The organism is Paraburkholderia sp. Ac-20340 (assembly GCF_017104965.1).
Lineage (GTDB): Bacteria > Pseudomonadota > Gammaproteobacteria > Burkholderiales > Burkholderiaceae > Paraburkholderia.
This window is the reverse complement of the sequence record NZ_JAAGPR010000024.1, coordinates 1-57334: the sequence shown is the minus strand read 5'-3', so window position 1 is coordinate 57334 and position 57334 is coordinate 1. Positions and strand designations below refer to the sequence as shown.

53 protein-coding genes and 3 pseudogenes (1 of these 56 cut by a window edge) are annotated in these 57334 nt (G+C 59.9%); 27 read left to right on the top strand and 29 right to left on the bottom strand.

The features are described from left to right. From istA to G3N59_RS25445, 6 genes are all read left to right on the top strand, one after another. A protein-coding gene (gene istA / locus G3N59_RS25470) for an IS21 family transposase (RefSeq protein WP_205985585.1) crosses the window boundary here: on the top strand, positions 1-622 show its end. 872 nt of this gene lie to the left of the window's left edge; only the last 622 of its 1494 coding nucleotides appear in the window; its start codon lies beyond the left edge, outside the window; the stop codon is at positions 620-622. Further along, on the top strand, positions 619-1440 hold the full coding sequence (gene istB / locus G3N59_RS25465) for an IS21-like element helper ATPase IstB (RefSeq protein WP_205985584.1): 822 nt from the start codon (positions 619-621) through the stop codon (positions 1438-1440). The genes istA and istB overlap by 4 nt, the downstream gene beginning before the upstream one ends. A 182-nt stretch (positions 1441-1622) precedes the next feature. Continuing rightward, on the top strand, positions 1623-2846 hold the full coding sequence (locus G3N59_RS25460) for an MFS transporter (protein ID WP_205985583.1): 1224 nt from the start codon (positions 1623-1625) through the stop codon (positions 2844-2846). A 75-nt stretch (positions 2847-2921) separates the two neighbouring features. Next, positions 2922-3971 carry a succinylglutamate desuccinylase/aspartoacylase family protein gene (locus tag G3N59_RS25455; RefSeq protein ID WP_205985582.1) on the top strand — a complete coding sequence of 350 codons (1050 nt, stop codon included), beginning with the start codon at positions 2922-2924 and terminating at the stop codon, positions 3969-3971. A 19-nt stretch (positions 3972-3990) separates the two neighbouring features. Further along, positions 3991-4905 (top strand): amidohydrolase family protein, encoded by a 915-nt coding sequence (locus G3N59_RS25450; protein WP_205985581.1) that lies wholly within the window; start codon positions 3991-3993, stop codon positions 4903-4905. Between the two features lie 167 nt (positions 4906-5072). Further along, positions 5073-6230 (top strand): porin, encoded by a 1158-nt coding sequence (locus G3N59_RS25445; protein ID WP_205985580.1) that lies wholly within the window; start codon positions 5073-5075, stop codon positions 6228-6230. 90 nt (positions 6231-6320) lie between these two features. Here the strand turns inward: G3N59_RS25445 and G3N59_RS25440 are convergent, their stop codons facing one another. The 3 genes from G3N59_RS25440 to G3N59_RS25430 form a co-directional block, all read right to left on the bottom strand. Then, on the bottom strand, positions 6321-7217 hold the full coding sequence (locus G3N59_RS25440) for a LysR family transcriptional regulator (protein ID WP_205985579.1): 897 nt from the start codon (positions 7215-7217) through the stop codon (positions 6321-6323). 55 nt (positions 7218-7272) lie between these two features. Continuing rightward, complete coding sequence (locus tag G3N59_RS25435) at positions 7273-7695, bottom strand: hypothetical protein (RefSeq protein ID WP_205985578.1); 423 nt, start codon at positions 7693-7695, stop codon at positions 7273-7275. Positions 7696-7871: 176 nt separating this feature from the next. Next, positions 7872-8018, bottom strand: coding sequence for a hypothetical protein (locus tag G3N59_RS25430; RefSeq protein ID WP_205985577.1), 147 nt, complete (start codon positions 8016-8018; stop codon positions 7872-7874). Positions 8019-8518: 500 nt separating this feature from the next. Between G3N59_RS25430 and G3N59_RS25425 the strand changes: the two genes are divergently transcribed. The 4 genes from G3N59_RS25425 (at position 8519) to G3N59_RS25410 (ending at position 11948) form a co-directional block, all read left to right on the top strand. After that, a complete protein-coding gene (locus G3N59_RS25425) occupies positions 8519-9904 on the top strand; it encodes a Mu transposase C-terminal domain-containing protein (RefSeq protein WP_346777930.1) in 1386 nt (461 codons plus the stop codon). A gap of 8 nt (positions 9905-9912) precedes the next feature. After that, positions 9913-10782, top strand: coding sequence for a TniB family NTP-binding protein (locus G3N59_RS25420; protein ID WP_205985575.1), 870 nt, complete (start codon positions 9913-9915; stop codon positions 10780-10782). Continuing rightward, positions 10760-11287, top strand: coding sequence for a TniQ family protein (locus tag G3N59_RS25415; RefSeq protein WP_205985574.1), 528 nt, complete (start codon positions 10760-10762; stop codon positions 11285-11287). Before G3N59_RS25420 ends, G3N59_RS25415 begins: the two co-directional genes overlap by 23 nt. 145 nt (positions 11288-11432) lie before the next feature. Beyond that, entirely contained in the window at positions 11433-11948 is a 516-nt protein-coding gene (locus tag G3N59_RS25410; protein WP_205985573.1) for a hypothetical protein, read from the top strand. Positions 11949-12255: 307 nt separating this feature from the next. On the opposite strand, the gene G3N59_RS25405 is transcribed toward G3N59_RS25410, so the two are convergent. The 5 genes from G3N59_RS25405 to G3N59_RS25385 form a co-directional block, all read right to left on the bottom strand. Further along, the gene (locus G3N59_RS25405; RefSeq protein WP_205985572.1) at positions 12256-12531 is read right to left on the bottom strand and encodes an XRE family transcriptional regulator; all 276 of its coding nucleotides are present in this window, start codon (positions 12529-12531) and stop codon (positions 12256-12258) included. 527 nt (positions 12532-13058) lie between these two features. After that, on the bottom strand, positions 13059-13283 hold the full coding sequence (locus tag G3N59_RS25400) for a DUF3717 domain-containing protein (RefSeq protein WP_205985571.1): 225 nt from the start codon (positions 13281-13283) through the stop codon (positions 13059-13061). A gap of 65 nt (positions 13284-13348) precedes the next feature. Further along, a complete protein-coding gene (locus G3N59_RS25395; protein ID WP_205985570.1) occupies positions 13349-13657 on the bottom strand; it encodes a hypothetical protein in 309 nt (102 codons plus the stop codon). A gap of 51 nt (positions 13658-13708) precedes the next feature. Further along, positions 13709-14536, bottom strand: a complete 828-nt coding sequence (locus G3N59_RS25390; protein ID WP_205985569.1) for a DUF932 domain-containing protein — start codon at positions 14534-14536, stop codon at positions 13709-13711. 51 nt (positions 14537-14587) lie between these two features. Beyond that, positions 14588-15004, bottom strand: a complete 417-nt coding sequence (locus G3N59_RS25385) for an antirestriction protein (RefSeq protein ID WP_205985568.1) — start codon at positions 15002-15004, stop codon at positions 14588-14590. Between the two features lie 224 nt (positions 15005-15228). Between G3N59_RS25385 and G3N59_RS25380 the strand changes: the two genes are divergently transcribed. Next, positions 15229-17298, top strand: a complete 2070-nt coding sequence (locus tag G3N59_RS25380; protein WP_205985567.1) for a ParB/RepB/Spo0J family partition protein — start codon at positions 15229-15231, stop codon at positions 17296-17298. A gap of 256 nt (positions 17299-17554) precedes the next feature. Here G3N59_RS25380 and G3N59_RS25375 read toward each other — a convergent pair whose 3' ends face one another. Further along, positions 17555-18049: a hypothetical protein gene (locus G3N59_RS25375; RefSeq protein WP_205985566.1), complete on the bottom strand. Its 495-nt coding sequence runs from the start codon at positions 18047-18049 to the stop codon at positions 17555-17557. 325 nt (positions 18050-18374) lie between these two features. On the opposite strand from G3N59_RS25375, the gene G3N59_RS25370 reads away from it, so the two are divergent. From G3N59_RS25370 to G3N59_RS25350, 5 genes are read left to right on the top strand one after another with little or no spacing between them, the layout of a single operon-like run. Next, complete coding sequence (locus G3N59_RS25370; RefSeq protein WP_205985565.1) at positions 18375-18629, top strand: hypothetical protein; 255 nt, start codon at positions 18375-18377, stop codon at positions 18627-18629. Positions 18630-18632: 3 nt separating this feature from the next. Beyond that, positions 18633-18998, top strand: a complete 366-nt coding sequence (gene mobC, locus G3N59_RS25365; protein ID WP_205985564.1) for a plasmid mobilization relaxosome protein MobC — start codon at positions 18633-18635, stop codon at positions 18996-18998. A 36-nt stretch (positions 18999-19034) separates the two neighbouring features. Next, positions 19035-19232: a hypothetical protein gene (locus tag G3N59_RS25360; protein ID WP_205985563.1), complete on the top strand. Its 198-nt coding sequence runs from the start codon at positions 19035-19037 to the stop codon at positions 19230-19232. Between the two features lie 3 nt (positions 19233-19235). Further along, a complete protein-coding gene (locus G3N59_RS25355) occupies positions 19236-22418 on the top strand; it encodes an LPD7 domain-containing protein (RefSeq protein WP_205985562.1) in 3183 nt (1060 codons plus the stop codon). Between the two features lies 1 nt (position 22419). After that, positions 22420-22923 carry a PH domain-containing protein gene (locus G3N59_RS25350; RefSeq protein WP_346777929.1) on the top strand — a complete coding sequence of 168 codons (504 nt, stop codon included), beginning with the start codon at positions 22420-22422 and terminating at the stop codon, positions 22921-22923. Between the two features lie 1262 nt (positions 22924-24185). Here G3N59_RS25350 and G3N59_RS25345 read toward each other — a convergent pair. Continuing rightward, positions 24186-25022, bottom strand: a complete 837-nt coding sequence (locus tag G3N59_RS25345; protein ID WP_205985560.1) for a hypothetical protein — start codon at positions 25020-25022, stop codon at positions 24186-24188. Positions 25023-25209: 187 nt separating this feature from the next. Here G3N59_RS25345 and G3N59_RS25340 point away from each other — a divergent pair, with 187 nt between their 5' ends. Continuing rightward, positions 25210-25695 (top strand): MarR family winged helix-turn-helix transcriptional regulator, encoded by a 486-nt coding sequence (locus tag G3N59_RS25340; RefSeq protein WP_205985559.1) that lies wholly within the window; start codon positions 25210-25212, stop codon positions 25693-25695. Positions 25696-25716: 21 nt separating this feature from the next. Here the strand turns inward: G3N59_RS25340 and G3N59_RS25335 are convergent, their stop codons facing one another. Next, positions 25717-26505, bottom strand: a complete 789-nt coding sequence (locus G3N59_RS25335; RefSeq protein ID WP_205985558.1) for an SDR family NAD(P)-dependent oxidoreductase — start codon at positions 26503-26505, stop codon at positions 25717-25719. Between the two features lie 152 nt (positions 26506-26657). Between G3N59_RS25335 and G3N59_RS25330 the strand changes: the two genes are divergently transcribed. Further along, entirely contained in the window at positions 26658-27980 is a 1323-nt protein-coding gene (locus G3N59_RS25330; protein WP_241024081.1) for an MFS transporter, read from the top strand. Further along, the gene (locus G3N59_RS25325; protein WP_205985556.1) at positions 27977-28759 is read left to right on the top strand and encodes an SDR family NAD(P)-dependent oxidoreductase; all 783 of its coding nucleotides are present in this window, start codon (positions 27977-27979) and stop codon (positions 28757-28759) included. Before G3N59_RS25330 ends, G3N59_RS25325 begins: the two co-directional genes overlap by 4 nt. A 125-nt stretch (positions 28760-28884) precedes the next feature. Here G3N59_RS25325 and G3N59_RS25320 read toward each other — a convergent pair whose 3' ends face one another. From G3N59_RS25320 to G3N59_RS25295, 6 genes are all read right to left on the bottom strand, one after another. After that, positions 28885-29982: a porin gene (locus G3N59_RS25320; protein ID WP_205985555.1), complete on the bottom strand. Its 1098-nt coding sequence runs from the start codon at positions 29980-29982 to the stop codon at positions 28885-28887. 197 nt (positions 29983-30179) lie between these two features. After that, positions 30180-30935 carry an SDR family oxidoreductase gene (locus G3N59_RS25315; protein WP_205985554.1) on the bottom strand — a complete coding sequence of 252 codons (756 nt, stop codon included), beginning with the start codon at positions 30933-30935 and terminating at the stop codon, positions 30180-30182. Between the two features lie 14 nt (positions 30936-30949). After that, complete coding sequence (locus G3N59_RS25310) at positions 30950-31408, bottom strand: 2,4'-dihydroxyacetophenone dioxygenase family protein (RefSeq protein ID WP_205985553.1); 459 nt, start codon at positions 31406-31408, stop codon at positions 30950-30952. Between the two features lie 82 nt (positions 31409-31490). Then, a complete protein-coding gene (locus G3N59_RS25305; protein ID WP_205985552.1) occupies positions 31491-32261 on the bottom strand; it encodes a glucose 1-dehydrogenase in 771 nt (256 codons plus the stop codon). A gap of 87 nt (positions 32262-32348) precedes the next feature. Then, a complete protein-coding gene (locus G3N59_RS25300) occupies positions 32349-32933 on the bottom strand; it encodes a hypothetical protein (protein WP_205985551.1) in 585 nt (194 codons plus the stop codon). Between the two features lie 150 nt (positions 32934-33083). After that, entirely contained in the window at positions 33084-34028 is a 945-nt protein-coding gene (locus G3N59_RS25295; protein ID WP_205985550.1) for an AraC family transcriptional regulator, read from the bottom strand. 930 nt (positions 34029-34958) lie between these two features. On the opposite strand from G3N59_RS25295, the gene G3N59_RS25290 reads away from it, so the two are divergent. The 5 genes and pseudogenes from G3N59_RS25290 to G3N59_RS25270 all read left to right on the top strand — a co-directional run bounded on the left by G3N59_RS25290 (position 34959) and on the right by G3N59_RS25270 (position 39555). Next, positions 34959-35546 carry an HD domain-containing protein gene (locus tag G3N59_RS25290; protein WP_205985549.1) on the top strand — a complete coding sequence of 196 codons (588 nt, stop codon included), beginning with the start codon at positions 34959-34961 and terminating at the stop codon, positions 35544-35546. A 317-nt stretch (positions 35547-35863) separates the two neighbouring features. Next, entirely contained in the window at positions 35864-37300 is a 1437-nt protein-coding gene (locus tag G3N59_RS25285; RefSeq protein WP_205985548.1) for an ISNCY family transposase, read from the top strand. 318 nt (positions 37301-37618) lie between these two features. Then, positions 37619-37883 (top strand): annotated as a pseudogene (locus G3N59_RS25280) (DUF4158 domain-containing protein); the annotation flags it as partial. 405 nt (positions 37884-38288) lie between these two features. Continuing rightward, entirely contained in the window at positions 38289-38825 is a 537-nt protein-coding gene (locus G3N59_RS25275; protein ID WP_205985547.1) for an MFS transporter, read from the top strand. 289 nt (positions 38826-39114) lie between these two features. Beyond that, positions 39115-39555, top strand: coding sequence for a MaoC family dehydratase (locus G3N59_RS25270; protein ID WP_205985546.1), 441 nt, complete (start codon positions 39115-39117; stop codon positions 39553-39555). Between the two features lie 291 nt (positions 39556-39846). Here G3N59_RS25270 and G3N59_RS25265 read toward each other — a convergent pair whose 3' ends face one another. Then, positions 39847-40515 carry a response regulator transcription factor gene (locus G3N59_RS25265; RefSeq protein ID WP_205985545.1) on the bottom strand — a complete coding sequence of 223 codons (669 nt, stop codon included), beginning with the start codon at positions 40513-40515 and terminating at the stop codon, positions 39847-39849. A gap of 111 nt (positions 40516-40626) precedes the next feature. After that, positions 40627-41499, bottom strand: a pseudogene (locus G3N59_RS25260) (IS3 family transposase); the annotation flags it as partial. 76 nt (positions 41500-41575) lie between these two features. Here G3N59_RS25260 and G3N59_RS25255 point away from each other — a divergent pair. Further along, complete coding sequence (locus G3N59_RS25255) at positions 41576-42625, top strand: IS110 family transposase (protein ID WP_241024079.1); 1050 nt, start codon at positions 41576-41578, stop codon at positions 42623-42625. A gap of 210 nt (positions 42626-42835) precedes the next feature. Here the strand turns inward: G3N59_RS25255 and G3N59_RS25250 are convergent. The 10 genes and pseudogenes from G3N59_RS25250 to G3N59_RS25205 all read right to left on the bottom strand — a co-directional run. Beyond that, positions 42836-43189, bottom strand: a pseudogene (locus G3N59_RS25250) (transposase); the annotation flags it as partial. A gap of 132 nt (positions 43190-43321) precedes the next feature. Beyond that, positions 43322-44233 carry a LysR family transcriptional regulator gene (locus G3N59_RS25245; protein WP_205985544.1) on the bottom strand — a complete coding sequence of 304 codons (912 nt, stop codon included), beginning with the start codon at positions 44231-44233 and terminating at the stop codon, positions 43322-43324. Positions 44234-44444: 211 nt separating this feature from the next. Next, positions 44445-45296 (bottom strand): 3-hydroxybutyryl-CoA dehydrogenase, encoded by an 852-nt coding sequence (locus G3N59_RS25240; protein WP_205985543.1) that lies wholly within the window; start codon positions 45294-45296, stop codon positions 44445-44447. 124 nt (positions 45297-45420) lie between these two features. Next, positions 45421-47232 carry an acyl-CoA dehydrogenase gene (locus G3N59_RS25235; RefSeq protein WP_205985642.1) on the bottom strand — a complete coding sequence of 604 codons (1812 nt, stop codon included), beginning with the start codon at positions 47230-47232 and terminating at the stop codon, positions 45421-45423. An 89-nt stretch (positions 47233-47321) separates the two neighbouring features. After that, complete coding sequence (locus G3N59_RS25230) at positions 47322-49127, bottom strand: methyl-accepting chemotaxis protein (RefSeq protein ID WP_205985542.1); 1806 nt, start codon at positions 49125-49127, stop codon at positions 47322-47324. Positions 49128-49359: 232 nt separating this feature from the next. Then, entirely contained in the window at positions 49360-49620 is a 261-nt protein-coding gene (locus tag G3N59_RS25225) for a hypothetical protein (RefSeq protein WP_205985541.1), read from the bottom strand. Between the two features lie 30 nt (positions 49621-49650). Continuing rightward, entirely contained in the window at positions 49651-50607 is a 957-nt protein-coding gene (locus G3N59_RS25220; RefSeq protein WP_205985540.1) for an FAD-binding protein, read from the bottom strand. A gap of 12 nt (positions 50608-50619) precedes the next feature. Beyond that, a complete protein-coding gene (locus G3N59_RS25215; protein WP_205985539.1) occupies positions 50620-51369 on the bottom strand; it encodes an electron transfer flavoprotein subunit beta/FixA family protein in 750 nt (249 codons plus the stop codon). A gap of 284 nt (positions 51370-51653) precedes the next feature. Beyond that, positions 51654-55109 carry an indolepyruvate ferredoxin oxidoreductase family protein gene (locus G3N59_RS25210; RefSeq protein ID WP_241024077.1) on the bottom strand — a complete coding sequence of 1152 codons (3456 nt, stop codon included), beginning with the start codon at positions 55107-55109 and terminating at the stop codon, positions 51654-51656. Positions 55110-56036: 927 nt separating this feature from the next. Beyond that, positions 56037-56375 carry a hypothetical protein gene (locus tag G3N59_RS25205; RefSeq protein WP_205985537.1) on the bottom strand — a complete coding sequence of 113 codons (339 nt, stop codon included), beginning with the start codon at positions 56373-56375 and terminating at the stop codon, positions 56037-56039. Positions 56376-56500: 125 nt separating this feature from the next. Between G3N59_RS25205 and G3N59_RS25200 the strand changes: the two genes are divergently transcribed. Further along, the gene (locus tag G3N59_RS25200; RefSeq protein WP_205985536.1) at positions 56501-56977 is read left to right on the top strand and encodes a transposase; all 477 of its coding nucleotides are present in this window, start codon (positions 56501-56503) and stop codon (positions 56975-56977) included. Continuing rightward, positions 56953-57231 (top strand): IS66 family insertion sequence element accessory protein TnpB, encoded by a 279-nt coding sequence (gene tnpB, locus G3N59_RS25195; protein ID WP_205985535.1) that lies wholly within the window; start codon positions 56953-56955, stop codon positions 57229-57231. Before G3N59_RS25200 ends, tnpB begins: the two co-directional genes overlap by 25 nt. The last annotated feature ends 103 nt before the right edge of the window (positions 57232-57334 follow it).

Below are 57334 nucleotides of genomic sequence, written 5' to 3'. Positions count from 1 at the left end.
CGCAGCTGCGTTCCGCCTTGAGCGCGAACAGCTCATGGATCTGCCGCCAAGGCGCACGACAGACTTCGTCGAAGAAGAGGCACGCGTCACACGCTGCAGCACCTTCACTGTACGCGGCATTCTTTACAGCGCGCCGTCGCGACTGATCGGTCATCGCCTGAAGGTGCGCGTGTATGGTGACAGGCTCGACTGCTATCTGTCGGGCGCGCTGGTGCATAGCACCTCGCGCGGCTCGCGTGCCGGCGACAACCGCCGCGCGCTGGATTACCGACACTTTATTGAGAGCCTCAAACGCAAGCCGCAGGCCTTCAAGGGGCTTGCGTTTCGAGACGAGCTGTTTCCACGTGAGGCGTATCGCCGGACGTGGGAACAGCTGGAGGCGAGACTGACGCAACGCGAGGCGTGCAAAGTCATCGTTGGATTGCTTGAACTCGCTGCGCTCGATGGCGTCGAGGCCGTGCTGGCCGCGCGCCTCAACGCGTTGCTGGTTGATGGCAAGCTGCCTGATCTGAAGGCTCTGCGCGAGGAGTTCTCGCCGCGTCACGCCGATTGCCCAGTCGTCAATGTTGAGATGCCACCCGCAAGCAGCTATGACGACCTGCTCGGCAAGGAGGTCGCATGAGCACGCCCGCTTACGATGCCGGCCGTCTTGCCTTGATGCTCAATGAACTGCGCTTGCCGACCATCGCCCGCCTGTGGCCCGAGTTTGCGGAGCGCTCCGACAAGGAAGGCTGGCAGGCCACGCGGCTGATCGGCGCATTGCTCGAACACGAACTGGCCGAGCGGGCCAAACGGCGCATTGAACGACACCGTGCCGAGTCGCATCTGGACCCGACCAAGACGCTTGCGACCTTCGACTTCAGCATGGTGCCGATGGTTTCAAAGGCACACGTCATGGCGCTCGCGACCGGCGATTCGTGGCTTGAGAAAGGCGCCACGGCGCTCCTGTTCGGCCCGCCCGGAGCCGGCAAAAGTCATCTAGGTTCGGCCATCGGACACGCGTTGATTGACGCCGGCTACCGGGTGCTGTTCACGCGTACCAGCGAACTCGTGCAGAAGCTGCAGGCTGCGCGTCAGAGCCTGCAGTTGCCCTCAGTTCTTGCCAAGCTCGACCGCTTCGACCTGATCATCCTGGACGATCTGTCATATGCCCGGAAGGATCAGGCCGAAACCAGCGTGCTGTTCGAGCTCATTGCCGAAAGATACGAGCGCCGTAGCCTACTGATCACCGCCAACCAGCCGTTCTCGGGCTGGAACAACGTGTTTCCAGATCCCGGCATGACCGTCGCCGCAATCGACCGGCTCGTCCATCATTCGACGATCTTCGAGATGAATGTCGAAAGCTACCGTCGTCGCACCGCCAGCGACAAACAGAACAGCAGGCGCCGACAATCATCCGGCGACAATCACCAACAAGGAGCGACAACCATGACCGGATAACCACCGACAATCATCCCGGTCGACCGGCCAAGATGGTTGTCGGTAAACCGGCCGTGCTGCTTGACGCTGTCCAGCGACCTATGCCGCAACGCTATAGAGCGTAGCTAAATTCTGTATTTGTGCAGCCTTTTTTGCCTCCATACGATCTGTTCATCCGCGACAGGCATTTGATGGAGACAAATATGATTGAAGTGACATCCACGGGAGAGGCGGATCTGCCGACCCAACAACGAAAAGATGCTGCGATCACGGCATCGATCTTCGGATTGGGAGCGTTGCTAAACGCAAGTTTGCTATGCGCGCCCGCAATCGCGAGTCAGCTTTCAGCAGAGCTCCACTTCTCCCCTCAATATGTTGGGTATTTCTTCTCAATCGAATTCCTCGGATATGCCCTTGCAGGAATCTTGTCGACTTATGCAGTCGCGAAATTCAAGTGGCGAAAAATAGCAGTTATAGGGTTGGCAATATTTATCGCGGGCAATTTTGCGAGTCCCTATTTTGGTTCGAAAGTCGATCAGCTCTTCATCATCCGCGCAGTCACTGCAACGGCAGGTTGCCTGATAAACGTAATTTGCCTTGCCGCAGCAGGAAGAACGCGAGATCCAAGCCGAACGTACGCGGTCTTCGTCATCGGGCAGCTCCTTTTCGGTGTGTTCGGTCTCGCAGTCTTACCCATTGTCTTTCAACATGGGGGGATCGCGAACTATTACCGTATCGTTGCCGGACTATCGATATTTGCGTTGATGTTCGCCGTGCCATTTCTTCCGGACAGCGCGGGGCAGCGGGGATCTGAAGAACACAAGACGAAGGGGACACATTCGCAGCTGCTTGCATCCTGCTTAGCGTTCTTATGGGGTTTGCTTTTCTATGCGAGCCTAAGCGGTGTATGGACGTTTGTTGGTGCGATTGGTCAAACGTTGGGACTCGATGCAGCGCAGGCTGCCCGGTTCCTCTCCATTGCGACAGTAGCGGGAATCGTGGGCTCAGGAAGCGCTGCTGTGATTGGTGGTCAGCGATCAAAGCGGCTTCTTATTAACTCGGGATTTGCCTGCATGCTGCTATCTGTTCTTGCCTTCATGCTACATGGAAGTCAAGCTGTATTTTTCGTGGCTACCTTGGGCTTTAAGTTCGCTTGGACTTTCGTACTTCCTTTCGTATTTTCTGCCATATCCGATTCTGATCGTGCTGGACGTTTATTCGCACTCGTCTGTGTAAGTATCGGAGTGGGTCTTGCCATAGGGCCGGGGGTCGCCGGCTACCTGGTCACTGTCTCGGGGAATTTCAATATCATGCTGGCGGCTTCAGCGACGTGTTGCTTTGCTGCATGGGCGTCGATATCTTTGCTCTCAAAGAGCGACTCGCTCACAGAACTGGGACCGGGCGCTTCTGTAACGAACACGCGCTGACTTGCCTCATAGAAAGCTGGTTCGCTGCCTCTATGCCGGGCAGCTACCTGACTGAGACTTTGGAGAGTTGAAAAAATGTCTGGAACTCAAGGTAATCGTCGATCCATCATATCTGCAACGGTAGATTTTGATGCCCCAGGAAAACAATTGGGAGTTTTGCGGGTTCCTCACTCCGTGCATCGTTCTGCTTACGGCCACATTGCTATTCCGATTGCTGTCATCAAGAATGGGAAAGGTCCCACTGTCTTGCTCACCGGAGGGGTTCACGGAGACGAATACGAGGGTCCGATCGCACTGTCAAAGCTGGTCAGAAAGTTGAACACAACAGACGTAGCTGGCACGATTATCGTGATTCCAGCACTGAACTATCCGGCCTTCATGGCCGCATCGAGGGTTTCGCCGATCGATTCGATCAACCTGAATCGCGCTTTCCCGGGGAATAGAGACGGTACAGTGACAGAAATGATTGCTCATTATGTTACGACGGAATTGCTGCCGCGGGCCGCGTACCTGTTTGATTTCCACGCTGGAGGCAGTTCGCTGCACTATTTGCCGAGTCTGCTTGTTCCGTTCTACGGTCAGGGTGATGATTCGGCGGAGATTGACCGGCTAGTCGAAGCATTCGCTCCCCCCCGCGTTATCCGCTATGACGCAGAGAAGGCATTGAGCGGAGAAGATCGTGTAATTAGTAACTATGCGCGCCAGTTGGGTGTCAAGTTTTTGACTGGCGAATTTGGTGGAGGATCGTCCGTGAACATTGAGGGGCTGCGCGCGGTGGAAGGTGGTGTCCTTCGATATCTCGACGCCAGTGGTGTGTTGCAGCTCAATGAGCAGCTTCACCGGGAGTCATGTCGAACGGCGAGATCTGATAGACCACAATCGTACACGATGGATGATCCCGGCCTGTTCGCCTTTGCCAACGGCCCGGGCTTTTTTGAGCCGGCATTCCAACTGGGAGAGACACTTGAAGACGGTGCAGTTGCAGGGCACATCTACAGTAATGTGCGACCGTGGGACGAGCCTGAAACTATCCGCTTCCGAACTGGGGGGCTGGCGATCTGCATCAGGACCTTCGCGCAAGTTAAGGCCGGTGATTGTCTCGGTCATCTTGCGCGTCCGGTGTAACTGTTAAGGCCGAAACCGAATGGACAAAACACAATCAGCGATTTACGACGGCCCAGTGATTGATGCGCATCACCACCTGTGGGATCTATCGCTGGGTAGGCACCCATGGCTTACGAGTGGGATTAGCGCTGTACCTAGGATGACTAGTATCGCTCAAAACTACGGTACTGACGAGTACGTGCGAGACCTTCGTTGTCCGCAACTCGTCGGAAGTGTCTACGTGGAGAGTCTATGGAGTGGCGACCCCCTCGAAGAGATCAAATGGGTTAATCAGCTAGACCGAACTGGTCACGAAGCCGCAAGGATTGTTGCTGCGGCTCCGCTTGGCACCGAGGCGGCGAGTGGGCTGATTCGCGAATACGCTGATCATCCTGCTATCAGAGGGGTCAGAAGCATATTAAGTTGGCACCCGGACCCTGAAAAGGCGTTTATCTCGAATCGCCATCTGTCGCGGGAGCATGATTGGCGGCGAGACGTGAGACTCTTGTTGGAAAGCGATTTGCATCTTGAGGTGATGATGTATCCGTACCAAGCGGCCGACGTTCATGATCTCGCGAAGACATTTCCTGATCTTCTCATTGTGATAAATCACTGTGGAAGCCCGATCGATCGCGACAAAGATGGGATGCTTCGATGGAAAGCGGCTATGAAAGTCTTGGCTTCGACTGGCAACGTATTTTTGAAAATCTCAAACGCGTCGATTTACGACAGAGACTGGGATGTGGTGTCGCTTTCTGACTTGACGAAAGAATGCATTCGGTGTTTTGGAGCGCAGAGAGTCATGTTCGGCTCCGATTTACCTGTATCAAAGCTGAATATGGAAACAGAGCTTCTCTTCGAGACCGCCGGCGCGACCGTAGGCGGTCTGTCCCCGGACGACCAACGTTCATTTTTCTACGAAACAGCCAAGAAAATCTATCGCTTCAATGGATGAAAGGCTGGGTTGAGCGCAACTGCGCCTCGGTGGCCGTTAACCCTTAAAGCGCACGCTAGCTGTGCGAAATGACCGAACTCCCACAGAAGGGTTGCAAGTCAAAATATCGCACTGCACGGAAGAATGTTTATAAATTAAATAGTAGTACATACAAATGGAGGAGTGCGATGAAGTCAAAAGGGAGCCTGCTTTGTGTTGCGTTATTCTTGGCTTTAAGCGAGGCGAACGCTCAGAGTAGCGTCACGATGTTTGGGGTGCTGGACGAGGGCATTAATTACACCAGCAACGCCCTAGGGCACAGTACGTTCCAGATGCACAGCGGTGATGCAGGCGCAACGCGGTGGGGATTAAAAGGGCAGGAGGATCTCGGCGGCGGTTACGCAACAATTTTCACTTTGGAGAACGGCTTTAATATCAACACCGGCAATTTTCAGGGTGGAGAGGATGGTCGGATTTTCGGACGACAATCATGGGTGGGCCTCCGATCGAATGACTACGGAACTCTCACGCTAGGACGCCAGCTTGATCCGTCCATCGATCTGTTCAGCGACACTACTGGCGTTGGGCGATTTGCCGGAAGTGTTGCATCGCACCCATTCGACAACGACAACACGAATTGGGATTTCCGGGTAAATAACGCGGTTAAGTATGTCAGCCCGACTGTGCGTGGATTCACGGTCGAAGGGATGTACGCTCTCAGCAACACGACCATCGGGCAGGCAAGCAATCGACTGTACAGCGCCGGCTTCGATTATCTTCAACAAGGCCTGAAGATAGCCGTCGTCTATCTTAAAGCGAACAATCAAGGATCTGCGGCCGGTGCAGTAACGACAGATAGCGTTTTTGCAGGGGAATCGGAGCAGCACATCGATGCTGGCGTCTCCTATACCTTCTCTCGGGCCACAGTGGGATTCGCATACTCTCGCGTCAACGTGTACCAGCCAACCTATAACGCGTATTTTTCGAGCGCTGGCACTCAGCCGCCGGGGGGAACATGGAATTCGTGGAAGTTCGACAACTTTGACGTGAACGCTCAATACACCTTAGGTCCAGACATCACGCTTGGCGCTTCGTATGTTTTCACGAATGGGCACCTGGCCGCCACCAATGGGGAATACTCTCCTAAATGGCATCAGGTGGCATTGATGGGGAGCTACTCCCTCTCGAAAAGCACCGCCGTCTATCTCCAGGGTGCCTATCAACATGTAGTGAGTGCACACACGGGGACTGACTTCGATTTTGCCCAAGTCGCCTACGCGGGGGCTGCGATGTCTTCCGGCGAAAATCAGGCTGTCGTTCGACTCGCCTTACTCCACACCTTTTGACTCTCCGACCGTCAATTGAATGCGTCATCGTGCCAATAATGGTGGCCGTTGACGGCAAGGAGTCGATGCGTTTCGGGCGTTGTGGCAAGATCAGGGCTCGGCGGCCAGCAGCGCTTTGATTAGACCAACAACTCGGCGAAGGATGGGATCGTTGTTTGTGGTCTTCCAAACAAACTCGATGTCGAGCCTGAAATCATGCTGGGTGACGGGAACGAAGGTTACCCCCTCTGGATGATACAGTTGATAAGAAAGAGGGACGATGCTGAATCCAACGCCGGATTCAACGAGGCCGACAAGCGTGGGTATGTCGTAAGCAGTGTGAGTGATGCGCGGAGTAATGTTTGCGGATTGGAAAAGGCGGCAAATGAGATCATAGGTCGCAGGCGAGCTTTCCCGCGGGAACATCACGAAATCTTCATCTCTTAAGTCTTGCAGTGTCGATGTTGGTGAAAATCGACCGCGAGAAGCTTTTGGGATCGCGATCGCGAGTGGGTCGACATACACGCTGAGGCCCGAAAGTTCTGGATCTCTGGGAGAGCGCCACGCCATCAAGCCGGCATCCAGTTCACCGGAGCGAATGCCCTCTTCTTGATGTCGTGAGAGTTTCGGCTCGATTGCGATGCGAACGTTGGGAGCATCAGCGCGCATTTTCTGAAGCAGTTCGCTTATGACCGGCAACCATCCATAGTTTGGAATTACGCCGATCTTCAGTGAGCCCGAGGCTCCGTCTTGCGCTCCTCGCACATCGCTTTTCAATTGGTCAATGCACTGTAGAATTTCCGTTGCCCGCTTGAACATTGCGTCGCCTGCACGCGTGAGCGCAACGCCGCGAGGGAGGCGATGTAGGAGCTCAGCATGAAGCTCTTCCTCAAGCATGATTATCTGACGTGACAATGCAGGTTGTGCCACGTGGAGTGCGCGAGCGGCTGCGGCGATGCTGCCATGTTCGCAGATGGCGAGGAAGTAACGAAGCTGACGTAGTTCCATGGTGAACGCTTGACAACGGGTTGTAGGTACGAGCAGATTGGGGATTGACTGCGAGTCAATGAGTAACTTTATCGTGGAGTGTCGCGCGAGTGCAATCGCCTGTGTTCGTGCAACGGCTACGGCCGCAGGTCGACGCCATCCAGCCAGAGAACGTCGAAGACGAACAACACGGTATCTGCTGGTGCGGCGTGTCGAATGCGTTCTGGAGGGCGCTGAAATCCGGTCGCCCCACGACGTTGGGCACGACGATCTCGCCATCGAGCCTCGCTCCGTGAACGGGAAGCGCGGCCAGCGCCGGCGTCAGGCCGGGCGAGCGCGCGGTCCAGTTGTGCCCGTTTTTCTTGAACAGCTGGACGCGCCCGCTTTTGATTCGCAGCATCATCCGGTAGCCGTCGAGCTTGATTTCGTACAGCCAGTTTCCGGCGGCCGGTAGTTGTTTCGCGGAGGTCGCGAATTGTGGTGCGATCTGCAGCGGCATGTCGCCGCTTGCGCCCAACGCGCGGTTCGCGACCACTCGTGCGGCTGGCATCAGCAGGCTGGTAGCTGCGAGTCGCGGCGCCGTCGAATCGAATCCCGGCGCGCGGCGATGAAGGAAAGGAAAAGCACGGTGACCGTCAGGTGAGGGGGAGGAAGGACGGTCACGTCCGGGGCTGACTAGTGGCGATGGCCACCGTGGAGCAGCCAGCCAATGCATCGGCCTGCCAGCTGTCCGAGCACGGGAAGCGGCGAGAAAAATCGGCGCGGGGATTCTGCAAATGCCTTGGCGAAGCCGAGGAGAAAATTGCTCGTTGCGGTCGTCATGTCGGCGTGCTCCTGAGACGTGGTCGTGATCCTACTGTTGAAGCCCGTCAAAACCGCTAATAGCGTCCATAGATTACGCTAATGTAAGATTGAAGTTTGACCGCACGAAATAAGGCGGAGCAGCGGTTTCGCCCCCCCTTTTAGGCGTTGCTTTTCAGCAACGCACGCACCCTCGGATGTCCGTTTATTTTGCTAACGCGTTCGGCCTGTCCTTTAATTCCGCTAACGCGTCTGACGAGGCTCGATAAGGAGCGGCGATGACGGCTTTGGAGGAAACGGATAGGCGTGCTGCAAAAGTAGCAGACATACTCCGACCGTTAGGGCGAGGACCACTTTCGAAAAAGCTCGCGGTGGTAGCTGCGAACTTGCTGGGCGTCCATTGGACTACGGTATATCGCTTGCGGCGGAAGTTTCTTGCAAATCCGATTGCGAGCGCAGTTGCCCCGAAACGCCGAGGTCCCTCTAAGGGGGACCGTCGGTTGGGAGGGGCTATCGATACTGTGATCGACGAAGTGGTGCACGTCTGGCTGCCCACTCAACGACAATTGGCGCACCCTGCAACCGATCTCATGCTGGAGATTCGACGCAGATGTGAAGTCGCCGGACTGCAACCACCAAGCCGGACCACCATCGGCCGGAGATGGGCTCAGCATCGTGAGGCAGACGCTCTGAAGCGCGCGACCCTTCCCGACGCACTGACGGCGCCAGGTTCGCTTGTCGCAAAGTACCCTCTGGAAATCGTTCAGGTCGACCATACACAAGCGGATGTGGTTCTGGTCAGCGAATACGACAGAACGGTGATCGGGCGCCCGTGGCTAACTATCGCTCTGGATGTCGCGACTAGGTGCGTGTTGAGTTTTTACGTCGGAATGGACCGTCCGGGAGCGGCTACCGTTGGTCTGCTCCTGACCAGGGCGGCACTATCCAAAGCCCCTTGGCTCGCAAAGATTGAGGCGGACGCAGACTGGCCGATGCGAGGAATTCCGCGAGTTCTCCATCTCGACAATGCGGCTGAATTCAAGAGCAGGGCGCTTCGCAGTGGGTGTCGGGAATTTGGCATCCACCTCATGTATCGTCCAGTCGGGCGTCCTCATTTCGGTGGTCACATCGAGCGGCTGAACCGCACCCTGATGGAGCGCGTCCGAGGCCTGCCGGGGGCAACCGGATCATCCCCAAAAGGCCGCAAGGCGAGGCAGTCCGAAAAGACCGCCTCGTTGACGCTTCGAGAATTCGAGCAATGGCTCGCGATCGAGATCGCCAGACGCTACCACCACGTTCCGCACCGTGGGCTGCTTGGAGCGACGCCAGCCGACACGTGGCGAATGCTCGCGCGCAACCCCGATCCGCGACAGCTGCCCGCGGCCACCGACGCTGAACTCAGGTTTCTAATTCGCTTTTTGCCTGTTGCGCAGAGAAAAATCCAGGCTGATGGACTGACGCTTTTCCATGTTCGTTACTGGCATCCAATTTTCGTTGCCTGGCGCCAGACCCGGCGTGCCGTCACCGTTCGGTACCATCCTGAGGATCTCTCGCGTGTCTTCGTGACGGCAGGACGGGGCGAGTACCTCGAAGTCCGTTACGCAGACATGCGCCGGCCAGCCATTTCTCTTTTCGAACATCGGGCAGCGTTGCAAGCCATTCGGTCGGAAGGGCAGCGCACTGTCTCGGAAGCGATGATTTTTAGGACGATAGAAGAGCAACGGCGCGTGATCGCCAAAGCCAGGCAGACAACGGCCCGCGCTCTGCGACGGTCACGCAAAAAGAACGTCCCCCTGGAAGAGTTGCTTGACAGGATTGTCCCGTTTAGGGGTGAGACGGCGGAGCAGCAGGCTGAAACGGTCGATTACGCCATGCCAGTTCAGGCCTTCGATGTCGAGCAATGGTGAGGTGACACATGAAGGACGGGACGCTTGCCCATTTGCTACCGGCCGCCAGAAAGCAGGCGGAGTTAGGAAACGACGAACGAATTCTCGGACTTCTACGCGACCGTTGGATCGATTATCCCCGCGCGACGCAAGCCCTGCAGCAACTTGAGCGCCTTTATGAGACTCCGCGCCGCGACCGGATGCCGTGCCTGCTCTTGCACGGTGATTCAAATATTGGCAAGACGAAAATCACGGCCAAATTTCGGCGTGCGCATCCCAACGAGTTTGACGAGCGAAGCGGAGTCGAACGCTGTCCGGTTGTGGCAATGCAGATGCCACCGACCCCGGACCAGCATCGATTCTATTCGGGCTTACTGTTCGAGCTAGGCGCCCCTCATAATGCAGCGGCCGGACTTGCATCCCTTGAACGATTAGCTCGCGAGATACTGAAGCGGGTGTCGCCACGAATGCTGGTTGTCGATGAGGTCCACCACCTACTGGCGGGCACGTATCGCGAGCAGCGCGCATCGCTGAACCTCCTCAAGTTCCTGGCCAACGACCTTCAGATCAGCATGGTTCTGGTCGGCACTCGCGACGCCGTACTCGCGCTTCAAACAGATACCCAGATGATAAGTCGTTATACGCCGTTCGAAATACCACGATGGCGGGAGAGCGATGGTCTGAGGCGGCTTCTCGCGGCGTTCGAACGCGTGCTGCCACTGCGCAAGCCATCGGATCTCGCGCGACGCGAGATCGTTCAATTTGTTCTGAGCGCGAGCGGCGGACTGACCGGCGAGATATCCGCGTTGCTGAACAACGCAGCCGAACTATCAATTCGCAACGGCGACGAATTTATCGGCCTCACGCACCTTGAACATGTCTGCCGAATCGCGCAGTAATGTCGTCCCGTGGCCGATTGCTCCGAGGCCCTTCTACGAGGAAGCCTTCGGAAGCTGGTTAGGCCGTGTCGCGGCGCGATACCAGGTGAGCGTTGCAATGCTGTGGGAGGTTGGCACAAGCGAGGAACTGCCCGCGCTCGGAACTGCCGGATGGATTCTTTTCCCTCCAATTTCGCAGTCAGCGCTCCATCGATTCGCAACGCTCGCACGTCTTGATGACGAGAGATTGAGGTACATCCAGACGCCATCTGCTTGGCTCATTGATCGGCGCTGCATGCCGTACTGCTTCAGATGCCTTGTGCTGAATGACGCGGACGTATCGGCGCCTCGCTGGAAACGTGAGTGGCTGGAACCAACAGCGAAATTCTGTAGCGTGCACCGCACGCTCCTAGAAACAGTCCCCGCTTCTGTATTTCGCCGGTCAGGTCACTTCGCTGCTGCGCTGGACGCGATCAGCCGTCATCGCGAGATGCGTATGTTCAATAACAGCGGTCGGCTGCGTTAGCGGAATTAATGGACACGATTAGCGCTCCAACGGACACCATTAGCGGAATCTCCGAACTTCAACACCTCGTGACAGATCCGGCACAGCCTAGCGCGTGCCGGCCCTCCATGATACTGTATATCTATACAGTATCATGGGAGCAGTCATGGAACCCCTATTTGAATGGAAGTGGGCTTACTGGGACGAGTCACGTGCCCGCTTTGTCGAGACGCCAGTCTGGATGACCGACGACGAAGCCCGGTGTGACTGGTTTGCCTACGACGACATGCGCTCGCGAAAACTCGAGCACACCAGACGCGACCGTCACCGCGGGGAGAATCCGATTGTTGAGCCGCCGGAGAGCGAAGTGGACTGGGCCAAGGAACGGCGCGTGCGTGGCGAACGCTCGCGCTATGGTCTACCGCCGTTCGTCACCCCGACCTACCAGGAGCTCCGCCGCACGTGGCGAGAACACCCGATTCCCGAGGTGAAGTGCTTGGCCCTCGAAGTGCAGACTGGCCGGCATGAGTTGTCCGAACTCGAGGCGATGGTCGCGGATGCGCTCTGGCATGTCGACAAGGAAAGCGCGACTATCGACTATGCGCGCAAGGAACTCCGGCGAATCCGGCGCCGGTTGATGCAGGTAGTGCAGCGCATTGGCCCGGTGACCGAGAAGCGCTAACCGCACTCGGCTTCGGGATGGTAATTAAGCTCGCCGCTTGAGACGAGGCCTGTCGGGTTCAACGCCACGCGAGCTTCATTTGTGACAGCACATCGTCCTCGCATATCACCTTTTGTGAGGCAAGACTGCCGGTAGGGCGCCGCTGGCCAGAGCCAACGGGATGGATCTAACAGGCAGCCCATGTGGACCCGCGCGTCGTTCAGTACCACGCGCGACTCTTCCACGCCAACCCGATGATCGCCGATCTGCTCTTTTCACGTGCTGCCGATTGCCCGGCAGGATGGTCAGGTTCTCATTGCTATCGAAGTTAGCCTTGTCTAGTTTCATTCCAGATGGTGCCTAAACCCGCCGCGTGGCACAAAAGTGCCCACGCAGCGTAGGGAATGTCCGACTCCTGGCTAATCCAGCGACGTATCTGACGGCCACCGCCCTTTTCGCTCAAGCCTACGAAATCGGCGGCTTCGCGTCCTGTCAGGCCCGCGCGACGGATGACCTCACGAATCTCTGGGCCGGTGGGCTGTTCCCAGCCTCGCACCCAGGGAACCAGACACTGTGGGCGAATATTTGTATGAAAATCGCTCATTGGTACCTCTTGTTGACCTTTCTCGCGGCGATGGCCTGCAGGCGCCGTTTGATATCCAGCCCCCACGGCTTGCGCCGCGGGGAATACACGCGCCCTGCGGGCGCTTGACGACCCCGGCCGATGGACTGCCTGGGCCGTACCGGATCGTCACGCCGCGATCCGCGGCGCGCCGGCGCTCTCCCCGCGCCTGCGGCGCGGGTCCCCGTGCGCCTCGATCCGGGCGCGCGGCGCGCGCGATGCACCCGTGATTATTCCACCCCCCACGGCTTACGCCGTTGGGGATACACGCGCCCTGCGGGCGCTTGACGACCCCGGCAGTGGTTTGCCAGGGCCCAACCGGATCGTCACGCCGCGATCCGCGGCGCGCCGGCGCTCTCCCCGCGCCTTGCGGCGCGGGTCCCCGTGCGCCTCGATCCGGGCGCGCGGCGCGCGCGACGCACGTGTGATTATCCCGCCTCCCGGGCTTGCAGCGAGGCGGGTGGGCAGCGTGTGCGCCCCTAGACGCGCAGGGACGGGGCGCGAGGATATCACGGTCGCGGGGGCCGGTAATCCAGTCCGAGACGTACCGCATCCAACTGCTCGGGCGTGAGCCCCGACACATCAACAGTTGTGGCGCGCTCATAGATCATCAGCCCGTACACGTCAGCGAGCGTGCACGCTCTTGCACACAGCGCACCGTCCAGAGGCGGTTCCCGGGCGCACCAGAAGTTAATGGCCTGTTCGAGTTCGGCAATGGTCAAAGTGTTGGTCATAAGTCTCTCACAGGCCCGCGTGAGCTTCGCGCGGGCGTCGAAAAAAATGATAAGGATGACGAACGTTAATGCAGATTACCCCGAGGTTCCATGAGCATCGCAACGGGCGCACAGGGCGGCACGCGCTCGAAGTCAGCCAGGGCGGCGTGGACGATGGTGAGCAACTCCTCGCGGTGCATCTCTGTCGGGTTGCCGTCGCGATCGAGCATAGTGGCAATGCGCCTGAGCGCGTCGGCGGATTGTGCAGCCGCATCGGCCGACAGGGCCATGCGGTAGAGTTCGCCGCGAACAGTGCCCCGGTCTCCGTACTGCCAGACAGCCAGGAGGGGCAGCAGGGCGGCCAGCCACGAAGGACGGGTATTGAGCGGGTCCATGTGATTCCCCTGTCGAGTACACGCCCCGACCGTGAGGCCGGGGCGTTCCGGTTAGCCGCGCAGGCGGCGCAGTTCGTCGGCCAGCACCCACAGGGCGCGATTCAGGCGGATGTTCTGATCTATACCCGTGACGGCCCGGGTCGTCGTGGCCCGACCACTCGCATTGCGACCATGCAGCCCGCCGCGAATCATGTTTTCCTGGACACGGTTGAAGGTGGTCCAGAGATCGGGCGCGCGATCTTCCATCCGGCGCGGCGCGAGAAGTTGACGTTCCGTGACCGGCGCAGGCTTGTCCTCGTCATAGCGCAACGTGAGTGCTGCGCGGGCAAAGGCCATCTGTTCCCCCTCATCGAGTACCGTCGCCGCCATGCCTTCACGCTGCTGCGCCGTTTCATCGAAGCTTTTCAGCACCCTGAACGCGCCTTCGATCACCTCGCCGATCACATCGCCCTTGTGCGGGATGCGGATGTCGTTCAGCACATTGCCGCACACAATGCCGTTCTGGCATGCCCAGCGGAACATTCCGGCGATCATCTGGTAACTGCTGGCCCCGTTGTGGCTGTTCAACAGGATTACCTCATTGGCCTCCGGTCCGTTGATCTGGTCGGCATGGCGCAGGCGGAGCAGGTGCTTGGTGTAGTCACGCATGCCCTCATTTCGAACGCGGGTCTGGCAGACCATGAAGGGCTGAAAACCTTCCTTGCGCAGGGCATCGAGCACATCAATGGTCGGAATGTAGCTGTAGCGCGCCGAGCGGCTTTCGTGCGCGGATTGCGCCAGGATAGAAGGCGCGACCTCTGCAATCTCGTCATTCGACAGCGGGTGATCCGCGCGCAGGACAGCGGCATTACTGCTAAAGCGGCTTGCAAGCGTATTCATGTTTTTCTCCAAAGAAGCAGCAGACCCGGCCCGAAGACCGGGGTCGATCTGTTAATCGATGGCGCGCAGGATGTTGGCGGCTTCCACGTGCTGCGTGGCAAACTCACGCAACTGGTGGAAACGGTCGATGATGGTGTCGTCCTGCGTCTTTTCCGCGAGGTGACACAGGGCGAAGAGGGTCACGGTGATGCCGAAGGCATCCGCGCCCATCATGTCGTTGTAGCCGTTCAGATGCCAGCGCACATGCACACGGCCCATGTTGACCGGAGCCATGTAGAAGCCACCGTTGGACAGCGCGAAGTAATTCCACGAGCCATGGTCGTAATTGCTGCACAGGCGTGCGGCCCAGTCATAAACGAGCGATTCGCCCGCGACGTAATGACCGCCGAGATAGCGCGGCAAGACCATCAGTCTCAGTTCATGGGGGACGACAGCGGAAGTAATGCGGTTCTGGATTTCGTTGGTCATCGGATATCTCCGGTTATCGACCGAAACGTTTCGGCCTCAATGTCAGTATAGGGCAATTTGCCCTATACAAAAGAGCAGTTATTATTTTAATTTTGAATTGACATTTCGCCGTGATAGATATTTTTTTTGCGGACGAGTTTGCGTTATTTATTTATGATAGGGCAAATTGCCCTATAATGAAATTGAGGCCAGAGTTGTTCTGGTCGCTAACCGGAGAAAACCCGATGAAAGACAGCATCCCTGCAGTAAACCTCGCGGCCAGCCAGCCCGACCTCAATGGCGGGCGTATCGAATACGTCGCCTATTCCCGCCTTGCGCTCTCGCCGCTGAACGTGCGCAAGAAAGCACCCGGCGGCATTGAGGCACTGGCCGAAACCATCCACGAAAAAGGGCTGATCCAGAACCTCGTAGTGCATGAACTCGAGGGGCGTACGAAGCTGCCCCGTCTGGGCGTGTGCGCGGGCCAGCGCCGTCTCGCAGCGCTCGACCTGCTGTTTGAGCAGGACCGGATTGCGAAGGACTACCTGGTGCCGGTACTGGTCGTGAGCGAAGGTGAAGCCCTCGCCACGTCGCTGATCGAAAACCGCGAGCGCGAGGACATGCACATCGCGGACGAATGCGTGGCCTTCCGGCTGCTGATGGAGGAGGGCAAGAGCGTGGCGCATATCGCCGCCCTGTTCAAGATTCCGGAGGTCGCCGTGCGGCGAGCGCTGAAAATCGCGAACCTTGCCCCCGCGCTGCTGGACCTGCTGCGCGATGACGGGCTGGACTTCGAGCAGGCCAAGGCGCTCGTGCTGGCCGACGATCACGCGACACAGGAGCGCATCTGGAACGAAGCCGTCAACGGCTGGCAGCGCCGCCCCGCCGAACTGCGCGCGGCCATCACGCGCGAGGAAATCGACGCGCGGGAGAATGCCCTGGCGCGGTTCGTGGGCCTCGATGCCTACGAGGCGGCGGGCGGTCGCGTGCGCCGCGATCTGTTCAGCGTCGATGAGCACGCCGGATATATTGAGGATGCCGAATTGTTGCACCGCCTGGCATCGGACCGGCTTATCGAGCTATCGCAGGCGGTCGCCGCAGAAGGCTGGTCATTCGTCGAGACCCGCACGCGATACGAACCGATGGAAATCATGCGTCACGGTCGCGTCGGTTCGACTACGCGCAAGCCCACGAAAAAAGAAAAGACGGAGCTTGCGGAACTCACCGCAACGCGCGACGCCGCGCAGGGCGAGCTCGACGCGTACTACGACGACGACGGCGAACCGGACGAGGTGCGGCAGGAGCGGCTGGAGGCGGCGGCCACCGCCGCGACGTATGCAGTTGACCAGTACGTGGAGCGGTTCGAGACGTTCGACGCCGAGGACATGAAGCGGGCGGGCGCCTATGTCTATCTGGATGGCGAGGGGCGGGTGTGCATCGAGCGCGGCCTGGTGCGCCGGGAAGCGACGGCGGTTGCAGAGGCGGGTGGCTCGCATCCGGGCGGTGCGATGACGGGCGTGGCACGCGCACCGAAGGAGCGACCCCTGCACGGCGAGAAGTTGTGCAGGCGGTTGACCGCGCATCGCACCGCCGCTGTGCAGGTCGAGCTTGCGCAGCAGCCCGGCGTGGCGCTAGCCGTGCTGATGCAGCGCATGATTCCTGTCGTGTTCGATGACCTTTACGGGGAGGTTTACATCAACCACGCGGTCAAGATCGACGTGCATACTTCGCGCGACGCGCTGGTGTCCAGTGCCGATGACATGGCCGAGGCCTTAGCCTGGAAGGAAATGGAAGCGGAGCGCTCGAAATGGGCGAACCTGTTGCCCAGGCGCGCAGACGAACTGCTGCCCTGGCTGCTGCAACAGGACACGGACGTCATGTCGAATCTCTTCGCCTTCTGCGTCGCGGCCACCGTGGACGGGATCAGTGGGGTGGACCGTCCGCACCCGGTCAACGAGGTTGCGAATACGCTCGCCGTGGATCTCGCCCGCTACTGGAAACCCACCCGAGCGGGCTATTTCGACCACGTCCCGAAAGACCGGATTGTGGCCGTGGTCGGGGAGAGCGTGTCGCCGCAGGCGGCGGGAGAACTGCGCGGCATGAAGAAGGGCGACGCGGCCACGGTGGCAGAACGGCGCATGACGGATTCGGGCTGGTTGCCGGAAGTGTTGCGTAACCGTGCGGTTCCGGAGCGCGTCACGTACGGATGGCGCGAGGACGATGACGACGTGGATGGCGACGACGCCGGATCGAATGAGGACGAGGCGAGCGACGCACCTGCCGAGGCAGAGGGGGAGGACGCCGTGGCAATTTGAACGCGCACCATCGAACTTCAGACATTCACATGGAGCCGTCCGGGCGCAAGCCTGGGCGGTTTTTTCATTGTGTGTCCACACAAATAGGGGCGGATAAAACGGCTCGCCTGAACCCGCTCTGCTGCTGACGAATTTAGGACCTGCCCGGACTGCCTGGCTATCGCGCGCGCCGCGCGCCCGTATCGAGGGCCTTGGGGACCCGCGCAGTAGCGCGGGGAGAGGCCCGACCCGGCGCAGCGCGGCGGGGCGATGCGGTTCAGCGCTGGACCTGGGGCGGATTGTGCTTTCGCTTCATTGCCTCCAGTTCGTCCCCTGTGAGGACGGGATCGGCGTATTGCTGAGCGTAGAGTTTGCTGACCTGGATGGCGGGCAGGGTCGGATTTTCGCGGCGCAATTGGTTGGCTGTTTTTATCGTCCGGCCGCTCTCCAGGGTTTCGGTTTCGACGGCCTGTGAGGTGGGGGCAGGGGAAGGATCGGGGTCGCGGGAAGGCTTGGCGGCGGCCGCGCTCCGACGCGGCGTGTTGCGGCGTTTGCGGATGCGGTAAAGCGCCTTGTCGAACGTGTGCAGGCTCATCGTGAAGCCGCTTTCGTGAAGGCGGGCGAGCACGTCCTTGCGGGATATGCCGCGCGCGAAGGCAGCTTCGATATGCTCAATGAGTTCGGCGAGGCGGGCGCATTCGGAGCGCTTGGCGTGGGTGTCGTGTTCGGGGGCCAGGAGCGCGACGGCGCGCTGGGTGTCGATGTTGGGCATGGAGGGCGGAGGCCTTGGGCGTGGGGTAATCATGCCATGAAGGCGGGATAGCATGTCATGCATATGGGATAAAGATGGGGTGAGGTGTCCTAATTGAGGGGTATTTGTGTGATACTGAGGACGTAGCGACGGTCGCAACGATGCGAAGGAGGCACGACGGATATGTTTACGCAACGCTACGCGTTGCCTAAAATATCCCGTGCCAAAGGGTGCGAGCCCCTTTGAAACCCCGACTCGGGCCACTGCCCGAGTCCATCGCGCTGGCGACCTTTGTCGTCAACTCTAAGCACTGCCTGGTATGCAATATGAATACGGAGGCGAGCCGATGATTCCGGACAGCGAATGGGTAATCCAGCTTGTGGTGCGGCCGCGAGCCGACGAGCGCAACAGCGAGCCGCGTTACCTGCCCTGGGCGGGCTACACGCGGCCGATGACTGGCGACCAGGCCATGCGCGCCCTGCGCGCATGCGAGGTGCGATGGCCGGAATACGAGTTCCGCGCCCAGCCGATCGACCGTGACGAAGCGCGTTTCACACTGCCCGGGCAGGCGGCGAACTGGTCGCACCCGGCGGGGCTGTAGGGCATGCCACGCAAGAAAAGCCACGACGGCGCAGGCCTTGGCAAGCCCATCGCGTTCAGGCTGTCTGAGGCCGATCGCGAAGCGTATCTCGCGAAGGTGGTGGCCTCGGGCCTCACGCAATCCGAGTTTTTCCGGCAGGCGGTGCTCACGAACCGTACGCAGGTGATCGCGCGGCCGGTGTCGAGCGCCGACCGCAAGCGCCTGCTCTACATCTTCAGCAAGACCTCCAATAACCTGAACCAGATCGCGCACCGGGCGAATGCCGAGCACGTGCGCGGCAAGCTGTCGGAGGCGACGTACGAACAGTTGCTCACGCAACTGCAGATGATCGCGCGTTACCTGAACAGCACACTGGGAAAAGTGGACTGAGCGCTGATGAGAACCGACAGGAGGCAGGCAGCGGTAATGGCCGTCGTACAGCTCAAGACGAAGATGCATGTAAGTCCCGGGCTTGATGACGAGCGCCGGAGGACACCGGCGAACTGCGCCGCGGCGAGTCGGGCGGTGGAAGGCGTCGCCGCGTCGCTGCCGACCATCATTCACAGGACCCTCATACACCGGATCGAGCGAGCGGAGCAGTGGCTCACGCAGCAGGAGGGCTGAGCGATGCTTATCCGGGTCCGAGGTCATCACGGCGGCATCAAGGAGTATCTGGAAAAAGGCCAGAAACAGGACCGCGAGTTCGAGCGCGACGAGATGGACGAACGTGTGATTCTCGCTGGCGATCTTGACCTGACCCACGCCGTCATCGAATCGATGGATACGGATGCCGAGCGCTATCTCACCGTCACCTTGTCGTTCAAGGAAGACGAGGTGTCACGTACCGTTCTCCAGGAGATCGTGCGCGAGTTCGAGGCGTTCGCGTTTTCCGCCTACCGGCGCGACGAATACGCCTTCTATGCGGAAGCACATGTGCCGCGCATCAAGAGCTACGCGGACCGCCGCAGCGGTGAGCTCGTCGAGCGCAAGGTGCATGTACACGTGGTGATTCCGGAGACGAACCTGTTGACCGGGCAAAGGCTGGAGCCGTTTGGCAAGGTCGACCGGAACAGCCGCTTTATCGACGCATTCCAGGAGCATATCAACGCGAAGTACGGACTAGCGAGTCCGAAGGACCACCGCCGGACACAGTTCACGGACGCGTCGGAGATGATCAGCCGGTACAAGGGCGACATTTTCCAGCCGATGAACCGGGAACTGAAGGCCCAGATTCTCGAAGCGATGATTGCGGCGAACGTCACGCATTACGAGGACTTCCAGACGCTGCTCGCCGGGTTCGGCGAGACCCGAACACGCAATGCCGGGCGCGACGAGGCCTACGAAAACGTCAAGCCGCCCGGCGCCGACAAGGGTGTGAACCTGAAGGAATTTGTGTTCTCGCGCGAATTCATCGAGCTTGATGCGACGGCCAAGCGCGAGGCGCTGCAGCATAACGTGCACGCCGACTATATCGAACCGGGTGTTCCGCGTGCCACGCCCCGGCCGTATCTCGACGCGCTCGCGGCCTGGCATGACAGCCGTGCACGGGAGCTCAAGTATCTCAACAGCGGCAGCAGCTTCTACAAGACGTATCAGGCCGCGTCGCCAGACGAACAGCGGCGCATTCTCGAGCACCGCGAGAAGCGGTTCTATGACGCAGCAGGAGGATTTCATGAGCACCCACGACGAGACGATCGAAGGCGTGGATCCGGAGACTGGCGAGATTCATGGCATGAGCGACAACCCTGGTGGCCCGGACGGCAAGAGCAGCGCGAGCGGGAGCGGCAAGGGCACGAAGCCGCGCAGCACGAAACCCCAGGGCGGTGGCGACACGGAGCGGATCACGACTTTGACGCTCGCTTCGATCGAGCCCGCGCGACGGCCGGCTCCTCACACCGTGTGCGAAGTGTGCCCGGCGGCGGTCTGGATGGCGACGCCGCGCGACGTCAAATGCTTCTGCCGGCTGATGCATTACTGGAGCTGGGAAACCAGCAAGCCGACCGAATTGACGCATTGCGATGGACTGGCGATCGCGGCCGAACGGGAAGAGAGCAGCCCGGCCTGAATGCGCGATGGCGCGAAGGTGCGGAACGCGATTTCGATGCTGGGCACGATTACCCGCTGCCGTACTGGGATGGTCCGTGGCCAGATGCGCACGCCGGTGACACGCCCGTGCTCGATGCGATTGCGGCGCGCATGTACGCGGCGTGGGACACGGGCGATGACGCTGCCCGGGCCCGCCTCGCTGCGACGGCCGCCGATAAGTTCATGGGCGCCGGCCGACCGTTTGATGACCCGCCGCGGCTGCGCGAGGCGTTCGGCCTGAATCCCGCCTTCGGGGGCGGACGGCTGCCGCCTGGCTTTGGTGCGCACGATGAGGTCCGTAGTCTCACGGACGTCCAGTCGCTCGATGCCATCGGTTCGCTGCCGTTCGACGAAACCATGCCTGCGGGCGGGGATGTCGCTGCGGAGCCGTTCAATGTCCCGGCCCGTGCTTCCACCGGCCGCCCAGCCGATACCCTTCGAGACCAGCTTGCGCGGGACCTGGTGCATCAGCGCACCATGCGCCGCGCGCGCGAACGCGAGGAATTTGCGCAGATCCGCATCGAGCTCGATGCAACCCGTCTGCTCGCCGCGCTGGCGCACTCGCACGGACTGATCGTTGAAAAGTACACCATCGGCAAGGGCGAAGATGGTGGCGACCGCATCCGGGCCGGTTCCCGCAACCTCAACGTCTCGGACTTTCTGACGAAGGAGATGGCGCTCTCATGGGAAGACGCAGCGCAGTTGCTGCGCGAGACGTACCGCGCGCAGACGGGTCTCAGCCCCGAGCATGCACCGCGCCGCACTCCCGAGCGCGACCTGTGGGGCGAATTCCTGCAGTGGCGGTCGGCATACCGCGAAGGCCTGCGCCGGGCATGGGATGAGCAGACGCAACAGGAGAAGGCGCGTCGTGTAGCGATCAAAAGCTCCTTTTACGAGGCGCGCAGTGCGTCCGCCGATCGCCCTGACATGTCTTCGGGCGAACGCCGCGAGCGACTGTCGGCAGCGCGTGTGATGCGCCTCGAGGCAGAGGCGGCGCTGCGCGAGCGCATCCGCCGAGAGCGGGCGGCGCTCAAGGGCGCAGCGCGGCGGCCGATCGGAGAGCAGTACCAAGGCTTCCTGCAGGAGCGTGCGCAGGCCGGGGACGAACGGGCGCTGCGCGAGTTGCGGCGAATGCAGCATTTCCGCCTGCAGTCACAGCGCGCCGAAGAGGAGCATTCGCTCGCGCTCGCTGGGTCGCGGGATGGCGTACGCGGCGCCACCCAGCCGCACAACGAAATCCTTTGGAGCGGACCGTCGATCACGTACGAGGTGCGAGCGAACGGTGACGTGGACTACCGGAAAGACGGTGCGGCGCTGCTCGTTGACGAGGGCCGCTCGCTGCGATTGTGGGACAGCGAGCGCGACGCAATCGAGATCGCGCTACGCTTTGCCCAGCAGAAGTTCGGGTCCACGCTGTCCCTGTCGGGGCCCGAAGAGTTCCAGGCGGCCGCAGCGCGCGTGGCGGCCGACCTGCGCATGCATGTCGTGTTCGAGCAGCCGGAAACCGAGCGCATGCGCCAGGTCCGTCTTGCGGAGCTTGATACCGAGGCGCAGGAGCGGCGCGCGGCACAGCGTGAGCGTGACGCATGGGAACGCGTGCAGATGCGGGATGCCGTGCGCCATCCGTCGCCGGACGGCGTTGATCGTGCCGCCACACCAGACCCGGATACGATGCCGCCCGCCGGGACGGACGCACCCGACAGCGAGCCGGAACCTGAAACCTGATGTGATTTTCAGCGGCACGCCGTCGCAGATCGTAAACCTGGCGACCTTCATCAAGAGCCTCGCTGCGGTGGTTATCGTGATCGTGGGATACCAGTACGCGATCGCACGCGTGGCGGTGCCGTGGTATGTGCCCGCGGCTCTGTTGCTTTTGATCGCTGGTGGCGCTGCTATCGAGTACCTGAAGACCGCGTTTACGCACATCACCATCGACACGGCGCACATCACCATCGACACGGCGCGCATCACCTGCAGGCAGGGCATCCTCAACAAGCGGGTGGAGAGCCTGGAGCTGTTCCGCGTGCAAGACGTAACGTCGCTGCACCCGTGGTGGCAGCGGCCGTTCGGCATCGGAACAGTAATTGCGCTCACCAGCGACTCTAACAATCCACACTGGCGACTTCCCGGTATGCGCAATGCCGAGCAGTTGCGGCAGGATCTGAATATCGCGGCGATTGCGCTGCGCGACGCGAAGGGCATCCGCGAAGTCAACATGGGTCGGGTCTAGGGCGCGCGATCAGACCGTGGCGCAAGTGCGCGAGCAGAGCGCCGCCCGCAGGCAATTTGAGTTCGCGATGGCCTGCAGGGAGGCAAGGTGCAACTAACCGTCAAGCATTTTCACGACTCGCGCCGCACCGGGCACCTTCGTCGACCCTGATTCCGGTGTCGTTCAGCACGTAGTGATAGTTGCGATGTGGCTTCGAAAGATGTTGGCCAAGTCGGCACGCCAGCCAACCAAAGCATTTTGACAACATGAATTTGCCCTCCATGTCGGAAGTATAAAGTTGGACCTAAATTTAGGATTCCAGACGAAAATTCGCTAATTGGTAGTTATGTCGCATACTTAATACGATCTTGTAGATAAAAGTCACGCACGTTGGTTTAAGCAAATTTGTTCCCGTTTTGTAGGTAATTTTGTTCTCTAGCGGCCTTGTGAGCCTTCCGATGTGTCGTGCTCGTCGGTCACCTGCTCGGTGAGTCGGGGCACTTCATGCTGCCGGGCAAAGCCGATATATCACGAGCACGGCTGCTCCGATCCGGTCATGATCGCCCCGGTGTTGCCGCACACTTCGTCAGGTAAGGCTTGCAGTTCGAAGCGCTTGGCGGAAGTGAGCAGCTCACGTCGAGGAATTCTTGTTGGTCTCGACGTCGCTCTTTTGTTTCCTGGTCCAGTCGCGTCTTGGTGAAGCGCCCGCTCGGTGTCGAAAAGGATACAAAATTGCTTGACCTGTCGGCCGAAGGAACAATTTCGCCTGAACTTCTTGCAAGCAATTTTGTTCCCGATGGCTGTTGTAACCACTAATTTCCGACCGTCTCGCGGTAACGAAATTGCTTGCACCGACGCCCGCCTTTTGCACCGTTCGTCTCGCAGGAATTGACCTGCAACTTCGCTCGATGAGCAGACCAATGCAAACCATCAAAGTCGTTTGTCGCTGTGCACGAGCGATGGCCGATAGCAAAGAGTGCAGTCGTTCCAAGATCGTGCGCCCACTCAACGGCAGGTTGTGGCCGGCTCCGCCTTACGCATTGCGCTGAACCAGCGGCATCGAAGTAGGGTGGCCGACCGAGTACGACCCTCAACCATCACTCGACCCGGTGATGCTTTGATGGCAGCTAGCTGGGGCGGATTCAACCGGTCGATGCAATAGTTATCTGGAACCGTTCAGCCGGCGTTTCGTAATCCAGTGTCTTCCTCGGGCGCTCGGCCGAAGCGGGCCTTGATCGATAGGATTTTGTCGGTGCAGATCCGCGGACATCAGACCGTTTCCGTCAATCCGGCTCTATATGGGCTGGCGCGCGATTGGCAAAGCGCAACGGGTCGCCGTGCCCCGACGTAAATCCGTAGAGCTCGGGAGATACGGGCCCATCCTCCCACGTGGAAGGGCCGTCCGCCCATACCATCACACTCGCGCCGAATCGGGACACATAGCTAACCTGCGTTTCGGGTTCGAGGACGATGAAATCGCCGGTCTTTGCCGTCGAGTTAACGCCGCGTGAGGCGAGCGTCAGATCACCTGCGAGCACATACATATCGACTACCGCGCCGAGTCGATGTGCAGGCACCTTTGTGCCCGGCAGCAACATCATGTGTGTCATGCGGCGATTCACACGCGTGTGCGCGTAGTCGTACACCAGCCGGCGCGTGAGTCCGGCTACGCGTGTGCCGCTCGCCTGAACGGCTTCGAGCGTGATGCTCAGGTCGGGCAAATGTTCTGGGAACTCGTTCTCGAAATCGGTGTGCCGGTTGCCGGCATGCAAGCTGTGCGTGACGTCGGCGCCATAGGCAACGGGCCCCTCCATGCGCCCGACGGTAAGCGTAGGCTGGTACGCAATGGCGTCGTGCGTCGAGCCCGCAAAGTTTACGCCGAGCTGGCCTGCGCCCGTGGTGCCCTGGAAGTCGGTGAGCGATCCGGAGAGGAAATAGCTAAACGCGGTGCCGAGATGTTGATGTACGCCTGTGCGCGCCAGCGCGTCGAACGACATGTAGCCAAACGAATGACCGGTCCTGTCGTCGCGTCGCACGATCTTCTGGGCGAGTCCGCTTTTACCCACGCTTTGCCACGGCGTGCTCGATACATCGAACACATACACGCCGGCCTCGCGCATGGCACTGGCGCGGTGAGTGGGTTCGCTTGGTGCATTCATTTTCGTCTCCAGAAGCTCTCTCGATGATGTTGGGGTATTTATTATCATTTGATATCATATTGGCCGAGCGCTGGACTGGCGTCAACGGATATTTTCTCTGGCGTGCTCCGCACGCATAATCATCCACTTCGAATCGCCCGATCCCGCCATGCAATTCAAGGAACTTCCTGCGTACCAGATCCGCCGTGTAGCCGAATCGATTCTCGAGATGGCCGAGGAGCTTTTCGCGCTGCACCTCGAAATACGCGTGCTGGACTGGCGCGTGCTGGTCAAGTTGGCAGACACGCCAGGCAGCATCCCGACTGAAATCGGCCGGGACATGCTAATGACGCCCGTACAGACGGGGCGCAGCCTGCTCAGGCTGCGCGAACTCGGTCTCGTAATTGCCGTGCCCGATCCTGAGGACGGCCGCGCTACACGCTATACGCTGACTCAGCCTGGCCGGGTAAGTCAGGAGACCGGCATGAAGATCGTGCTCGCCGTGCAGGACTTCGCGCTGCGCGATCTGAGCGCGGTGGAGCGGGTCGCACTCGACGGCCTGCTCGGCAGGTTGATGAGCAGCACGAGTTACACGAGCGCCGATGTCGAGCGGGTGTCGGCGCAACTGTTTGGCGGCAAGCGGAGCAGCGCCTGAGCGGCCCCCGCCTCGTCCGCGTTACTGGCGCGCGCGCCGGTACGCTTCGTACGATGAACCCGTGACAAGTGACAGGCCGCCGTCGATATCGAGCGAAGTGCCCGTGATCATCCTTGCGGCGGGGCTCCCGAGAAAGAGGATCGACTCAGCGATGTCCTCGGGTTCGAGCCATGCGCCCAGTGGCACCATGGCAGCCACTTTTTGCCGGTCCTCTTCGCTGGTCGCGTTCTTCGTCATCGCCGTCAGGACGGGCCCCGGGCAGACGGCATTCACGCGAATGCCGTCGCCGGCCAGTTCGAACGCTGCGTGGCGGGTGAGTCCGAGGATGCCTGCCTTCGCGGCCGTGTAAGCCACACCGCCGGTATATGACACCCGTTTCGACGCCAGCGAGGCGACATTGACGACGGCGCGTCCCGTGCCGGCCTTAAGCAGCGGCACCATTTGCTGGATGCAGTAAAAACTGCCCGAGAGATTCACCGAGAGCACACGCTCCCATTCATCGGCTGTCGTGTTTTCGAGTAGCCCCCGCGAGACGATGCCCGCGCTGTTGACCAGCAGGTCGACGGACGGGGTAACTTGCGAGATCGCGTCGACCGAGCACCTGACCGACGCTTCGTCGCCGATATCGAGCGCGAAGGGAAAAAGCGCAAGGCCGTCCGCTTCGAACTGCGCGCGCCTATCCTCGAGCGCCTGTCCATCGCGATCGAGTGCGACGATGCGTGCGCCGCGGCGTGCGGCGGTGAGCGCGGTTGCGTGGCCGATGCCGCTGGCAGCGCCGGTGATCGCCACTGTCATTCCGTTGAAATCCATGTCGTCTCCTGTGCATGTCACGTGCTCTCCTGATGCCCCCGGGCCAGGGATAGTCCTGGCGCAAAAGATCGGGACATCGTCGAGGTACACGCATATATTATCAAATGATAGTAAATTGATCCACGCAACGAATGCGTGGCAACGGAGACCCCATGAGCGATGCCCTTGAAAGCCCTGTACCCGCGTCCGCCGCCCGAGCGACGGACGCGAGGACCTTCTGGCGCCTGATCCCCATCATTCTGCTGAGCCTGATCGTCAATCAGCTCGACAAGGTGAACGTCGCCTTTGCCAGGCTGCAGATGGCGCCCGATATCGGGTTGTCGAATACGGCGTATGGCCTGGGCGCGGGCATCTTCTTCATCGGCTATTGTCTGTTCGAGATCCCGAGCAACATGATCCTCCACCGCGTTGGCGCGCGCGTATGGATTACGCGCATCCTCATCACGTGGGGCGTTCTGTCGGCATGCACGATGTTCGTGACGGGGCCGCGCTCGTTTTACGCGTTGCGCTTCTTTCTGGGTGTCGCGGAAGCGGGCTTCGCGCCGGGCGTGATGCTTTACGTCAGCCAGTGGTTTCCGGCGCGCACGCGCGGGCGCATCATCGCGATCTTCATGACGGCACTCCCCATTTCGGGCGTCATAGGCAGTCCGCTGTCCGCATGGTTGATGACGTCCGCACCCGGCGCGATGTCCTTGAGCGGCTGGCAGTGGATGTTTGTGTGCGAGGGCTTGCCGGCGGTATTGTGCGGCGTGGCGTTCTGGCTTCTCGTGCCGGACACGATAGACGACGCGGCCTGGATCACGGGCACGGAAAAATCGGCACTGAAGGCCGAGGTCGGCGTGGGTGCTCACCATTCGGGCAGCTTCGCGAGCGGGCTCTCCGACTTGCGTGTCTGGCTGCTTTGCCTCGTATATTTCGCGTTCGTCGCTGCGCTCTATGGCGTGAGCTTCTGGCTGCCAACGTTGATCAAGGCGTTGGGCTACACGGGCATTCGCGAGATCGGCTCGATGACCGCCGTGCCGTATGCCGCTGCCGTTGTGACGATGCTCATTCTTGCGTGGAGTTCGGATCGAACTGGCGAACGGCGCAAACATCTCGCGGTCGCCGCACTGCTCGGTGCGGTGGGGCTCATTCTAAGCGTGCTGTTGCGCGCAAGCCCGACATGGTCTTTCATAGCCTTGATCATCGCAATGGCGGGTATCGTCACTACGATCCCGCTGTTCTGGAATCTGCCCACGGCTTTTCTCAAAGGGGCGGGCGCGGCTACCGGATTCGCGCTTATCACGTCAATCGGCAATCTATCTGGCTTTGTCGCTCCATTTCTCGTCGGCATGGTGACAGATGCAACCGGCAATACGGCGCTTGCCATGTACGCGCTTGCTGGCGTCGCAGTGTTCGGCGCGGTTCTGGTCTTTCTCATCCCTGGGGCGCTGGTCGAGCACCGCCGGTCCATGCGTCTGGAGGCGGCACAATGAAAAACACCTCACAGGAGAACGCGATACAGGCTCGCGTCGCGCTCGTCACGGGCGGCGCGAACGGCATCGGGGCTGCGATTTCGTCACGCCTCGCCGCAGACGGGATAACGGTTGTCGTCGCAGATATCGACCTCAATGCCGCGCAAGCGCTGGTACGTGAGATCGAGGGGCAACGCGGTAACGCCTTTGCCGTCCAACTGGATGTATCGGACGCTGCTTCGATCAAACGCGCTTTCGACACCGTCGAGCGCGCCCAAGCACGCTGCGATATTCTCGTCAGCAATGCTGGCATTGCGGGCGTAGCGTCATTCGTCGAATGTTCGCTGGAAAACTGGGAGCGGGTGCAAAAAGTCAACGTGACCGGCCCCATGTTGTGCGGTCAGTACGCAGCACGGCTAATGGCGCGTCACGGCTGGGGGCGCATCGTCAATATCGGTTCGATCAGCGGCGTGAGGGCCGGATTCGGACGCACGGCGTATGGGACGTCGAAAGCGGCATTGATCGGACTGACGCGCCAGATGGCGATCGAACTGGCGGAGCAGGGGATCACAGCAAACTGTGTGGCGCCAGGCCCGATCGAAACGCCGCTCACGCGCGCGCATCATTCGGCCGAAACCCGTGAGTCGTATCGGCGGACCGTGCCAATGCGCCGCTACGGGACGCCTGCCGAGATCGCTGAGATGACGGCGTTCCTGTGCTCGGACCACGCGTCGTATGTCACCGGTCAGGTGCTGGCCGTCGATGGCGGCTTTCTCGCCGCGGGCATTCTGGAAGTCTAAGCGCGCTGCGCAATGCGATTTCCAGCACAGATGCAGATTGACGGAACGCGAACCCCATGCGGTTGAGGTATCGAATCGATATGCCGGGTTGCTACCCCGGCATTCTCAATCAACAGTTTCTCTCGTCAGAACATGTGTCGCAGACCCACATTGGCCCCGACAGTCGTGCCTGGTGCGCCATATAGTGTGCTTGACGTGCTCACTGAGAGTCCTGTATGCATGGTGCCATGGTTGTTGACGACTCCAATCTGGGAGTAGACCGTCGTTTGTTTGGACAGGTAGTATTCTGCGCCCATCGCACCCAGTATGGAATGGTCATCGGATGTATCGCGATTGCGCGTTACCCACACCCCGGCATTGAGGTTGAGTGTGGGGAGCACAAAGTCATCGAGTCCTGCTGAATAGACTGTTTCATTGAACGACCCTGCGACATTGAATGTGGTCACGGACGCTTTGGTCGTGAGTTCTCCCCAGCGATAGACAATGCCGGCCGTGCGCCCCACGAACGCGAGCGTCGTTGGCGTAGGCGTTTGCACGGTGCCGCCGCTATTGCCATTGAAGTATGCCGCGTCGATCGTCAACGGTCCGCTGGTCCAGGTCAGGCTGGCCGAATACTGGCGTCCCGCCTTGAAGTCGCCAGCCGCGCCGCCCAGGGCGATCAAGGCGCTGCCGGTGAAACCAGCCAGTGTCGGCGTCGTGTATGACACCGCATTGGACGTGAAGATCGACGTCCCGAGCACGGCGTCAGCATACGTGACCAGCCCACTGGCGAACTGGGAGAAGTTGCGGGCGTCCGACGCGACGATGGCCCAAAAGAACGGTGAATATTGGAGCCCCGCCTTGACTTCGCCCCAGTTCGCGGAAACGCTCATCCACGCCTGTCGGCCGAACAGGTTGCCGTTGGAGTTGTTCAGCCCGCCGTTGGCGACGTCGATGCCGCTCTCAAGGTTGAAGTTGGCCTTCATTCCGCCGCCCAGGTCCTCCGTCCCCTTGATACCGAAGCGCGACGCACTCATGCCGCTGTCACGCATCAGCCACTGTTTGCCTTGTGTCGCGCCGGTGCTCGAATCGAAAGTCTTGCTGGTGTAGACGATGCCAGCGTCCACGATGCCGTAGAGCGTGACGTTGCTTTGGGCATACGCATTAGCGCCGGCCAGCAAACCAATTGGAATAGCCGATGCATAAGCGTACCGAAGGCGGGCCTTGCGATGTAGGGATGGCATGCGTTGTCTCCAGAACCTTGTTTTCGTGGCTGTTGTTGTATGACGGCTGCCAATGCGCCCGCGCGATGTTTCTCGCGTTCGTCGCGCACGCAACCGGCCAGCGCCTAGAATGGGCACTGGCCAAAACTCGTTGCTGAGGAGGTAGCCGTTAACTCCGTACAGGTTCCAGAGTCAACGGACAGACTTGCGGCGGGAGACTACGTTGCTGTATATCCGCCGTCGACGAGATAAAGCGAGCCAGTCACGAATCGCGCGTCATCGCTGCCGAGGTAGGCCACGGCCGCCGCGATGTCGTCCGGTGTGGCTGTACCGGTCAACGCGTGGCGATCGGCCAGGGAGTCCCACGTGCTGTCATCCGGCAGGCTCGCCGCCGTAAATCCGGTGCGTACGAATGATGGCCCGACCGCGTTGATGCGCAGGCCGGCACGGCCATAATCGAGGGCGGCACCCTTGGTGAGGCCAACGACAGCGTGTTTGCTAGCGACATAAGGCGCAATTGACGGCATGGCGACGCAGCCCATGATGGATGCGATGTTGACAATCGCGCCATGACCCTGCTTGAGCATATGAGGAATCTGCGCGCGCATGCCATGGAACACGCTCGAGACGTTGACGGTCATGACGCGGTTCCACATTGCCACGGGATATTCGGCGAGAGGGGTCATGTCGCCGCCCATGCCGGCGTTATTGACCGCGACATCGATCTGCCCGAACTCGTCGACCACACGCGCGACCTGACGCTCGAAAGCTTCGGCGTCGGTCACGTCAAGTTCGAACGGACGCACATCAAACCCCAGTTCGCGGAGTTGCGTGCAGGTGGTTTCTAGTCGGGCCGCATCGATATCCATGGCCGCGACGTGCGCTCCCTCGCTCGCGAAACGGCGGCACATAGCCGACCCGAGTCCACCGGCGGCGCCGGTGACAAGCACTGCCTTGCTGGCGTAGCGTTGCATGATGGGGCGCCTCCTCAGCAATGGACGTTATCGGCAACGCCGTGCGTGCGCGCCATATCGAGCATGCTGCGCGAGTCGACGATGCCGGCAACTCTGCCGTCGTCCGCGAGGCCGGCAATGGGGCCTTCAAAAACGCAGAACAGCACACAGCCGCCGTCGGTCTTGGGCTGGTGGATGTCGCCGGCCGGTTCGTACATGTAATCGCCGGTGTAGCCGATGTTCCCTTTGTCGTAGTAGATGTCGCCTGAGAGCACGATCAGTTCGATCGCGCCGAGATGATGGTGAACGGGCGCCTTGGTACCTGGCGCCACGCGCAGCAGGCAGGTAAAGCCGCCGCTACGCTGATTCACGCTCAGCAGCTTGTATTCGACGCCTTCCATCACCCACGGCTTCCACGCAAGGCTTTCCAGGTTTTCGAATAGCGGGTAGGGCAAAGTGATGCGGGCGTGCGCAGCACTATCTTCGGACTGCATATCAATAGATTCATGCAACATGATGCGTCTCCTGATGTTGTGATCGTGTCTTGCGAGGGACTGCGTTTAGAGGTTCAACCGTTCAGGCGGTCGTGCCGCCGTCGGCCGTATAGATCGCACCGTTGACGAACGCCGCTTCGTCGGACAGAAGCCAGCTCACCAGATTGGCGACCTCTGAGGGCTGGCCAAAGCGGCCCAGCGGAATGAGCGAAACCAGTTGCTCGTGCACGGCCGCCGCGTTGCCGGGCGCCCATTGCTCCTCCAGACTTTCGATCATGCGCGTCGCGATCTGTCCCGGCGCGACGGCATTCACACGCACGCCACGCGGCCCGGCTTCGAGTGCTGCGCTACGCGTGAGTCCAACGACGGCGTGCTTGCTCGCGACGTACGCAGACAGCTTCGGCACGCCGCGCAAGCCCGCCTGGCTGGCCATATTGACGATGGCGCCGTGTCCTTGCGCGTACATGTGGGGCAGAACAGCGCGCATGCCGTGGTAGACGCTGCCGACATTAACCTTGATGACGCGCTGGAATTGTTCCGGCTCGCTCTCTTCGAGCGTTGTCGCGCGCCCTTCGATGCCGGCGTTGCAATGCAGATAGTCAATTCGGCCAAAGCGTTCGAGCGTAGCGTCGACGTAGCGGCGCACGCCGGCTTCCGTGGCGGCGTCGGCGCGCAGCGGCAGACAGCGTGCACCAATCTCATGCGCGAGCGCATTGACGGCCAGTTCGTCCAGATCGACGGCAACGATCTTCAGGCCGCGTGCTGCAAGGCGTTTCACCGTAGCGGCGCCGATACCGCTCCCGGCGCCGGTCACGATGGCGACTTCGGCGCCGCTCGTGTTCAAAACGTCCATGACTTTCTCCTTGATGTTCCGATAGGTGGTCATCGCTCCCCCGGCGCGAAAGCCGATGAGCGTGAGCAAGAGGCGGGCGGTGGACGCCTAGCGCGGCTGCAGCGAAGTCGATCCGTAGGTGTAGTCGACGAGCTGGGTGTCACGTACGGCGTCGTTGTCTTTCGCCATGTAGTAATGCAGCCTGGCGTCGCCCACGACGGCCAGCGCGCCATCAGGCATGTAGCCGCCAATCGGGCCATCGAAGATTGCGAGCATCAGGCAGCCGCTGTCGCTCGCAAACGGCTGGTGGACGGTTCCGGCTGTCTCGACGGTGAAGGTGTGAGGGCGGCCGCGATCGTCGTGCTGCATGCCGTTCAGCGTCATGGTGCCGTCGCCGTAGTAGAAACCGCCTTCGAGGATATAGACCTGCAGATTGCCAATATGCCAGTGGGACGTTGCCTGGATGTGCGGATCGACCTGGAGCAGGATAGTGAACTGCCCAGTTGCGAGATTGCAGTAGAGCAACTTGAAGCGCGTGCCGGGCATGAGCCAGTCGGTCCACGGTGTGCCTCTCGGGTCGTGGAAGTCGAGTCGTCCTTCTTTTGGGGTGTTGCCTGGACTGGCCATCCAGTACGTGGCGGTGCGGGGTGGCGCCGTGGCGGCGCGCAGGGCTTGGTCGCTGTCTACGCTCATGGGGTGTCTCCATTTTGTCGTTTACCGTACGGTGTCAACGTCGGCATTTCGACCTTAAGACAAGACCCTTGGCGTAGGTTTATCTACCCGCAGATACCGCAAGATCCCTGCGCATTTGAGCAAGAAAACGGAAGCGCCACCCGCGCGCATTTAATTGGCGCGGTCGCGTCGGTAGTCAATTGGGCTCTTGCCGTGCGACGCCTTGAACGAGGCTGAGAAGTGCCGCCCGCTCGTGAAGCCGACTGCCTGTGCGATAGCCTTGATCGGTAGATCACGGTTGGCAAGCATGTCAGCGGCCGCTGCAATTCGCTTGTCGAGTACAAATCGATAAGGAGACGAGCCTGTCGCTTCCTTAAAGCGGCGCGCGAAGTGGTACTCGGACAGACAAGCCACGTCTGCGAGCTCCTTAAGCGTCATCGCTCGCGAGATGTTTGCTTGAATATAGTCGAGCACAGCGCGAAGACGGCGTGGGGCGATCGCCGGGGACGGCTGGCATGCCGTCAGCGCGCCGGGACGCCCGTGCCAGCGTAGTAGATGACCGACGAGTGCATTCTGCGACTGCGACAACAGCAAGGAATCGACGTTGTTGCCATAGAGCTCGCATTCAACGGCGATCATCTTGAAGAAGCCCGAGAGCCACGGATCATGCACGGCGAAAAACGAGGTGACCTCCGAGCGCGGAGGGTATAGCTCCTCCGCACAATTGGCGATCAGGGATGGCTCCAGATAGACGTGCAAGACCCGGCATTCTCCATGCACATCCCAGACCGTACCGTCGCACGGAATGAACGTCACGGTACCGACGACGGACCGCGTGCCAGCAAGCTTCCCGTCTTCGTATTTGTCGACGCAGGTCGTGCCGCTCTCGTGATAGCAGAGAATGTTCTGTGCCGCACCAGCGACTGCGAGCCGGCAGTCTTCGTGTTGCCAGCGCGCGGCAAACACGGAATCGCCTTTACCTCGGAGCAGCGCGAGCGGCCCGGAACCGTTGGCGCTCGCAATGAGATCAGGACCGAATTGTCCGCCAGGCTTGTGATCGTGCATCATTCCGGGCACCGGGGCGCTGGGCTCCAGGTTGGTGAAAATGCGGGCCAAGGGGCCACGCTGGATTGTCCGCCGGGATGAGGGTCAGGGGGACACCATTCACCGACCATTTGGTCGGTTATTTTTCGAGGCTAACTGTGCTGCGCGTGCAAGGAAACCGGAACTAACCCTAGGGGAATACTTTGTGCTTGTCAGTGTGAGAACTGTCGATGGGGCGCTCGAAGGGCATGTCCGTAGGAAGCGGGCGGTTGCGCGACAGGATTGCTTACGCGGAGTCTGGACGGTGTCGCGATTCAAAGCTCATCAAGGGATTGAGCGGCGCCGCTCCGCGCGTACCTATCTTCATTCTGCCCAACAACGTCGCGCCGTCAGCTCAATTGCTGAGCGCTCACACGCGCATGCATCTAGTCGACTCGTTCGAGGATCTGGTCGTGCAATTGGATGAAATCGTTTCTGCCGAACCCACCCCACCCCACCGGCAGTCTCGCGTAGTACCACGCCGTACGCGAATCCGCCAAGCGTTACCGTCGCTTGCACGACCACGCGACCTGGATGGCAAACAACAGATCCAGGCCGCACGCGGATATCACTTACTTTGCGGCCAGCACGGCGTCGTCGCCAAGAAACTCTTTCAGCGTACGCGCGTTACGTTGACCTTGGTCTTCCCAATTGTTGATCTCTATACAAAGGACCGCCATTTGCGACCTTTGGATCGAAAGTGGTCACTGAAACCAGTTATGCACTAACGGCGGATTCTAAAGTTTCACCTGTCGTAGGTTAGTCTGCGAGCGGTCGTCAGCGCCAGCGATTTGGACTCGTTCTGCGAGTTGCCGCAGGCGCGAAGGCGTGAAGCATTGAGGCCGAATGGCCGTGACGACAAGGACGGCACGGGGCGCATCCCTAACGCCCGGCGGCGCATCAAGCCGGCTCACCCTAGCCGTTTTATACTCTCTCGGGAAAATTGAGTATCGAAAGATAGCCATGAACATCGAACACATCAAGGGGCGATTGGCCTTCTTGCAAGAAGCGGAAAAGCTCAAGAGCGTACTCCGCCGCGCGCACACCTCAACCGGCAGGACAGAAAGCACCGCCGAACATACATGGCGCCTGTGCCTAATGGCTATGACCTTCGAGGATGAGCTGGCCGGTATGGACATGCTCAAAATCCTGAAGATGTGCCTCGTCCACGACCTCGGCGAAGCCATCCACGGCGACATTCCCGCCGTCGTAAAAGGCGAACACCCTGACAAAAGCGAACAGGAGAAGGCCGATCTCCTATACCTGACGCGCTCACTTGATGAGCCGCATCGGGCAAGCATCCTGGCGCTCTGGCAGGAATACGAGGACGCGACCTCACTTGAAGCCAAGGCCGTCAAGGCGCTTGATAAGCTGGAAACCATCCTCCAGCACAACCAAGGGATCAATCCGCCCGACTTCGATTACGAATTTAATCTCTCCTACGGCCAGAAGCACACCAGCGCCGATCCGTTGTTTTCGCTGATGCGTAGCATCCTTGATGAAGGCACGCGCCAGAGAATCGCTCAACGCGGCGACAGCAACCCGACCTAGCGCAAGGTTACTGTCTCTAGCGGTACGGGCAGACGTCGTCCTGCTCAGATTTGATAAATGTCTGTCCGGACGAGCCTTCGCGCGCGTCCTAATTCGCAGATCGGAAACGGGGTTTTGGAGGCCGTTGATGCGTGGGGCGGCTGGCCGAAGGGCTGCTTTACTGCGCCCGATTTATGATTTTACATAATATAATTTATCGAATTGACTGGTGTAGCAGCAAAGTAGTAATGTCGTATCTGGGCAAAGTACAGATGTCGTACCTTGGTTCGCATTGAGGTGCATGCTGGCGCGGTTTTCACGGATGCGTGGAGCCGCCGATGACCTGCACCGGGATGATCACGATGAGCATGCGCGAGCTGGACCGTCTGAAGGTGATCGAGGCCGTCGCCGAAGCTCGGCTGATGCCCTGGCGGGCTGCCGAACGGTTGGGTATCAGCCGGCGTCAGGTCCAACGTCTGGTGCTGCGATTCCGTCAGTCCGGCGCGTGCGGACTGATCTCGCAACGCAGAGGCCATGTAGGCAATCACCAGCTGCCCGAAGGCCTGGCGCAGCGCGCGCTGGCCATCGTGCGCGAACGCTACGCCGATTTCGGCCCCACGCTGGCCGCCGAGAAGCTCGCCGAATGTCATGGCATCGTGCTGTCCAGGGAGACACTCAGGAAGCTCATGACGGACGCCGGGCTCTGGGTTCCGCGGGCGCAGCGACCGCCGAAGGTCTACCAGCCCCGGGCGCGTCGGGCCTGCCTGGGCGAACTGGTCCAGATCGACGGCAGCGACCACCGCTGGTTCGAGGACCGGGCGCCGGCGTGCACATTGCTGGTCTACGTCGATGACGCGACGAGCCGCCTGATGCACCTGCACTTCACGGCCACCGAATCGACCTTCAGCTACTTCGAGGCCACGCGGGCGTATCTGGAACGTCACGGCAAGCCGGTAGCGCTCTACAGCGACAAGGCGAGTGTGTTCCGCAGCGTCCGGGCTCACGAAACGGGCCGCAGCGTGACGCACTTCGGGCGCGCCATGTACGAGCTGAACATCGACACGTTCTGCGCCAACAGCAGCCCGGCCAAGGGCCGCGTGGAGCGCGCGCACCTGACGCTGCAGGACCGGCTCGTGAAGGAGCTGAGGCTGCGCGGCATCTGCACGCTGGCCGAAGCCAACGCGTATGCGCTGGCCTTCATGCAGCGCTACAACGCACGCTTTGCGAAGCCGCCGCGCAGCACGTTCAATGCGCACCGGCCGCTGCGGGCAGATGAGGATCTGGACACCCTGCTCACCTGGCGCGAAACGCGGCGCGTCACAAAGGCGCTGACGGTGCAGTACGACCGCGTGATGTACCTGCTCGACGACACGCCGGAGAACCGCAAACGCGTGCATCGTTACATCGAGGTCTGCGAATATCCGGACGGGCGCATCGAGATCCGCGCCGATGGCCAGGCGCTGCCGTACCGTGAGTATGACCGGCTCACCGAGGTGGATCAGGGCGCGGTGATCGAGCACAAGCGTCTCGCGCACGCGCTGCAGGTCGCGCAGGCCCTGCAGGCGCAGCGCGATGACCGGCGGGCCTCGGGGTCGCCCTCGCGCACGAACCAGGGCCAGCCCGTGCGGGCCGCGAAGCGGCGCCCAGGCACGAAGACGACGCGCGAGTTCACGCAGGCGGATATGGACGCGGTGATCGTGAAACTGGCGCAGGCCGCAAAGCCGGGTTCAAAACCGGATTCAAAACCGGGAAATCGGTCTGCGCAGCCCCGCTGAACGGGCATAAACGCCCTGTTGCTTCAACCCGTGTTCTTCAACAATGAGTGAACACAGAAACAGAGAAAGATGCGACATCTGTAAATGGCCAGCGGTACGACATTTCTATCTGGCCAAGACATAATTTTGGGTGATTACGTCAACTGCGATCAACCGACTCGTCTCCGTCAATGCTGACGTTATGTAAATTTTCGGACGTTGATCAGGTGCTTTCCTTCATCGCTGGGCTTCCATGCCGACATCCCGATTTCGACCGTGGCATCGATGATTTTGCGCCGCTACGCTTGACCGCTCTCGTCAACGACGCGGAGCAGCCGGATGGATCACTGGCGACTTGCATATCTCGGGATCAGGCAGGTGCCACGTGAATTGAGCGAATTCGATCTCAAAATTCCTCACGTTTTCAAAACGCGAACGGGCGTAGATCGATTCGCGCCGCACCGACCTTTACCGGTTGGCCATCGCGCGGCACATTGGTTTCCTGAGAATGATCGGTCCACCGTTTGATTCTTACCGGCAGATCCTAACCATCCTCTGGCGACATCTTCGCCAGCAGCTTGATGTCCAGCCGCCGGAAGTCGGACATTTCAGTCTAACTACGATGGCGAATCCTCTCAAGTCTTGAGAGTAATCCTGTCGCTTCGACCACCAGTCGCCACGCCGGAGACAACGCCTCCCATCGCTGGCCTGCCAGCGCTATCTGTTTATTGGAAAATTCCCAACGACCAGTCAGCAGACGGTTGAGTTGAAACGATATTTATACAGGGCCGCAAGACAAAGGCACGCCAGTCATAGCCGTGCCTAACCGGAGAAGTGCTCGAAACTCAAAGGGACCCCCAGTCGCCTATACCGCGCTGGCATAGGCGCGATATCAATTCGGTATTTGCGACCATTTTCTGACATCCATAAGCTGAGTCCAGCGCGTGTTACACCGCAGCAATCTGTTCGCCATTTGTCTAACCCACGACCTTCGATTCGAGGTAGTGCAATGGCCCCCCTTCAAAGAAGTAGAAGCGCAGCGCGTCATGGAGCGTACGCCCAAGACACCCGGCACCTGGCGGCGACGACGCGGGAGACGCCACTCCGGGTCATCGCTGCCACAATGGGATGTACGCTGGAGTGGTATGACTTCGCCATCCATGGCTATTTCGCGGTGGTCATATCGAGACTGTTCTTTCCAAATTTCTCGGAAGTTGTTTCGCTTCTCCTAAGTGTAGCGACCTTCGGCGTTGGTTTCGCGATGCGCCCAATTCTGGCGTTTGTGTTCGGGACAATTGCAGACCGACGAGGGCGCCGAATCGCACTCAGTTGGACCGTGAATACGATGGTCGTGGGGACGTTACTCATGGCGGTCACGCCGACCAATCCCAGCGTCGGCATTGTCGCTTCCGTCATAGTGGTATTTGCAGGGCTAATTCAAGGCTTTTCGGCTGGTGGAGAGATGGGCTCGGCCCTCTCCCACCTGGTTGAGTACGCTCAGCGTAAACGCAAGTTTCTCTTTGCGAGTTGCATGGCACATATATGACAGTACAGACGTCTGGGCGGCACTCACCGCTGTCACCTTTGAGGGAAGCGGCCTCGCGATATGCCTTCGCACATTTGTACAGGTCGAGCCCGGAGATTGCCTTGGACATCTGGCACAACCCTTTTAGGATAGCGCCCGAAGACACAAGCGGACGGTTCTGCCGCTCGACCAATGCTCGGGGCAAAGTTGAACTACGCTGCGGCCGCGCTTGTGCATGGCGCCACGCGATATCCAGAGTTCTCTCGACTACATCCCTGTCGGCAAGCATTGTAGGTTTCAAGGAGATGCGATGAACCAGATGAACGGATATGACTACGAGGACCTCGAGCCGGGGATGAGTGCGACATTCGCGAAGACCATCACTGAGGCCGACATTGTCTTGTTTGCAGCGGCGTCGGGCGATAACAACGCCATGCATATCAATGAGGAATTTGCACGTACCACGCAGTTCAAAGGAAGGATCGCGCACGGGATGCTCACCGCGAGCGTGATTTCGGCCGCAATCGCTGGCCGTCTCCCGGGCCCTGGGACGGTCTACCTCAGTCAGAACGTCCGGTTCCGCGCGCCCGTCAGGCCCGGCGACACGGTACTCGCTACGGTATCGATAACTGAAATGTTCCCGGACAAGCGACGCGTCTCCCTGTGCACAGTCTGCACCGTGAACGGAAAGGTTGTCGTCGATGGTGACGCCATTGTGATGCCCACCTCCGCAATCACGCGCGAGAAATAGTTCACGGGTCGCATAGTCCGGTCGGCAAGAGATGCAACCGGCCGGGAAACTCCATGGCGTCTTGTTCGGAATCCCGGCGAAATTGACAATTCCTGAAATTGAAACTGCGTTCATCGTCGATGCGAGGCGCCGGGCGATTAGGACTGCCCAGGTTGCCTCCGCCGCGCCGCAACACGCGCAAGTCCTGAGACGCTATTGGGAATTGCAGACCACACTACACGTTACAGCAGGCCGACCACAGACATAGAGAGTCCTCCTCTAGTGTTCCGAGTGAAGATCTCAACCTTCGCCCTATCCGATCCGATCGAGCCTGTAACCGTAGCCGTATATCGGCATCAGTCGATAGCCGTTCTCGGGCCGCAGTCCAAGCTTCGTGCGCACCATCGACACGTGCGTGTCCATTGAGCGCGAGGAAATGTCCGGGCCCTGTTTCCAGATCGCGTCGAGAATATGCGTGCGCGACAGCGGCTGGCTCATTTGCTTGAAAAGCAGCAGCGCAAGTTCGAACTCCTTGTGCGTCAGCGTGACGGCGTTGCCGCGCACAAAAACTCGCTCCGAGTCAGGCTCGAATTCGTAATCGCCGAACACTTCCCTCTCGGCCACGGGCTCACTCGGATTTTGGCTGCGTAACAGCATTTCAACGCGCGCGAGCGGCGCCCCTGCACTCAACGGTTCGACGAGCCAATCAGTGGCGGCGTGGTTCCAAGTATCGCCCGAGTTGGTCGTGAACAGGACATGTGGACGTTCGGCGAGATTCTGACGGAGCAAGCGCAGCACCTCGTCACCCCGCAGACCCGGTGCATGGCGATCCAGCACGAGCAGATCAAACGGCTGGCTGCGCAGCTGTCCGAAGAGTGCCTGAATGTCGTCGAATGCGTGACACGTGTGCCCCGCTGCTGACAACGTTCGGCACACCACGTCAGCTTGCGCTTGAGTTGCCTTCAGGACTGCAATTTTCATAGAGCCCTGCAACGCCAAATTGTTGTTTGCGTTCGATCTCACAAACCCGTCTCCGTGACGTCCGCCGGTGCGGCTGTAGTTGCCCCTGCAACCCAGGACATTCGGACACTGCTAGGTTGATGAGACCGCAGCGCGCCTGAACTCGCGAGGCGAGCGGTATTTCAGTGCTTTGTGCGGGTGGCGCTCATTGTATTGCTCGAAGGCAGCGGCCAGATGCGTGAGCGCCGTGGGCACATCGGGCTTGTCCATAAAGGCGACGTAGTCGTGCTTCATCGTTTTCACGAACCGCTCGGCTATTCCGTTGCTTTGCGGCGAGCGCACGGGTGTGGTCAACGGCTCCAGGCCCAGCTCGCGAGCGAAGCGGCGCGTGCGATGGTCGATATAGGCCGAACCATTGTCCGTCAGCCACTCGATGGGCTGTGCGGTCTGTGTGGCCCCGAACCGTTGCTCGACGGCGGCCAGCATTACATCGCGCACTACGTCACCGCTATGTCCGCCGGTCGTAGCCGCCCAGCTAATTGCTTCCCGGTCACAGCAGTCCAGCGCGAACGTTACACGAAGCGGTTGGCCATCGTCACATCGGAACTCGAAGCCATCCGAACACCAGCGCGTATCGCTGCGCTCCACGGCTACACGGCCGTCATGCCGCCGATTGTCCCGCCGCACGCCGGGACGACGCAACAGCAACTGGTGCTCGCGCATCACGCGATAGACCCTCTTGTGATTGACACACGGCGCGCCGCTCATCTCACGACTGCGTCGCAGTAGCGCCCAGATTCGCCGGTAGCCGTAGCTCGGCAGACCTGCCACATGCGCACGGATTTCGTCGAGCAGGCCCGTGTCATCGGGCATCCGTGCGCGGCGACCATCCTGCCAGCCACCATCGCGAACCTGCTTTACCGCCAAACCAGAGCGCGCCACGCCGAGAACTTCGCAGACCGTCTTCAATGGTCGTCCCCCGGCAGCAAGGGCGAGCGCGCAATCAGGTAATGGGATGGTCCGCTCCTCTCACCGGAGCATAATCGACGCTGACGCCGATCCTAACGCTTGGAGGTGTGTCATGAGTCAACGTAACACGAGTTCAGTCGCCCGCATGGGCATCGATATTGGCAAATCAGCGTTTCATGTCGTCGGTCTCGACGAAAAGGGAGCGCCCGTATTCAAGGGCCGCTTCAACCGCGAGCGGTTGCTGGAATTCCTCGCTCGTGCTTCTCCGGCAACGATTGGTATGGAGGCTTGTCCTGGGAGCAACTGGCTTGCGCGTAAGGCAATCGGCTTTGGGCATCAGGTTCGTATCGTCCCTGCGCAATTCGTCAAACCGTTCGTCAAGTCCAACAAGACCGATATCGTCGACGCAGAAGCGATAGCCGAAGCAATTTCTCGCCCGACTATGCGCTTTACACAACCAAAGACAGAGGCTCAACTCGATCTGCAAGCACTGCATCGAGTTCGCCAGCGCCTGGTGTCCAGCAAGACGGCCGTCATCAATCAGTCTCGCGCTTTCCTGCTTGAGTATGGCCTGACTATCGGCGTGGGACCTGCGTATTTTGTTCGAGATATGCCAAACATACTGTCCGACGAGACCAATGGCTTGACGACTGCCATGCGTGGACTTCTACAGGAATTATGGCAAGAGTATCGGTCGATCGAAGCGCGCCTGCTGCAAATGCGGCGCCAGATCGAAGCTATCGCTTCGGCCGACGATGTTGCAACGCGGCTTACCTCCATCCCCGGCATAGCTCATCTGACAGCAACCGCTATTACAGCTTTCTCTGGCACCGGGACCCAATTCAAATCCGGTCGCAATTTTGCTTCGTGGCTTGGGCTTGTTCCTCGTGAATTTTCTACAGGAGGAAAACAGAATCTGCTCGGAATTACGAAACGAGGCAACCCTTACCTTCGCAAGCTGTTGGTTCACGGTGCACGTGCATGTGTGCTGCATCTCGATCGGACCAAAGATCATCTAGGAATCTGGATCTCAGCAATGGAGGCAAAGGGGATACACCGGAACAAGGTCATTGTTGCGCTAGCGAACAAACTGGCACGTATCGCGTGGACCATTCTCACTCGAAAAGGAACGTTCTACCTACGGCAGCCAAGGGCCTTGTAGAAAGCCACACTCTCTTCAAAGTTTGCAGACGAGTAATTGATGGCGAAACGGAGCAACGGCGTTTGGTAAGCCCGGTTCAAAAAAGCGGCCTTCGTGGCCGGTCCAGGTTATTGGGAACCGAACGCGCATATTCCATCATGGCCTTGCTGCCAAAAGCGGCTGACTCGCGAGAGGCCGGATACATTTACGCAAACTGTCTCGCCTAAAAAAGCCCGCTTGCAAAACCGGAGCGGACCATACATTTTTTGAGCGGCCGCATTCCACGGCTTCTTTCAGGATTTCGACTTCCATAGTCTTTTTCCCGAGTAGTCGTTGCAGTTCCTTGATTTCCTTGATGGCGGCGGCCAGCTCGGATGCGGGCACAACAGATTCACCTGCCTTCACCGCCGCCAGACTGCCGTCCTGGTATTGCTTGCGCCAGCCGAACACCTGGTTCGGATTGACGCCGTGTCGTCGGGCCACTGCCGATACCGATGCGCCAGGGGCTAACGTCTCCTGCACGATGGCGTTTTTTTCCTGCGGGGTGCGCCGACGACGGCGCTCCGGCTCGGTCAGAATTTCGATGGGTTCCACGTAATGACTAGGCTTACTGTTTGGCACAAGACTATCCCTTATTTTAAGAGAGTCCTCCTGTCCTCTGTTGCGTGGGGCTACTCCAGCGGCAAAAATAATCCAATTAACTTCTAACTCACGACACTACGTTGACTCACTTCCTTCGGACATGACTGAGCGCGCCGCCTCGATGAAACGCGTCAACAGCCCGTTCGAATTGTCCAGCCTCCAGACCATCTCGAGTTCGAATGCCGTCCCGGCATCAGTCAGGGAGTAAACCGTCACCTTCTCCGACACCTGCATTCTGTAGGATTCCGGGACGATCGCACACGCTACGCCGGAAATCACGAGCCCCAAAATGGTCGACATATCCGCCACAGTATGCTTGATCGTCGGTAGAAAAGAGGCGCCGTGAAAGAGATTCGACACTGCATCAAACGACGACGGAGAGCACTCCCGCGGGAACATCATGAAAGATTCCCGACAGAAGGCTCGCAATGGATGGGCTCTATCCGTTGCATACCGGGCAGCGATCGATCTTGGCACAGCGACGGCCCATCGGTCGCGGAAAACGGTAAAGCCCTGAAACCCGGGGTCGAGCTTTGGTCGCCACGTCAAAATGCCGACATCGAGCCGCCCCAATCTGAGGTTTTCCAACTGTTCCACGGACATCTGGGGCTCGAGGTGGATTGTCAGTCCTGAGCCTAGGTCCGCTAGCCTATCGAATGTCTTCTGCAGGACGGGTAACCAGCTGTAGTTACTGACGACACCAACACGCAACTCGCCCGATAGCCCCAACTTGAAGTTCGACATCCGTTCCGTTAGATCGCGAACGGAGTCCAAGACACGCGTCGCACACGCAATGAGCTCTACGCCCGCCTCGGTCAGCGTTACGCCCCTTGTGTTGCGCAGAAAAAGAGCCGTTCCAATCCCCTCTTCGAGCGCGTGCATATGTCGTGACAGCGCCGGTTGCGCGATATGCAACCGACGAGACGCCGCTGCGACACTGCCTTCTTCTGCGATTGTTAGAAAGTAACGTAGCTGACGAAGGTCCATAGCATCACATTCGAGATCAAGACATGAAACCTTGGTGCATGCACACCACGGTAGCGCCAGCCAGTGCTGACTCGTCCTGAAACTTTGCTCGTCCCCCGTTTGATGATTCAGATGCACACAATGGCAATCAGTTTCGTATGGTTGGGGCCACTCCTCCTGTTGTGCTGCTCGACTCGGTGACGGGAGGCGAAGGCGATGGACGTACCGCCACTCAATCGTACTTATATACTCCATGTCCAGTCTTGCGGCCGAGCCGACCTGCGGTGACAAGTTCACGTAACAGCGGGGATGCACGATACTTCGAGTCGCCGAAATCCTTCAGATACACATCCATCACCGAAAGACGTACGTCGAGTCCAATCAGGTCTGCAAGGGCGAGCGGCCCAATCGGGTGATTAGCTCCAAGTTTCATTCCCTCGTCGATTTCTTCGGGCGTAGCAATGTTTTCCGCAAGCACTGAGAACGCCTCATTGAGCATCGGTACGAGAATGCGGTTTACCACAAAGCCGGGGGAGTTACGTACAACGATTGGTGACTTGCCGAGTCTTTCTGCGAGCTCGCGCGTGACCGACACGGTCGTATCGCTTGTCTGCAAACCACGGATCACTTCGACGAGCGGCAGCAACGGCACCGGATTGAAGAAGTGCATACCGACGAATCGCGCCGGATCGGCGAGGCTCGTGGCGAGCTTCGTGATCGAAATCGAGGATGTATTCGTCGCGAGGATCGCATCGTCTTTGGTTACGCTTTCGATCTGTTTGAGGATGCGCCCTTTCAGTTCCGCCTGCTCCGTGGCCGCTTCGATCACGATATCCGCGTTCGCGAAGTGCTGATAGTCGGTTGAAGTCACGATGCGCGCGAGCGCTGCCTCACGTGCCGATGCGTCGACCTTTCCCTTTTCAACGAGCCGCGCGAGGCTCCTGGACAGTGACGCTGTGCCCTTTTGCAGCGCCGCGTCGTCAATGTCCACCATCACCACGTCGAACCCCGCAACGGCGCAGACCTGCGCAATTCCGTTGCCCATTGTTCCCGCACCTACGATGCCTACCTTCTGGATTGCCATGCGCCTACCTGTAGAAAGTCAGATTCATTTCGACAACGCGCTGCATGCTTACCGCTTGTCTTCCAACCGACCCATAGAGATAGAGTCGAGGTTCCGCAACTACGCCTGTTGATATCGTGAGTATTCAGAACTGGTCCGGCGACAGGGCGAATAGCCCCTCGCCACTGCGCCCGCTGACGATCGACACTTCGAGTGCGAACACCTGTGGCAGGATGAAATCCGCATAAAAATGCGCTGTGGCAATCTTGGCGTCATAGAACGACAGATCGTCCTCGTGGTGGGTTACTGCTTCGATGAGCGCCCGAGCCATTTGCCATCCGCACAACACAATGCCCGCAAGCTTCAGATATGGGACGCTACCCGCAAATACCGCGCTCGGGTCGGTTCGCCCAGTCGCGACGACGAAGTCCACCACGCGTACGAAAGCGTCGCGCGCGTCCTTCAGACTGTGTCGCATCGCTTCAATCGCGCGCCGTGCGCTCTGTGGGGCATCTAGCGTAACCGACTCGAGCGCCGCGAGCGTGCGCTTCAAAGCCTCGGCAAGCTGCATTGCCACTGCACCGCCGTCGCGCAACGTCTTACGTCCAACCAGGTCGTTCGCCTGGATCGCTGTTGTGCCTTCATAGATCGTGAGGATGCGCGCGTCACGATAGAACTGCGCTGCACCGGTTTCTTCGATGAAGCCCATGCCGCCGTGCACCTGCACGCCAAGGCTCGCCACCTCGATCGACATTTCCGTGCTCCAGCCTTTCACGATCGGCACGAGGTATTCGTAGATAGCGGCGCTCGTCCTGCGAGCAGCGTCGTCTGGTGAGTGGTGCGCGAGGTCGGCGTGCATCGCGGCGACATACGCCAGCGCGCGGGCACCCTCGGTCAGTGCACGCATCGTCATGAGCATGCGGCGCACGTCCGGGTGCTGGATAATGGCGACAGGCCCCGCAGACGATCCGTCGACGGGACGGCTCTGCACGCGCTCTTTCGCGTAAGCGACGGCCATCTGATATGCGGCTTCCGAAACCGCGATGCCCTGCATGCCGACCGCGAACCGCGCCGAGTTCATCATGATGAACATATACTCGAGCCCGCGATTTTCTTCTCCGACGAGATAGCCGATCGCCCCGCCGTGATCGCCGAACTGCAGCACTGCCGTCGGACTCGCCTTGATGCCGAGCTTGTGCTCGATTGACACACAGTGCACGTCGTTGCGTTCGCCAAGACTGCCGTCCTCGTTGACCAGAAATTTCGGTACAAGGAAGAGAGAGATGCCCTTCACCCCGTCCGGGGCGTCGGGCGTGCGCGCGAGCACAAGGTGGACAATGTTCTCCGCCATGTCGTGCTCGCCGTACGTAATGAAGATCTTCGTGCCGGACACGCGATAGCGTCCTTCCCCGTCCGGTACGGCGCGAGAACGGACCATGGAAAGGTCAGAGCCGGCCTGTGGCTCCGTCAGGTTCATCGTGCCGGTCCATTCGGCAGCTATCAGCTTCGGCAGATAACGTGCCTTCAGATCGTCCGAACCGGCAGTCAGGAGCGCTTCAATCGCGCCGTCGGTCAGCATCGGGCACAGTGCAAATGAGAGATTCGCCGAATGCAGCATTTCGATGCATGGCGTCGCAATCAGCTTCGACAAGCCATGGCCGCCGAAATCGGCAGGATGCATTACCCCTTGCCAGCCCCCCTCCGCAAACTGCCGGAAAGCGTCCTTGAAACCGGGCGTCGTGGTCACGTCTCCGTCGCGCCACTCGCTCGGGTGGCGGTCGCCCTCAACGTTAAGCGGCGCGATGACGCCGCTCGCGAATTTCGCGGCCTCTTCAAGCACCGCATGCGCGGTGTCGAGAGTCGCTTCTTCAAAACCGCTCAGCCTGGCGGTTGCGTCGATGCTGGCAAGTTTGTCGAGGACGAAAACCATGTCCTTGATGGGTGCGGTGTAGTTCATCATTGTGTTCCTGAATGGAGTGTGTACGAGCAATGAATGGCGGCGAGTGATCTGCGGCTGTCAGGACGTGACCACCCGAGCGTCACTCCTCACGAAACCTTGAACTGGGCCACGGCATCGGCCAGTTCTGCCGCCTGCGTTTGTAGAGCGGAAGCTGCAGCAGCCGACTCTTCAACCAGCGCGGCGTTTTGCTGAACCATTTCATCGAGCTGCGAGACCGCGCGATTGATCTCATGAATGCCACGATTCTGTTCGTCCGCAGCATTCGAGATCTCGTTCATGATTGTCGTCACGTTCGAGATGCCCGACACGATGTCACTCATCGTCTGCCCTGCCTCGTTCACGTACGTCGAACCTGATGAAACGCTGGCGACGTTCGAGTCGATCAGCGCCTTGATTTCCTTAGCCGCCTGCGCGCTGCGCTGTGCCAGCGTGCGCACCTCACCCGCTACGACGGCAAAGCCACGCCCCCCGTCTCCCGCCCGCGCTGCTTCGACCGCTGCATTCAACGCGAGGATATTCGTTTGAAATGCGATGCTATCGACGACGCCGATTATTTCGCTGATCTTGTCCGACGCGCCTTCAATTTCGCTCATCGTCGACACGACGTTGGCGACGACGGAACTGCCGCGCATCGCTGACGTGCGCGCCGTCGAAACGGTCTGGTTGGCCTGAAGCGCGGCATTTGCCGCCTGCGCTACCGTCGATGCGATCTCTTCCATCGACGCCGCTGTCTCCTGCAGGTTGGCTGCCGCCATCTCCGTGCGTCGCGACAGGTCGTGATTGCCGGAAGCGATTTCGCTTGCTGCGTGGCGTACGGATTCGCTGGTGTCCTTGATGCGCCGGATCACTCCGTTTATCTTGCCGATGAACGAGTTGTATGCGCGCGCGATTTGCGCAACTTCATCCCGTCCACCATCCGGCAGGCGCTCGGTAAGATCCCCATCGCCCGATGCGATGGCTCCCATCGCATCTCGCACTCGAGCCAGTCCTCGAAAAGTCACACTAGTTACCGCACCGACGATCACTGTGGCGATAACAACGAGCACCGCGAGAGACAGAAGCGACACATGCAGCAGCGACTGAATGCCTGCGGTTGCTTCTGACTGGTCAAGGGCAACTACTGCAAGCCAGTCGGTGCCGGGTACCACCCGCGCGCGAATGAGCTTCGCGTTACCGTCGACATGCGCGACGAGTGGTACTGACTCGTCGTCGGCTGCGGAAGCAGCAAGGTCGCGCGTTGTCAGATCCGGCGCTAGTTCCGAGAGCGGCTTGAGCGTCAGCCTCTGGTCAGCGTAGGCAACGATACGTCCTTCCCGGTCTAGGAGCATTCCGAAGCTTGCAGGCGTCGGATGGATCGACTTCACATTCGTGACAACCGCCTCCATGGAAAGGTCGCCGGATACGACGCCACGCAAAGCTCCGTCGCGGAAAATCGGGACCGCGAATGTGACAACGAGATTGCCGGTGGCACTGTCGAGATAGGGTGGTGTGACAATGGCATGGTCCGCCGCTGCGGCCATGCGATACCAAGGGCGAACCGTCGGGTCATATCCAGAGGGAACACCTGTCGAATCGGAGAACCGTGCAGTCTTGTCGGCGTAACCAGCGTACACAGTGGTGAAGCCGCCGGCGAGGGCGATTTGCCTAAACATCGGGACAGGATCATTCCCGAGGGCGACGTCCTGAAGTGACGAAATCATCTTCGTCTTCGAGGCAACCCAATCCTCAATTCCGGTCTCGTGCCCGTTCAGGACGGCCGCCAGACTCTGATTGATTGCGTCGCGGTTGTAACGCCTTGCCACGGAATAGTTCAATACCGTGTTGATTACTAAGGCAACCGAAACAATGGCGACTGTCGCGATGAGTATCCTGAACCGGATCGATGTAATCATGCTACGATTTAAAATCGTGATAGAAGCGTGCTCTCTCCGTCACGCGGACTTTGCGACGCGCGCGCAGGGATAGCCAGCCCTTGGTTAAGGTGCAGACAATGATCCGCCATCAAGGCCGATTGGCGAGCACGCTCGATCGATCACGTCTGATCGCAGCGCCATCAGACCAACCGATGCATCGCTCGCACGTCAATCGTGTCAGGCGACGCCCCGCAATCATCGTGAATAGTGGTCAGATTGAACTGGCTAGTTGAGCCCCTTTTCGTTGACCTGAGAAGTAGCGCGTGCAAGCAATGCGGATAGCGCTGTCGAAGTCGGACTCGGTCGCCAGGTGTTTGTGGTCAACGCTGACCAGCCAACCTTGCGGCGATTTGCACCATCGTATCCGTCCTTCCTCATAGGCCTGACTAAACCAGCGCCACAACGACGCGTCTGCCTCGTTAGCCGAGTTGGCTGCCTCAGCACGTGTTCGCTCGAAGTTGGTCAGCGACATACGCCCTCCATCTCGTCAGATCATGTCAGTTCACTCTTGACAGTCAATTGCAGTTGCAAAGGCGGGGACCGCATTGAAGAGATCATCAACGAGACCAAAGTCGGCGACACTGAAAATGGGTGCCTCAGGATCCTTGTTGATAGCGACGATCACCTTCGAGTCTTTCATCCCCGCGAGATGCTGGATTGCACCCGAGATGCCTACCGCGATGTAGAGCTGTGGCGCGACGATCTTGCCGGTCTGCCCGACCTGATAGTCGTTCGGCACGTACCCTGCGTCGACGGCCGCGCGCGAGGCGCCCATTGCTGCGCCGAGCTTGTCGGCGAGTGGCTCCAGGACGTGCGCGTAGTTCTCGCCGCTGCCCAATCCGCGGCCACCCGACACGATAATCTTTGCTGACGTGAGTTCCGGGCGATCCAGCTTTGTCACTTCTCGGCTCACGAACTGTGAGACCCCAGCGTCCGCCGCGGATTCGATTTTCTCGATCGAGGCGCTGCCGCCCTCCACCGCAACAGGATCGAAGGCTGTTGCGCGAACCGTGATGACCTTGACCGGATCGACTGATTGCACGATTGCGATTGCGTTGCCCGCGTAGATCGGACGCTCGAACGTGTCGACGGAATCTACGGCAGTGATGTCACTGATCTGTGCAACATCGAGCTTCGCGGCGATGCGTGGCGCGATGTTCTTGCCATATGCGGTGGCAGGCGCGAGGATGTGCGAATACCCCTTCGCGATTTTCGACACCGTCGCCTCGACGTTTTCTGCGAGGCCGTCAGCGAGTTGAGGCGCGTCTGCGAGCAGTACCTTCGATACGCCTGCAATTTTTGCCGCCGCTTCCGCGGCTCCCATCGCGTCGTGCCCTGCGATCAGCACGTGGATCTGCTGATCGCCGAAGGATGATATGACTGCGCCAGCAGCCATTGTGTTCAGCGTGCCGGCCTTAATCGAGGCGTTGTTATGTTCAGCAATGACAAGGATCGTCATGGTCTCCTCCGTTTAGAGCACTTTGGCTTCGGTCTTGAGCTTATCGACCAGCGTTTTTACGTCCGGCACCCTCACGCCAGCCGAGCGCTTCGGCGGCTCGCTGACCTTCAGCGTCTTCAGGCGCGGAGCAATATCGACGTTCAGGCTTTCGGGCTTTACGGTGTCGAGCGGCTTCTTCTTGGCCTTCATGATGTTCGGAAGCGTGACGTAGCGCGGCTCGTTCAGGCGCAGGTCCGTCGTGACGACTGCCGGCAGCTTCAGCGACAGCGTTTCGGCACCGCCATCGACTTCGCGCGACACGGTCGCCTTGCCGTCGGCCACGGATACCTTCGATGCGAACGTGGCTTGCGGAAGATTCGCCAGCGCGGCGAGCATCTGGCCGGTCTGGTTCGAATCGTCGTCGATGGCCTGCTTTCCAAGCATGACGAGTTGCGGCTGCTCCCTGTCGAAAAGCGCCTTCAGAATCTTCGCGACTGCCAGCGGCTCAACGCTATCATTCGACTCAACGAGGATCGCGCAATCCGCGCCGATCGCCAGCGCTGCCCGCAGCGTTTCCTGCGCTTGCGCGACGCCAACGGAAATCACGACCACTTCGCTCGCAATGCCCGCCTCTTTCAGCCGCACCGCTTCCTCGACCGCAATTTCATCGAACGGGTTCATGGACATCTTGACTGCCGTCAGATCCACGCCCGAGTTATCGGACTTCACCCTTACCTTGACGTTGAAGTCGACTACCCGTTTAACTGCCACAAGTATCTTCATGTGGTGTGCTCCTCCGATATGAAGCAAGGGCGCGCCGGCACCCACGCGTATTTGCGCATCGGCATACGCCCTGCTTTTATGTTTTGACCAAACGCCCCGGCTGCTTCGGGTTCGCCTCGAAGCGGGCGTCCACCAGGCGTGGGGCCGGCATTTGATCTCATCAGGATTCGACGGAAACCGGGACCGCGCCGGGCGCGGTTCCGCCCCCCCAATCACCCCGTTCTTCGCCTTTGACCTGCTTCCGCAGAAACGCCCGACCGCAACGCGGACCGGGCCCTCCGCGGTTACGGAGTGACGCTTCTGACGAGTTTCCCGTCAAGCTCATCCCAACGCTTCAGCGCTGCATCCATCGCTTGCGCCTTCACATGTCCGAAGCCGCGCACATCCGCGGGCAACCGCGCGATCTGCTCCGCCAACGGAATGTCGACGTTTGCCGGAGAAGCCAGAAGTGACTCAACGAACTTGATGTAGCGGTCACGCCACGCGCGTTCCTGGCGGCGCTCCTCATTGCGGCCGAACGGATCGAGCGGCGTTTCACGGAGCCATTGCATGCGGGCGAGCGCCGCCATCGGCCAACGGATCCACTGACCGAACATGCGCTTGCGAACGTCCTTACCGGTGCCCAGCGTGGGCGGAGCGAGGTGATAGCTCAACCGGACTCCCTGGCCAAACTCCCGTTCGATTGACTTCCGGAAGGTCGTCGACACCAGCATGCGTGCGACTTCGTACTCGTCCTTGTAGGCCATCACGCGATAGAGTTGCGTCGCCAGCGTCATTGCCAGCTTCTCGGGCAAGGCGCGTTCTGCCTGTTCCAGCATCTTGCGATACCGGAGCGAGTACTTCGAATTCCAGTAGGTTTCCAGGCGCTGAGCGCGATCCTCGATAACTTCGGCGAGCGTCTTGGGCACGGCCTCGGACTCCGCTCCCGCCATGAGCGTCACAGCGAGTCGAGCGTCGCTCGCGAGATGACAGCCGATCCGGAAGGCCTCCTGGTTCTTCGCGACAGCCGTGCCGTTCAGTTCGATCGCTCGCTCGATGGTGCTACGTTCGAGCGCGATGCGTCCGGACTGCCATGCCATTCCGAGCAGCATCAGATTTGCGAAGATCGCATCACCCAGCACGCGCGCCGCGATGCGGGCGGCGGGCAGCGCCATCACCTGACCCTGCGCCGTCTTGCGCTCAAGGCGCGTCATCAGGTCGTTCACCGGCGCCGTCCAGTCGCGCGACTTGATGAACTCGGATGTCGGTGACGTGTCCTCGCTGACGATGACGAGCGCGGAATCGCGCAGCCTCGAGAGCGTTGCACTGCTTCCCGCAACGACTGCATCCGCACCAATGAGCAAATCACACTGATCGGCGGCGATCTTCGTTGCCGAAATTTCATCGTCGCTCGCGGCGAGCTGCACATACGAGTAAACCGTGCCACCCTTTTGTGCCATCCCGGCCATGTCCATCACGCGAACGGCCTTGCCTTCCAGGTGAGCCGCCATGCCGAGCAGCGCGCCAATGGTCACCACGCCCGTACCGCCCACGCCCCCGACGATGATGCGCAGCGGCGAGGTCAGGCTTGCCATGGCCGGCTTGGTCGGCCATCCTTCCGGCAGGGCGTCAAACTTTGCCGGCCGCTTCGTGTCGCGCGTATGGACGGTGACGAAACTCGGACAGAAACCCTCGACACACGAGAAGTCCTTGTTGCAACTGCTTTGATTGATGCGGCGTTTGATCCCAAGAGCTGTCTCGACCGGTTCGACAGACAGGCAGTTCGACTTTTTCGAACAGTCGCCACAACCTTCACAGATCTCCGAGTTAATGAAGGCGCGCTGCGGCGGATCCGGGTACTCCTTACGCTTGCGCCGACGGCGCTTCTCGCTGGCACAAGTCTGCGCATAGATGAGTGCCGACACGCCGGGCACCTGGCGCAGTTCGCGCTGCACGGCATCCAGCTCGTTCCGATGTCGGACCGTCACACCGGGGGCGAGGCCTTCGGTTTCGGTGATCAGTCCCGGCTCGTCACTCACGATGACCAGCTTGCCCACCCCTTCTGCTGCCAGCTGGCGCGTCATCTGGGCAACGCTGAGCTGGCCGTCGACGTGCTGCCCGCCCGTCATGCCGACCGCGTCGTTGTAGAGGATCTTGTAGGTGATGTTGACCTTCGCCGCGACTGCCTGGCGAATTGCCATGTAACCCGAGTGGAAATACGTGCCGTCCCCGAGGTTCGTGAACACATGGGGTTCCTTCGTGAAGGGCGCGGTCCCGACCCAGTTCGCGCCCTCCCCGCCCATGTGCGTGAAGGTCTCGGTACCACGGTCCATGGTCAGCGTCAGGAAGTGACAGCCGATACCGCCAAGGGCGCGACTGCCTTCCGGGACGACCGTCGACGAGTTGTGAGGGCAGCCGCTACAGAAATAGGCCTTGCGCTCGGCAATATCGATGATGCGGCGGGAGGCTTTCTCGGCCTGTTCGATGGCCTGAACCCGATTCTCGATCAGGCGCTTGATGTCTTCCGGAAGGGTGAACTTGAGCAGGCGCGCGGCCAGCATCTTTGCGATGGGCTCCGGCTGAAGTTCATAGTGCGTGATCAGCGGCGCTTCGTTTCGCGGCGTGCTCCATTCACCGTGCTGATCCGACGACTTGCCGATGACTCGCGGGCGCAGGTGATCCGGCAAGGCATACAGTTCGTCCTTGATCTGCGATTCAAGGACAGCGCGCTTCTCCTCGACGACGATCAGTTCCTGAAGTCCTGCAGCGAAGACCCGCAGTCCAGCGGGCTCGAGCGGCCAGATCATTCCGACCCGGAACAGGCGAAGGCCGATACGCTGCGCAGGTTCGCCTTCGAGACCGAGAAGTCTCAGCGCCTCGACCGTGTCGAGGTATCCCTTACCGCTCGCAGCGATGCCGATGCGGGCATTCGCACACGCCCATGTCACCTGGTTGATGGCGTTGGCCCGCGCATATGCAATCGCAGCCGGAAGCTTGTATCTGTAAAGCCGCTCTTCCTGGTCAAGCGAGCGATCAGGCCATCGGATATTCAATCCTCCCGGCGGCATCGGCGCATCGAGGGTCAGATTCGGCCGCACCCGTCCAAGACTCACGTCAACGGAGGCGGACGTTTCGACGATCTCGCTGACCAGTTTCATCGAGGTCCACAGGCCGGTGGCACGGGACATGGCGACCGAGTGCGCGCCGAAATCCAGAGTTTCCTGGAGCGACGTCGGATAGAAGATCGGTAGTCCGCATCCGATCATCACGAACTCTGACTGGTGCGGGATGCTCGATGATTTGCACGAGTGGTCATCGCCAAACAGTGCGACCACGCCGCCATGTTCAGCGGTGCCGGCAAGATTCGCATGCCTGAACACGTCGCCCGAGCGGTCAGCGCCCGGCCCCTTGCCATACCAATAGCCGACAACACCATCGAACTTTCCGCGCCCGGCCAGGTGTGCCTGTTGCGTGCCCCAGCACGCGGTGCCGGCCAGGTCTTCGTTGACGCCCGGTTGAAACACGATGTCGTGGGACTTGAGGTGCTTTCCCGCCTGCCAGAGCGACGTGTCGAACGAGCCGAGAGGCGAGCCACGATAGCCGGAAATGAATCCCGCGGTGCGAAGCCCATTCTGGGCATCACGACGTTGTTGGGAAAGCGCCATTCGCACCAGCGCCTGCATCCCATTCATGTAGGCGTGGCCCTCGTCGAGAAGGTACTTGTCGTCGAGTGAGATGGGCTGGGTTTCAGCTGGCTTCAACGGAATAACCTCTGAGTGTCTCATCGTAGTCTTCTGTCTTTTGTGGGTGCGCAGGCTGACAAAAGCTGGGCGGGGTGCAGCTGTGTGTCGCTGGTCACTTCGATCGCCGGCGTCAGATGAACGGACCGGCGGCCGGGATCCTAATTTCCGTCATCGACAGCAACGCCAATACCTCGTCGCCGTCGCCAATGCCGCGGAATTTCAGGCCTTGGATTGATTGTGTGACGTCACGCTGGACGCAACAATTCAACCTGGAGTAAATGATATTTACGTATCAGGTAACACGACCGCCGCAGTGCCTTCGGTTTCGAAAGATCGGTAGCGAATCACCCGTCGCCGCGGCTTTCAAGCGAACAGTCTCATCGGGTTTCGCGCCCCCCGCCTGGAGGGCACGGATGCGACGGAGAGAATAATCCGTCGTGAAGTCAATTTTCTACAAGCCCAAGCCTATTGGAATCTCTACGATAGCCTTGGCGCTCGCGCTTTAGAGAGTTGAGCAACTCGCATCGGTGGCGCCCTTCCCCGTGCTGTACCACTTGTTTAAAAAGGCATCCACGAGATGCCGACCACCGCTCGCCAGGGCCACAAGCCCTTTGGCAAGCGCCTTTGCGTTCTGTGAGTCCACGTCCATAGCGTGCTGGCGACCATCCAGCTATCCGCGTGTTTCTGCTCACCACGAATCCGCCGCTGGACGATGTGTGTTTCAGCGGGGCGGCGTAGATGCGCCGCAGCAAGATTCGCATCGGTCCATCAACCAGCGATCCCGACCCGCCAACACTCGCTACGTGTCGATGCGCCGCCGCGTGGCAACGCTGCAGCGGACGTACGGCAACGCTACCAGGCGCCGCTAACGTTCTATCGCATCGCCGACCTCGGCAACGGACCTGCCTTCGGATCGTGGCGCCTTGAGGTAGATCGCAATCGGACCTATCTCCCTGTACCGCTTCGCCTGCGAATCAGCCCCAGGAACGAACTGAATTCGCCTCCAGACCAGGGGGCCTTCGCGTCTCCGCTTGCCGCGACCGGCGTCGCCTCCGTCAGCGCGCCAACGCCGGTCATTTCAGTTTTCAGACGACAGCTAACCTGCAGTTGCTGGCGCGCGCTGATACGCTTCTCGAGCAGCTCAATATCAACTCCAATGCCATCGATGCGTCGAAGCTGGTCCTGAAAACTCGACCTGATTGAATCGGGGAGCATGTCAGCCGCCTCAGCCATACGCGCGCGGATTTCGGTCTGACCTGGCGCCGGGTCCGAATGAAATGACACGCCGAACTCATGCAGCAGTTCCCGGAGTTGATTGATCGTAAGCGGTCTATAAACCACGCCCTTCCCATGCACGGCTGATTCACAGAGGCTACGTGTCCATGTTCAACCAACGTGGACAGGTGTACATGAGCGAACAGGAAGAAGGGTTGCAGGGCCGTCTGGTCGTTGGTTCCAAGCGCGACGGACGGCGCAAATACGACGAGAGCGCGAAGCGCGAGCTGATACAGCAATGTCTCAAGCCGGGCGTATCGATCGCGCGCACTGCAATGGACCACGGTATCAACCCGAATCTCGTGCGGACCTGGATTTCGCAGTACCAGCGCGAGCAGGGCCGCGCCGGAGTTGCCGGGCTCGCGAGTGAGCCCGGCAGTCTGGCCCCGACCGAGATCGCTACCGTCGCACCGTCGGATGAGCCGGTGTTCGTCCAGCTCGAGACTCCTTTACTGTCGTCAGCCCCAGTCAAACCAACCGCGACGTACCTGTTGAACGTTGTATTGCCAAACGGCGTTCGTCTCGAGGTTGGGCCGGCAGCCGTGGAAGAACTGGAGAGGGTCGTCCAGATGCTCGGGAGGCTGCCGTGTTCCGGTTCGACGAAGGGTTGAAGGTGTATCTGTATCGCGAGCCGGTCGACTTCCGTATCGGTATCAACGGACTGTCGATCCTGGTCGAGCAGTCGATGCGCCTTAATCCGATGGCCTCGGCACTGTTCGTATTCGGCAACCGGCGCCGCGATCGCATCAAGATACTCGGCTGGGGCGGCAACGGATTCTGGTTGCTGCTCAAGCGACTCGAGGCGGATCGCTTCACCTGGCCATCGGGCACCGAGACTATCTTGTCAAACGCAATCTCAAGTTGATACAGCTTCGGACGCAAACGCAATCGTAATTTGATACACCCGCTCATGCGGTTAATGACTGGGGGCTGCCTCCTTCGAATTGCGTTTGCGTTTGATGTCGTCT

Bases quoted from the DNA above. Each gene is read 5' to 3' on its own strand.
- G3N59_RS25255 (WP_241024079.1), top strand. From the start codon at position 41,576: ATGAGTCAACGTAACACGAGTTCAGTCGCCCGCATGGGCATCGATATT.
- G3N59_RS25285 (WP_205985548.1), top strand. From the start codon at position 35,864: ATGACCTGCACCGGGATGATCACGATGAGCATGCGCGAGCTGGACCGT.
- G3N59_RS25325 (WP_205985556.1), top strand. From the start codon at position 27,977: ATGAAAAACACCTCACAGGAGAACGCGATACAGGCTCGCGTCGCGCTC.
- G3N59_RS25405 (WP_205985572.1), bottom strand. From the start codon at position 12,531: ATGAGCGATTTTCATACAAATATTCGCCCACAGTGTCTGGTTCCCTGG.
- G3N59_RS25220 (WP_205985540.1), bottom strand. From the start codon at position 50,607: ATGACGATCCTTGTCATTGCTGAACATAACAACGCCTCGATTAAGGCC.
- G3N59_RS25440 (WP_205985579.1), bottom strand. From the start codon at position 7,217: ATGGAACTACGTCAGCTTCGTTACTTCCTCGCCATCTGCGAACATGGC.
- G3N59_RS25215 (WP_205985539.1), bottom strand. From the start codon at position 51,369: ATGAAGATACTTGTGGCAGTTAAACGGGTAGTCGACTTCAACGTCAAG.
- G3N59_RS25455 (WP_205985582.1), top strand. From the start codon at position 2,922: ATGTCTGGAACTCAAGGTAATCGTCGATCCATCATATCTGCAACGGTA.
- G3N59_RS25315 (WP_205985554.1), bottom strand. From the start codon at position 30,935: ATGCAACGCTACGCCAGCAAGGCAGTGCTTGTCACCGGCGCCGCCGGT.
- G3N59_RS25460 (WP_205985583.1), top strand. From the start codon at position 1,623: ATGATTGAAGTGACATCCACGGGAGAGGCGGATCTGCCGACCCAACAA.
- G3N59_RS25340 (WP_205985559.1), top strand. From the start codon at position 25,210: ATGCAATTCAAGGAACTTCCTGCGTACCAGATCCGCCGTGTAGCCGAA.
- G3N59_RS25355 (WP_205985562.1), top strand. From the start codon at position 19,236: ATGCTTATCCGGGTCCGAGGTCATCACGGCGGCATCAAGGAGTATCTG.
- G3N59_RS25330 (WP_241024081.1), top strand. From the start codon at position 26,658: ATGAGCGATGCCCTTGAAAGCCCTGTACCCGCGTCCGCCGCCCGAGCG.
- G3N59_RS25400 (WP_205985571.1), bottom strand. From the start codon at position 13,283: ATGACCAACACTTTGACCATTGCCGAACTCGAACAGGCCATTAACTTC.
- G3N59_RS25395 (WP_205985570.1), bottom strand. From the start codon at position 13,657: ATGGACCCGCTCAATACCCGTCCTTCGTGGCTGGCCGCCCTGCTGCCC.
- G3N59_RS25430 (WP_205985577.1), bottom strand. From the start codon at position 8,018: ATGACGACCGCAACGAGCAATTTTCTCCTCGGCTTCGCCAAGGCATTT.
- G3N59_RS25320 (WP_205985555.1), bottom strand. From the start codon at position 29,982: ATGCCATCCCTACATCGCAAGGCCCGCCTTCGGTACGCTTATGCATCG.
- G3N59_RS25265 (WP_205985545.1), bottom strand. From the start codon at position 40,515: ATGAAAATTGCAGTCCTGAAGGCAACTCAAGCGCAAGCTGACGTGGTG.
- G3N59_RS25240 (WP_205985543.1), bottom strand. From the start codon at position 45,296: ATGGCAATCCAGAAGGTAGGCATCGTAGGTGCGGGAACAATGGGCAAC.
- G3N59_RS25370 (WP_205985565.1), top strand. From the start codon at position 18,375: ATGATTCCGGACAGCGAATGGGTAATCCAGCTTGTGGTGCGGCCGCGA.
- istB (WP_205985584.1), top strand. From the start codon at position 619: ATGAGCACGCCCGCTTACGATGCCGGCCGTCTTGCCTTGATGCTCAAT.
- G3N59_RS25230 (WP_205985542.1), bottom strand. From the start codon at position 49,127: ATGATTACATCGATCCGGTTCAGGATACTCATCGCGACAGTCGCCATT.
- G3N59_RS25200 (WP_205985536.1), top strand. From the start codon at position 56,501: ATGAGCGAACAGGAAGAAGGGTTGCAGGGCCGTCTGGTCGTTGGTTCC.
- G3N59_RS25380 (WP_205985567.1), top strand. From the start codon at position 15,229: ATGAAAGACAGCATCCCTGCAGTAAACCTCGCGGCCAGCCAGCCCGAC.
- G3N59_RS25435 (WP_205985578.1), bottom strand. From the start codon at position 7,695: ATGCCGCTGCAGATCGCACCACAATTCGCGACCTCCGCGAAACAACTA.
- G3N59_RS25410 (WP_205985573.1), top strand. From the start codon at position 11,433: ATGGAACCCCTATTTGAATGGAAGTGGGCTTACTGGGACGAGTCACGT.
- G3N59_RS25345 (WP_205985560.1), bottom strand. From the start codon at position 25,022: ATGCGCGAGGCCGGCGTGTATGTGTTCGATGTATCGAGCACGCCGTGG.
- G3N59_RS25270 (WP_205985546.1), top strand. From the start codon at position 39,115: ATGAACCAGATGAACGGATATGACTACGAGGACCTCGAGCCGGGGATG.
- G3N59_RS25360 (WP_205985563.1), top strand. From the start codon at position 19,035: ATGGCCGTCGTACAGCTCAAGACGAAGATGCATGTAAGTCCCGGGCTT.
- G3N59_RS25275 (WP_205985547.1), top strand. From the start codon at position 38,289: ATGGCCCCCCTTCAAAGAAGTAGAAGCGCAGCGCGTCATGGAGCGTAC.
- G3N59_RS25300 (WP_205985551.1), bottom strand. From the start codon at position 32,933: ATGAGCGTAGACAGCGACCAAGCCCTGCGCGCCGCCACGGCGCCACCC.
- G3N59_RS25420 (WP_205985575.1), top strand. From the start codon at position 9,913: ATGAAGGACGGGACGCTTGCCCATTTGCTACCGGCCGCCAGAAAGCAG.
- G3N59_RS25385 (WP_205985568.1), bottom strand. From the start codon at position 15,004: ATGACCAACGAAATCCAGAACCGCATTACTTCCGCTGTCGTCCCCCAT.
- mobC (WP_205985564.1), top strand. From the start codon at position 18,633: ATGCCACGCAAGAAAAGCCACGACGGCGCAGGCCTTGGCAAGCCCATC.
- G3N59_RS25415 (WP_205985574.1), top strand. From the start codon at position 10,760: ATGTCTGCCGAATCGCGCAGTAATGTCGTCCCGTGGCCGATTGCTCCG.
- G3N59_RS25390 (WP_205985569.1), bottom strand. From the start codon at position 14,536: ATGAATACGCTTGCAAGCCGCTTTAGCAGTAATGCCGCTGTCCTGCGC.
- G3N59_RS25375 (WP_205985566.1), bottom strand. From the start codon at position 18,049: ATGCCCAACATCGACACCCAGCGCGCCGTCGCGCTCCTGGCCCCCGAA.
- G3N59_RS25335 (WP_205985558.1), bottom strand. From the start codon at position 26,505: ATGGATTTCAACGGAATGACAGTGGCGATCACCGGCGCTGCCAGCGGC.
- G3N59_RS25310 (WP_205985553.1), bottom strand. From the start codon at position 31,408: ATGCAGTCCGAAGATAGTGCTGCGCACGCCCGCATCACTTTGCCCTAC.
- G3N59_RS25225 (WP_205985541.1), bottom strand. From the start codon at position 49,620: ATGTCGCTGACCAACTTCGAGCGAACACGTGCTGAGGCAGCCAACTCG.
- G3N59_RS25290 (WP_205985549.1), top strand. From the start codon at position 34,959: ATGAACATCGAACACATCAAGGGGCGATTGGCCTTCTTGCAAGAAGCG.
- G3N59_RS25445 (WP_205985580.1), top strand. From the start codon at position 5,073: ATGAAGTCAAAAGGGAGCCTGCTTTGTGTTGCGTTATTCTTGGCTTTA.
- G3N59_RS25450 (WP_205985581.1), top strand. From the start codon at position 3,991: ATGGACAAAACACAATCAGCGATTTACGACGGCCCAGTGATTGATGCG.
- G3N59_RS25305 (WP_205985552.1), bottom strand. From the start codon at position 32,261: ATGGACGTTTTGAACACGAGCGGCGCCGAAGTCGCCATCGTGACCGGC.
- G3N59_RS25235 (WP_205985642.1), bottom strand. From the start codon at position 47,232: ATGAACTACACCGCACCCATCAAGGACATGGTTTTCGTCCTCGACAAA.
- G3N59_RS25245 (WP_205985544.1), bottom strand. From the start codon at position 44,233: ATGGACCTTCGTCAGCTACGTTACTTTCTAACAATCGCAGAAGAAGGC.